Annotated in this window: 34 protein-coding genes and 2 pseudogenes (2 of these 36 cut by a window edge); 5 read left to right on the top strand and 31 right to left on the bottom strand. The window is 45.2% G+C overall.

Annotated features, from left to right (window positions below):
* From ACYIA1_RS17010 to ACYIA1_RS16990, 5 genes are all read right to left on the bottom strand, one after another.
* Positions 1-606, bottom strand: the 5' portion of a protein-coding gene (locus ACYIA1_RS17010) for a response regulator transcription factor (protein WP_480336039.1). Its footprint begins 201 nt before the window's first position; only the first 606 of its 807 coding nucleotides appear in the window; it begins with the start codon at positions 604-606; its stop codon lies beyond the left edge, outside the window.
* Between the two features lie 144 nt (positions 607-750).
* Positions 751-1,113 (bottom strand): DUF3244 domain-containing protein, encoded by a 363-nt coding sequence (locus ACYIA1_RS17005; RefSeq protein WP_005863481.1) that lies wholly within the window; start codon positions 1,111-1,113, stop codon positions 751-753.
* 170 nt (positions 1,114-1,283) lie between these two features.
* Positions 1,284-3,095, bottom strand: coding sequence for a tetratricopeptide repeat protein (locus ACYIA1_RS17000; protein WP_480336036.1), 1,812 nt, complete (start codon positions 3,093-3,095; stop codon positions 1,284-1,286).
* 359 nt (positions 3,096-3,454) lie between these two features.
* Positions 3,455-5,023 (bottom strand): ATP-binding protein, encoded by a 1,569-nt coding sequence (locus ACYIA1_RS16995; protein ID WP_347173315.1) that lies wholly within the window; start codon positions 5,021-5,023, stop codon positions 3,455-3,457.
* Between the two features lie 133 nt (positions 5,024-5,156).
* The gene (locus tag ACYIA1_RS16990) at positions 5,157-6,824 is read right to left on the bottom strand and encodes a nucleoside kinase (RefSeq protein ID WP_122382714.1); all 1,668 of its coding nucleotides are present in this window, start codon (positions 6,822-6,824) and stop codon (positions 5,157-5,159) included.
* Positions 6,825-6,907: 83 nt separating this feature from the next.
* On the opposite strand from ACYIA1_RS16990, the gene ACYIA1_RS16985 reads away from it, so the two are divergent.
* The 4 genes from ACYIA1_RS16985 to ACYIA1_RS16970 all read left to right on the top strand — a co-directional run bounded on the left by ACYIA1_RS16985 (position 6,908) and on the right by ACYIA1_RS16970 (position 12,309).
* Entirely contained in the window at positions 6,908-8,593 is a 1,686-nt protein-coding gene (locus ACYIA1_RS16985; protein ID WP_005863486.1) for a Na/Pi cotransporter family protein, read from the top strand.
* 76 nt (positions 8,594-8,669) lie between these two features.
* Complete coding sequence (locus ACYIA1_RS16980; RefSeq protein ID WP_480336034.1) at positions 8,670-10,052, top strand: S41 family peptidase; 1,383 nt, start codon at positions 8,670-8,672, stop codon at positions 10,050-10,052.
* Between the two features lie 11 nt (positions 10,053-10,063).
* Positions 10,064-11,239 (top strand): N-acetylglucosamine-6-phosphate deacetylase, encoded by a 1,176-nt coding sequence (gene nagA, locus ACYIA1_RS16975; protein ID WP_009016701.1) that lies wholly within the window; start codon positions 10,064-10,066, stop codon positions 11,237-11,239.
* A 56-nt stretch (positions 11,240-11,295) separates the two neighbouring features.
* Complete coding sequence (locus ACYIA1_RS16970; protein WP_048927003.1) at positions 11,296-12,309, top strand: AI-2E family transporter; 1,014 nt, start codon at positions 11,296-11,298, stop codon at positions 12,307-12,309.
* 16 nt (positions 12,310-12,325) lie between these two features.
* On the opposite strand, the gene porW is transcribed toward ACYIA1_RS16970, so the two are convergent.
* The 23 genes and pseudogenes from porW to ACYIA1_RS16855 all read right to left on the bottom strand — a co-directional run bounded on the left by porW (position 12,326) and on the right by ACYIA1_RS16855 (position 52,191).
* Positions 12,326-15,886 carry a type IX secretion system periplasmic lipoprotein PorW/SprE gene (gene porW, locus ACYIA1_RS16965; protein ID WP_480336031.1) on the bottom strand — a complete coding sequence of 1,187 codons (3,561 nt, stop codon included), beginning with the start codon at positions 15,884-15,886 and terminating at the stop codon, positions 12,326-12,328.
* A 7-nt stretch (positions 15,887-15,893) separates the two neighbouring features.
* A complete protein-coding gene (locus ACYIA1_RS16960; protein WP_005863493.1) occupies positions 15,894-16,697 on the bottom strand; it encodes a metal ABC transporter permease in 804 nt (267 codons plus the stop codon).
* 17 nt (positions 16,698-16,714) lie between these two features.
* Positions 16,715-17,134, bottom strand: coding sequence for a hypothetical protein (locus ACYIA1_RS16955; RefSeq protein WP_005860099.1), 420 nt, complete (start codon positions 17,132-17,134; stop codon positions 16,715-16,717).
* Between the two features lie 35 nt (positions 17,135-17,169).
* The gene (locus ACYIA1_RS16950) at positions 17,170-18,405 is read right to left on the bottom strand and encodes a 3-phosphoshikimate 1-carboxyvinyltransferase (RefSeq protein ID WP_227713674.1); all 1,236 of its coding nucleotides are present in this window, start codon (positions 18,403-18,405) and stop codon (positions 17,170-17,172) included.
* Positions 18,406-18,952: 547 nt separating this feature from the next.
* Positions 18,953-19,774: an alpha/beta hydrolase gene (locus tag ACYIA1_RS16945; RefSeq protein ID WP_480336029.1), complete on the bottom strand. Its 822-nt coding sequence runs from the start codon at positions 19,772-19,774 to the stop codon at positions 18,953-18,955.
* A gap of 73 nt (positions 19,775-19,847) precedes the next feature.
* Positions 19,848-22,166 (bottom strand): GH92 family glycosyl hydrolase, encoded by a 2,319-nt coding sequence (locus ACYIA1_RS16940; protein WP_480336027.1) that lies wholly within the window; start codon positions 22,164-22,166, stop codon positions 19,848-19,850.
* A 57-nt stretch (positions 22,167-22,223) separates the two neighbouring features.
* The gene (locus ACYIA1_RS16935) at positions 22,224-24,908 is read right to left on the bottom strand and encodes an alpha-L-rhamnosidase (protein WP_122132285.1); all 2,685 of its coding nucleotides are present in this window, start codon (positions 24,906-24,908) and stop codon (positions 22,224-22,226) included.
* Positions 24,909-25,025: 117 nt separating this feature from the next.
* The gene (locus ACYIA1_RS16930; protein ID WP_122132284.1) at positions 25,026-29,996 is read right to left on the bottom strand and encodes a C10 family peptidase; all 4,971 of its coding nucleotides are present in this window, start codon (positions 29,994-29,996) and stop codon (positions 25,026-25,028) included.
* 181 nt (positions 29,997-30,177) lie between these two features.
* Positions 30,178-30,942, bottom strand: coding sequence for a DNA-binding domain-containing protein (locus tag ACYIA1_RS16925; RefSeq protein ID WP_121960703.1), 765 nt, complete (start codon positions 30,940-30,942; stop codon positions 30,178-30,180).
* A 358-nt stretch (positions 30,943-31,300) separates the two neighbouring features.
* Entirely contained in the window at positions 31,301-32,248 is a 948-nt protein-coding gene (locus ACYIA1_RS16920) for a tyrosine-type recombinase/integrase (RefSeq protein ID WP_009275201.1), read from the bottom strand.
* A gap of 62 nt (positions 32,249-32,310) precedes the next feature.
* Positions 32,311-34,053, bottom strand: a complete 1,743-nt coding sequence (locus ACYIA1_RS16915; RefSeq protein ID WP_005863511.1) for an ATP-binding protein — start codon at positions 34,051-34,053, stop codon at positions 32,311-32,313.
* A 128-nt stretch (positions 34,054-34,181) separates the two neighbouring features.
* Positions 34,182-36,383 carry a GH92 family glycosyl hydrolase gene (locus ACYIA1_RS16910; RefSeq protein WP_259013200.1) on the bottom strand — a complete coding sequence of 734 codons (2,202 nt, stop codon included), beginning with the start codon at positions 36,381-36,383 and terminating at the stop codon, positions 34,182-34,184.
* Between the two features lie 200 nt (positions 36,384-36,583).
* Positions 36,584-36,883 (bottom strand): annotated as a pseudogene (locus ACYIA1_RS16905) (glycoside hydrolase family 97 C-terminal domain-containing protein); the annotation flags it as partial.
* Positions 36,884-37,313: 430 nt separating this feature from the next.
* The gene (locus tag ACYIA1_RS16900; protein WP_480336023.1) at positions 37,314-38,525 is read right to left on the bottom strand and encodes a DUF418 domain-containing protein; all 1,212 of its coding nucleotides are present in this window, start codon (positions 38,523-38,525) and stop codon (positions 37,314-37,316) included.
* 126 nt (positions 38,526-38,651) lie between these two features.
* A pseudogene (locus ACYIA1_RS16895) lies at positions 38,652-38,822 on the bottom strand (GntP family permease); the annotation flags it as partial.
* Positions 38,823-38,871: 49 nt separating this feature from the next.
* Positions 38,872-40,017 carry a glycerate kinase gene (locus tag ACYIA1_RS16890; RefSeq protein ID WP_480336021.1) on the bottom strand — a complete coding sequence of 382 codons (1,146 nt, stop codon included), beginning with the start codon at positions 40,015-40,017 and terminating at the stop codon, positions 38,872-38,874.
* Between the two features lie 99 nt (positions 40,018-40,116).
* Positions 40,117-41,949, bottom strand: a complete 1,833-nt coding sequence (locus ACYIA1_RS16885) for a glycoside hydrolase family 2 protein (RefSeq protein WP_480336019.1) — start codon at positions 41,947-41,949, stop codon at positions 40,117-40,119.
* 7 nt (positions 41,950-41,956) lie between these two features.
* Positions 41,957-43,390, bottom strand: coding sequence for a DUF3863 domain-containing protein (locus tag ACYIA1_RS16880; RefSeq protein WP_480336017.1), 1,434 nt, complete (start codon positions 43,388-43,390; stop codon positions 41,957-41,959).
* Complete coding sequence (locus ACYIA1_RS16875) at positions 43,377-45,059, bottom strand: hypothetical protein (protein WP_413639520.1); 1,683 nt, start codon at positions 45,057-45,059, stop codon at positions 43,377-43,379. The genes ACYIA1_RS16880 and ACYIA1_RS16875 overlap by 14 nt, the downstream gene beginning before the upstream one ends.
* 263 nt (positions 45,060-45,322) lie before the next feature.
* On the bottom strand, positions 45,323-46,987 hold the full coding sequence (locus tag ACYIA1_RS16870; protein ID WP_005863532.1) for a RagB/SusD family nutrient uptake outer membrane protein: 1,665 nt from the start codon (positions 46,985-46,987) through the stop codon (positions 45,323-45,325).
* A gap of 18 nt (positions 46,988-47,005) precedes the next feature.
* Entirely contained in the window at positions 47,006-50,446 is a 3,441-nt protein-coding gene (locus tag ACYIA1_RS16865; protein ID WP_333558125.1) for a TonB-dependent receptor, read from the bottom strand.
* Between the two features lie 143 nt (positions 50,447-50,589).
* The gene (locus tag ACYIA1_RS16860) at positions 50,590-51,573 is read right to left on the bottom strand and encodes a FecR family protein (RefSeq protein ID WP_196008581.1); all 984 of its coding nucleotides are present in this window, start codon (positions 51,571-51,573) and stop codon (positions 50,590-50,592) included.
* A gap of 75 nt (positions 51,574-51,648) precedes the next feature.
* On the bottom strand, positions 51,649-52,191 hold the full coding sequence (locus ACYIA1_RS16855; RefSeq protein WP_005863538.1) for an RNA polymerase sigma factor: 543 nt from the start codon (positions 52,189-52,191) through the stop codon (positions 51,649-51,651).
* Between the two features lie 438 nt (positions 52,192-52,629).
* Here ACYIA1_RS16855 and ACYIA1_RS16850 point away from each other — a divergent pair, with 438 nt between their 5' ends.
* Positions 52,630-54,012, top strand: a complete 1,383-nt coding sequence (locus ACYIA1_RS16850) for a restriction endonuclease (protein ID WP_480336014.1) — start codon at positions 52,630-52,632, stop codon at positions 54,010-54,012.
* 74 nt (positions 54,013-54,086) lie between these two features.
* Here ACYIA1_RS16850 and ACYIA1_RS16845 read toward each other — a convergent pair whose 3' ends face one another.
* The 3 genes in view from ACYIA1_RS16845 to ACYIA1_RS16835 are tightly spaced (at most 37 nt apart) and all read right to left on the bottom strand, a layout consistent with a single transcriptional unit that may run on beyond the window.
* Complete coding sequence (locus ACYIA1_RS16845; protein WP_005863542.1) at positions 54,087-55,004, bottom strand: endonuclease/exonuclease/phosphatase family protein; 918 nt, start codon at positions 55,002-55,004, stop codon at positions 54,087-54,089.
* A 37-nt stretch (positions 55,005-55,041) separates the two neighbouring features.
* On the bottom strand, positions 55,042-55,884 hold the full coding sequence (locus ACYIA1_RS16840) for an endonuclease/exonuclease/phosphatase family protein (protein ID WP_005863544.1): 843 nt from the start codon (positions 55,882-55,884) through the stop codon (positions 55,042-55,044).
* Between the two features lie 13 nt (positions 55,885-55,897).
* Positions 55,898-57,671: the 3' portion of a RagB/SusD family nutrient uptake outer membrane protein gene (locus ACYIA1_RS16835; protein WP_005863546.1), read on the bottom strand. It continues 56 nt past the right edge of the window; only the last 1,774 of its 1,830 coding nucleotides appear in the window; the start codon falls outside the window, past its right edge — the gene reads right to left on this strand; the stop codon is at positions 55,898-55,900.

The raw sequence follows: 57,671 nt of genomic DNA, 5'->3' as shown, positions 1-57,671 counted from the left end.
CAAGTCCTGCTCTCCTGTGGCGATCGCCAAGATCTCCAGCTCTCGTCTGCTGAGTAGAGGAATTTGTTGTATATGCCAACCTCGTTTCTTAGGGTTATAGGCTTGGTATATGAAACGACTCGCGCCATTCCGATAACATCCTATCTTTTTGCATTTCGAATCGGAGACGATCCCTATCAAATAATAATGTCCCGACTCTTTACGAACCGGAATCAGCCGATGGTAACTGTACCGCTCCAATGATTTTGTGATAAAGGGATATTTCGGCAGCAAACGGAATAGGCCGAAATAATCACTCCATTCGTCCGAGTTTTCTTGTAACGTCCGTGATAGATTCCCTAAAAAGCTTTTCCATAACGGCAAGTCTTCTGGATGAATGATCTTGGAAAAGAAATCATATCCTAACGTCATCGCCTCTTCCATGGAATGGCCGCACAGAAAAAGATTGTCCGGCTTGATATAGCAAAATCGCTTTTGAACCATATCCAATACAAATAAGCTGCTGGGAATCATAGCTGCAAGTACCTTACAATATTGAACAATAGCAGGTTCTTCTTCAATGCCGCTATCCGTTATTTTTTGAGTAAAATTTTCGAGGTAATTCATATTAGAATATTTTTAAGGTCAATTCTCCGGACTTGATCCTACATGAATAATCAATTTGCGGGATCAAGATACATTAAAATTCCATCGTGCCATCCCAATCCTAATCACGAAGACACGATGAGAATTTAAAGATTGTCATACGCTTTATCGGATCTCAAATTCACCAGTTAACCACCCTAACTTATGGCTTAAGATTACTTGATATGCTCCTGTCTGCATTCCGTCTATCGGAATGTCGATTATATCGCCCATCGCACCGGAAAGTATATTCTCATATATTATATTACCATTCTCATCCGTAATATGAATTGTCAGGTTGTCCAGAGCATCCTTGAACTCTATGCTCAGTACATTGTTATTTATGGACAATGTGGGTGGCAACGCCGTGATGGAACGATAATCCTCATCATCCCATCTTCCTTGTGTAGGAATATCATCCCCGTACGCCAATGAAATGGAGAAAAAAGAACCTAAAAAGATACAGAAGGTCAACAAATTTGTTTTCATGCTCTAATATTGTTTAATTACTGGTTGTGTTTTAATCGTTTGTGAATATCAGTAAAAAAACAATAAGCGAATGAACAAATATGAACAATGCGAAAAAATATTTTTTCGTCCTATTCTCGCTTTTGTTCATTTTTGTTCGTTTTTATTAATTTTAAATCCTGCATAAATTATTATATATCAGATATATATTTATCAAAATCCTTCGCTGTTCCTTCCTTCTTGGTGAGCTTCTCATACAATCTTTTTCGATAAACGGATACATTTCCCTTACTCAACAAGATTTCGATCGCCCCGGGTTTTACTCCTATTTTACTTAGATAACAGATTTTCCTCTCCGATTCGTTTAAGGAGGTGGATTTTTGCAAGGTGGTCACCATCTTTGGGTAAAGTTTGTCCACCGAGATGAAAAGTTTATGCCAATCCGTATCCGTGGGTTCCCAGCCAGCGGGGGAACGGAATTTATCATATAGGCGTTCGTTTTGCAGTCGCTCTGATTCCTCTATTTTTTTCCGCTCTTCTTCTCTTGCTTGTTCCCGTTTCTTTAAGTTTGAGTTCTCGCTCCGAAGGGTGAGCAAATTTTTCTCTAATTCATCTTTGGTATGAGACAATTTCTCTAATTGCATGATTTTTTGCCTGATCTCCTCGTTTGTCCGCTTTAGTTGCTCATCTTTTTCCTTGGAAAGTTGTCGCTCTTTCGTTTTGTAAATTTGGATTTCGTTCTGTAGGCTATCCTTTACGTCAGATATATTTTTCAGGGTCTGCTCATTTCTTTGAATTTGTTCTTCATTGGCTTTTAACCGTTGTAACAGGCTTTTTCGTTCTCGCCTGTAATGGATGAAACGCAGTAGGGCTACTGTTAATAAAAACAGGCAAGCCGTTATGAGTAAAGAATAAAAGGACTTCTGTTTAGAAGCGTAAAGCCGTGCCTCCCATAAATCCTGTTCGATTTCGTTATATGAATAGAACGCTTGTACGTTCCGGATGGATTCAGCATTCTTTCCTTGCTCTATAGAATCTTTTAATAATTCGTATTGCTTAGATAATAACGCCGCTTGTTCCCATTGCCCTTTCTCCAAGGCTATTTCTTTCAAATGGAAAAGTCCTCCGGCGCGTGTCTCGGGTAAAGGTGCAGAATTTATGCAGGCTTGTAAGTAAAAGCAAGCCGAGTCGATTTGACCGCTTTTCTTATAAAGTTCCCCAAGCACTAGATATACGGGATATTTGGCTTGTGGTTTTGCTACGTTTTGTAAAGATGTCCGCAATAATCCATGTGCTTCCTCCAGGCGTTGTCTGTCTATATAGAAACCTGCTAATTCCGTATAAACCGAAGGAATAATTCTCTTCCTCATTAAAGCGATCGCTTTTTGGTTGCAAATAATAGCGCTGTCTTGATGGCCCAGCATCAAGAAGGTACGCCCTAAATCCCGCAACACGAACACCTGTCCTGTACTATCACTTAATAAATGAAAATTTTCCACCGCTTTTTTCTGGAAAGGCAATGCCTTCTCATAAACCTTCTGGTAGGCATAGAGCATACCTATATGATTATGGATCCTACCAAGCAAGGCATGATCCTCTATCTTTTCCTCATCCCGAAGAGCCTTGAGGTAATATTCCTGCGCTTTTAGCGGGTGCCCCAAGTCTTGATTGATTCTTCCTTTATAATACCAAGCTTTCGCTTTTCTTCCCAAGTCGTCTGTTTTCTCGTAATAATCCGCAGCGATCGAGATCAGGGAGTCGGTGGTATGCGTAACGTACGTCTTGTCTTCCGCTTCCGTCAGCAGCAAATAATAATGTGCCTTATCTTTTCGGGATAGGTTTTCTTTGTTCTCTATTTGTTCAAGGAGCATTAAGGCGCTATCCGGATGTTGGGGCATAAGGTTCTCTATTTTTCGGAAGTCTATGGTTTGATGGCCCATTCCATCGCAAGAGATCCATATAATAGGTATTAGAATTAACAGGAAAACAATGTTTTTCTTCATTTGTGTGTTATTTGTTGAGGGTAAAAATAATACAAAAAGACGAGAATATCTTGGCTGGAAATCCCGACTTTTTGGATCTATTTTTATTTCCATTACAAATATCTTGAATAACAGATGGTTACGCTAGAAGCAAGTCATCCGCTTATGGCTTGACAAGTGAATAACTAACGGCTTGTCAAGTGAATAACTAACGAGTAGGGGTAGCCGTCAGTTAACGGCTTGGGAAGTGATCAGTTATTCACTTGAGAAGCCTTTTCCCAGAGAAGATATACTTACTTTGCCGATGAAGTATATCTTCTCCGGGCATAGGATATATACTTCATCCGCAAAGTAAGTATATATGGATAAAACAGGCTTTTTTATCCTACCAGCCATCGTTCTATATTCCGGGTCTCTGAGGAGAAGTTCGCGCCGATCTTGATCACTTGCCGTTTATCAGCGGCGAAGGGTAGGGCATAACCTTTCTCCTCGATCTGCCGCAGAGCCTCCTCTGCGGTTCCGTTCAGCTTGAACTCCATGATATAGACGTAGCGGTCGGTTTGTAGGACGAGGTCGATGCGTCCGTTCGAGGTGTGGTATTCCACTTGCGTGTACAGTCCGACCAGCTTGAAGACGATGAAGAGCACGTTGCGGTAATGCAGCTCCGTGTCCCGTTCCGGGTTCCGGCCAATAATCGCCTCGTAAGAGGTATCGGCGAAGAAGCTTTGTAGGCGGTGGAAGAAGGCGTCGTAGTCTCCTGCCCGTACCTCTCTCACAAAGCGGCCTATCTCGAAAGGAGACTTCGAGGCTTGAATGTTCGTATAGAACGGCAGTAAGTATTTCATGAAACCCTCCTCTACCTCTTGGTTCGGGAAACCTAAGCGATAGATCTTGAATTCCGGCTCGTAATCCTTGATCGTGAGGTATCCGCTTTGGTAGATGACGGGGATGGGATTGTTCGAAGCGGAGTCGATGCTGTTCAACACATCGGCGTCGGTCTCGGTGTTGGCCATGTCGTACAGGTCGTAGTTCGTTCGTTTCAGCAACTCCACCAAGTAAGTGGGCGTGCCCGTCTCGAACCAATAATCGCTGAGCCGCATATACTTGAAGGTATTCAGCAGGCTGAAAGGGTTATAAATGCCCGGTCCCCCGGCCACGAAATGATAGCCGTCGTACCGTTTCCGTAGCAAGGATCGGGCCTCCTCGTATGTCCGCTCAAGGGCAGAGGCCAACGTATGGATGCCCTCATCGAAATGCGTACGCAGCTCCGTTTCCGTGATGCCGCAAATGGCGGCGTAAGGCTCCCGCATGGATATATCGTCCAGATTGTTGAGGTCGCTGAAGACGCTTACCTTCCCGAACTTGGTCACGCCGGTCAGCAGGGCGAAGCGTATGGCCCTGTCCATGGTCTTCAACACACCGTAGAAGGGTTTGAGCATGTTCCGGAATCGGTTTTGCGTCTCCTCGTCGTGCAAGTTCTGTAGCAAGGGCTTGTCGTACTCGTCGATCAGGATCACGGCCCGCTGTCCGGTTTTGCGGTAGGCCCGGTCGATGATTCCGGCGAAGCGGAGGGGCAGGGTCTCCTCGGTAGGCCGTGTCCCATACTCCTCCTCATATCTGGACAAGGTATCATTTAATATCTTATACAAGCTGTCAGGGGCGTCGTAGTGGGAGATATTCAAGTCGAAATGCAAGATCGGATGCTTGGTCCACTCTTTCTCCAGCTTCTCCATGGCCAGTCCCTCGAACAGCTCCTTTTTCCCTTGGAAATAGGCCTCCAGCGTGGATAGCAGCAGACTCTTCCCGAATCGACGCGGGCGGCTGAGGAAATAGTAGCTTCCTGTTTTCACCAATTGATAGATCAAAGCGGTCTTATCAATGTAGAGATAGCCGTCCTTGCGGATTTTCTCGAAGTTCTGTATGCCGATGGGGTAAATAGTCTGGTTCATATCGTCTTGTGTTTAATGTGACTCATGGACAAAGATACAAAAAAAACACGTACGTGTTTTCAAAAAAAGACGTACATGTTTTCGGAAAAACACGTACGTCTTTTTTTAAAGGCTTTATAGAGTATGATTCTACCTAGTACTTGAAGCTTCCTCCCCCCAAGAATTCACGGAGCAAGGAAGTTCCGGGAAGTTCCTCCGTCGGGATGTAATTAAAGTAGCGGAGGAAACGGAGCAAACGATACGCCTCCGCATTCGCCTTACTACTCTCCGGCACTTGTGCGAGGATCGGTTCCGCGAATTTGCGCAAGGCGGCCAGCTCATACAACATGGCGCTGTTAAACATAGCGTCCGCATTCTCCTGATAGGGAAAGATCCATTTGTCCTCACCCCGGCGAACACTCGGCCAACGGTTGATCGTATCTTCCGCCGAATATCCCCTAAAGCGATAATCCCGGATGATACGGCGCAGCAGGCGATTGTCCGTCGTGGGTATCCAGTTGTGGTTATCCAAGGAGATAGAGGTCAAGACCGAGACATACACCCGATACTTATATTTATCGTCGATAAACTCCGTCAGCTCCGGATTCAAGGCATGGATACCTTCTATCACCAAAATAGAGTTCTCACGAAGTTTAAGCTTCTTCCCTTTGAAAACCCGTTGGCCGGTCTCGAAATTAAAAGTCGGCAGCTCGATCTCTTCCCCGGATAACAACTTCTTCAAATCCTTATTAAAATAAGGTAAATCCAGCGCATACAAAGATTCAAAATCATACTCGCCATGCTCATCTTTCGGTGTATCTTCCCGATTCAAGAAATAATCATCCAAGGAAATTCCTACCGGATGAAGCAGGTTAGTCGTCAATTGTACTTGCAAACGCTTGCAAAACGTAGTCTTTCCCGAAGAAGAAGGGCCGGAGATCAAGACGATACGGATGCCCTCTTTATATCCATCGGCGATCTTTTCGGCGATCTTGGCAACCTGTTTTTCCTGCATCGCCTCAGAGACAAGGATTATATCCTGAGAGCGGCCTTTCTCTATCGCTAAATTCAAATCCCCCACATTATCTAAGCCGACAGTCCGCTGCAATGTAAGGTGTTCCTTATAAGCCTCGAACATCTTATCCTGCTTGATGACAGGCTGCAATTCCATCGGATCGGTCTGCTTCGGGATACGGAGCAAAACGCCATCCATATACGGTTCCAAGTCAAACAATTGGATATAGCCGGTCGAAGGGGTTAAACAGCCATAAAAGAAGTTGATATAACCTTCCAACTCATAATAAGAGGTATAAGGCAATCCCGCCGTCTCTATTAAGCGAGCCTTATCATTCATACCCCGCTCCCTGAACAATACGGCGGCATCCACCGTACGGACACTCTTATGGAGGAAAGGAAGATCCGCGTCAATCAACTCCCACATACGTTTCTTGATCTTCTCGATCGTCTCCAGATCGATGTTCTTGCCGTTATGGATCACGCAATAGTAACCTTTCGACACCGGATGTTCCAGATTTAAGGTCGCCGTCGGCCAAATATCATACACCGCCTTGGAAAATATATGGCAAAGCGAGCGGACATAGGTTCTCAATCCGGATAATTGAGTATAGTCGATAAATTCGATATCCTTCGGTTGCCAGCAACGGAAGTTCAAGCTTTCCGTCTTATTATTCACTTGCGCGTTCATCGGCCTGTACCGAAGCGGAGCGCCAACCGCCGTATAAATGTCCAACAACGAAGAACCAATGGGTACATCCTTGTAGGTATTATTATTTTTGCAGTAAATTGTTATTGTCTCAGACATACTATCTCAGTTATTATTTGTAAATTCGCCCCCTAAAGTTAGGAATATTAATCGGATATACAATCCACTTAAACGTAATTTAAATGGACTATTCTTTTTTTGATTTTCTCCGGCTGATCGGCTCCTTGGCGCTGTTCTTGTACGGAATGAAGATCATGAGTGAAGGGTTACAAAAATTTGCGGGTGACAGTTTACGACGAATACTAACCGCGATGACCACGAACAGAGTAACCGGTATGCTCACCGGGGTGTTAATAACGGCTCTTATCCAATCATCATCGGCTACGACAGTTATGGTCGTGAGTTTCGTGAATGCCGGACTCTTGACATTGACCCAATCCATCGGAGTCATTATGGGTGCTAACATCGGAACCACGGTAACGGCATGGCTTATCTCCGCCCTCGGTTTCAAGGTCGATATCGCCGCATTCGCCCTTCCCCTTTTAGCTTTCGCTCTCCCACTCTTCTTCTCAGGAAAAAGTTCTCGTAAATCAATTGGTGAATTTGTTTTTGGTTTCGCATTCCTGTTCATGGGGCTTCAAAGTTTAAAGGCAAACGCCCCGGACCTCGGAGCGAATCCGGAAATGCTGGCTTTCGTGCAGAATTATACGGATATGGGATTTTTCTCCATCATCTTGTTCTTATTCATCGGAGCGATCTTAACCATGATCGTACAAGCCTCCGCCGCCACGATGGCTATTACATTGATTATGTGCGCCAACGGCTGGATCGATTACCATTTGGGAGTCGCTTTGGTATTAGGCGAGAATATCGGAACCACGATTACGGCCAACTTAGCCGCATTAACCGGAAACACACAAGCACGACGAGCCGCGTTAGCGCACCTTGTTTTCAACGTTTTCGGTGTCATGTGGGTTTTGGTGCTCTTCTACCCTTTCACGAATGCCGTCTCATGGTTTGTTACCCATGTAATGAAGGTCAGTGATCCGGCTGTGGCGGTATCCTTTAAACTGGCAGCGTTCCACACTGCATTCAATATCAGTAATACTTTCATTATGATCTGGTTCGTAAGCTTGATCGAAAAGACCGTATGTACGCTTATCAAGCCCAAGGTGGAAGACGAGGAATACCGCCTTCGCTATATCACGGGAGGTATGTTATCCACCGCCGAGCTTTCCATCCTACAAGCTCATAAAGAAATCTCATTATTCGCCGAGCGTACGGCTAGGATGTTTAATATGGTGAAAGAATTATTCTACGAGAAGAATGAGGAGACCTTCCTCAAGACTTATAGCCGCGTCGAGAAATACGAGAATATCAGCGACCGCATGGAGATCGAGATCGCGAATTACTTGACTGAAGTATCGGAAGGCCGTTTGAGTTCTGAAAGTAAGGAAGAAATCCGTATCATGCTACGTGCCGTCTCGGAAATCGAGAGTATAGCGGATTCTTGTAATAACCTTGCCCGAAGTATCAAACGCAGAAACGAGTTCAAATCCGAATTCACGGAGGAGCAAAACAAGCACTTGGATCATATGTTCGAGCTGGTATCCGGGGCGTTAAATCGCATGAACCTAATTTTGCATAAACCGGAACTCGTACATGATGATATCAATCCTTCTTATAATATAGAGAACGAGATCAACAACTATCGTAACCAGTTGAAGAGCCGGAATATCGAAGATATCAACAATAAGCTGTACCAATATCAAGATGGCGTTTATTACATGGACATGGTTAGTGAAAGTGAAAAGCTGGGCGATTATGTATTAAATGTTGTTCAAGCGGTTATCGAGAAGAAAATATAGCGTATATTTGTCCTTAACAATATCAACAGCCCTTTTCCGTTATTGAGAGAAGGGCTGTTTTTAATATATATCCACTATGAATTATAAATATTATACGATCGTTATCCTTGGCCTTTTAGCATTCTCCGCTTGCGAGAAAGATGATATTGACATTCCGGCAACCGACAATGAAGTGAATCAATGGATCAAGCAAACGATGCGAGAGAATTATCTTTGGTATTCCGAGTTACCGGATAAAAGTTCCTTGGACATTAGTCTTGATCCGGAGGCCTTCTTCAAGGGCCTGTTATCCGATAAAGACGGGAAAGATCTTCCTGAAGGTCATCATTACTTTTCCCAATTAGAGAAAGCGACCGTAACAAAGAGCATTTACGACGCGAACAACTCATATGGATTCGATTTCGCGACTTCCAACCTTAAAGACGGAGGCAGTACCTATAAAATAGCCATTGTCCTTTATGTATTAAAGGATTCACCCGCCGAAGAAGCCGGATTGAAACGGGGAGACTGGATACTTGGCGTAAACGGTTCTTGGGGTACTATCCAAGATTATGACATATTGAGGAACGGAGGCAGCGTATCCCTCCAACTAGGAGAAGTCCAAGGAAATGGCAAAGGAATAGTCCCGACACGGATAGTCACCCTAAACGCATCCCGAACGGTAGAAGACACCCCATTCCTAAAAGATTCCGTATACACATATGGCAATAAGCGAATCGGCTATTTGATGTACAACCATTTCGCCTCCGGACCGGATGAATACGATTATAGCGACACTAGTTATAATCTTTATTTGCAACAACTCTTCGAAAAATTCAAAAGCCGCAACGTCAATGAGTTCGTACTTGATTTACGCTATAATGGGGGTGGGCTTGTCAATTGCGCCCAATTACTGGCTTCGCTATTAGTCCGTGAAAACGTTTTAGGAGAACCTTTATGTATCATGGAGTATAACGATAAAAACTCCAATAAAAATGAGACCTTGCCTTTACTCAAAACGACCGAGGTCATGGCGGGAAACTTAAACCTACAACGGCTATTTGTTTTGACAGGTTCAACTACGGCTTCTGCCTCCGAACTTATCATTAACTCGCTACGATCCTATATAGACGTTCGGGTTATCGGTAAGCAGACTTTTGGCAAGACCGTCGGTATGACGATCTACAATGAATCTAAAAAATATGGCTGGATACTTTCTCCCGTCACTTTCCATATTTATAATAAGGATCGGGAAGCTGATTATGAAGACGGATTTCATCCCGATGTAGCTATTGATGAATTCAAGAGTGATCTAGCTGAATTCGGAGATTTGAAGGATCCTTTATTAGGACAAGCTATTTACGAGATAACCGGCCAGTCACCACTCTTACGATCCGCTACCCCGAGGGGCAACCGGGAAATCCAATATAATCCCCCGTTGTCCTATAAGGATAACTTATTACTGATTCCAAAAGACTAAAAACAAAATATATGGAAAGCGCATTTCTTAAAATCATAAACGCAAAAGTATTAACTCCTTCGGGCCTCCTACCAAACGGGCAAATCATCATCTCGGATGGGAAAATAGTGGAGATCACCGGGCAAAACCGGGAGATTCCTCATGCGGAGATCATCGACGCAAAAGGATATTATGTGGCTCCCGGCTGTATCGACACGCATGTACACGGCGGCAACGGACATGATTTCACGGAAGCTACCCCGAAAGCGTTCTATGCGATCACAAGAGCACATGCTTTACAGGGAACAACGGCTTTATATCCTACATTGGCAGCGGCCCCTATCGAGACCTTCCGGGAAGCGATCAAGACCTGCGAGCACATCATGAACCACCCGGAACAGGGGGCCCGTATCATGGGATTACATCTTGAAGGCAACTATTTGAATATGGCTATGAAAGGCGGACAAGACCCTAATTATATTTACCCGCCCGATCCCCAAGAATATAAGGAATTACTAAACAGTACCCAATGTATTAAACGCTGGAGCGCCGCCCCCGAGCTTGACGGAGCTTTGGAATTCGGTAAATATGCGTCAGCTCATGGTGTGTTGGTTTCACTAGCCCACACCACAGCCGATTATCTCCAAGTGAAAAAAGCATACGAAGCCGGATTCACCCATGCTACCCACTTCTACAATGCCATGACTTCCGTCCATAAAGACCGTGAGTATAAACATGAAGGAACGGTAGAAGGTATTTATCTCATGAAAGATATGACCGTTGAAGTTGTAGCCGATGGTATCCACGTACCGCCAGCAATCTTAAAGTTGGTATATCAAATCAAAGGGGTAGAACGTACCTCCTTAATCACGGACGCAATGGCCGCCGCCGCTTGCGATAACGGTACGGAACATTTTCCGGACTCCCGGGTAATTATTGAGGAAGGCGTATGTAAATTAGCCGATCGCTCAGCTATCGCGGGAAGTATAGCTACCGGAATCCGTTTGATCCGTACCCTAGTCGAGAAAGCGGAAATTCCATTGCACGACGCTGTTCGTATGGCTTCCGAAAGCCCGGCCCGCCTAATGGGTATTTTAGACCGTAAAGGAACATTGGAGAAAGGAAAGGATGCCGATATCATCATTTTCAACAACGATATAGAGATTCAAGAGACCTTCATCGAAGGTAAACGGCTCTCCAAAGAATAAGAAATCCAATAAACAATGACTTCTCCTATCTTGTTTTTAGATAAATAAGGGCATGAATGTATATGGAAAACGTAAAAGAACATTACTGGAGATACTCATTGATCACCATTATATTAGGACTAGGGGTAATTCTATTTTTTAAGATTACCCCGTTTCTTGGAGGTATACTTGGAGCATTCACCATCTATATATTGCTGCGTGGACAGATGTTCCATCTGACAGAAAAGCTAAATATGAGACCGGCTTTTGCAGCTTTACTGTTACTGGGGGAAACAATCTTATGTTTCTTAATCCCAATCACATTGGCGATCTGGTTGGTAATCAACAAAACTCAAAATATTAATTTAGACCCGACTGTACTGCTAAATACAGGCCAACATATAGCGGATCTAGTTCAGGAAAAGACCGGGTTTGATGTACTGGATAGAGGAAACTTATTAAAAGCGGCCTCTATACTCCCACAAATCGGACAGTTTTTAGTGGGTAGCATAAGCAGTTTCGCCGTAAATGTCGTCGTCTTGATTTTCATTCTGTACTTCATGCTGATAGGCGGAAGAAAAATGGAAAACTATCTATACACCTTATTCCCCTTCAGTGATCAAAACAAGGATGAGGTACTCAACGAGATCAATATGATCGTAAAATCAAACGCCATAGGTATCCCTCTTTTGGCGGTTATACAAGGTATCGTAGCGGTGATCGGTTACTTTATCTTTCAGACTCCCGATCCGCTGTTATTTGGGTTTCTCACTTGTATCGCTACGATCATTCCCATTGTAGGGACCGCATTGGTCTGGGTTCCGTTGGCGGCTTATATGGCTTTAAACGGAGATTGGGTACATGCCTTGGGATTGACTATTTATGCCTTGCTTGTCATTACGAACGTCGATAATCTGATTCGTTTTATCCTACAAAAGAAGTTGGCGGATATACATCCGTTAATCACCGTCTTCGGAGTCGTAATCGGGTTGTCCTTATTCGGATTTATGGGGATCATCTTCGGGCCGTTGTTATTATCCTTATTCCTTCTTTGTATAGATATCTTCAAGAAGAGCTATTTGGATAAATAAAGAGTATCTACAGCAATTAACGCTTCCGGGCCTTTTCCCGGGCGGCCTTTTCCTTTTCCCGCAAGGCTTCCTTGCGGGCTTTTTCTTTCTCTTTCAATTTTTGCTTGTATAAGCGTTCCTTCTCCTTACGTTCTTTTTCTTTCTCTTTCAAGCGTTGCTTATAAGCACGTTCCTTTTCCTTACGAAGGTCCTCACGAGCTTTCAGTTTCGCCTTACGGTCGGCTTCCGCTTGTTTCAGCTTGGCCTTGCGATCAGCTTCCAACTGTTTCTCTCGATCAGCCTTCGCTTTCAACAGGGCACGTTCTTCCTCCGCTTGCTTCTTGAGAAGTTCTTCCTGTTCTTTCGCTTTCTGCTCACGTAATTCCTTATCCGCCTTTTGCTGGGCCTCGAAAGCCTTACGAGCCTCTTCCTTGCGGGCTTCTTCTTCGGCAGCTTCCCGTTTACGGATCTCTTGGATTTCTTTCAAGGTCATGCCTTGATCCTCAACCGCCGGCTGAACAACAGGAACCGTATCCTTACGAAGGGTATCGACAGGCTGGATCTCCGGTTTGTCAAACGCAGGGACCTCAATCGTATCCGGGACGACTGGTATAGCGGGCTGTCGAACAGGTTCTTGAACAGGCCGTTGTTCCTCCTCCGGCTCTGTAACAGGTTGTTTTTCCGGTTCAACTTCTGGTTTCAATTCATCTGCCTCTTCCGGCACTTCGGCTTCTTCCTCCGTGATCATTTCATCTTCAGTCGCCTCCTCCTCCTTAGCGGCTTCCATACGGGCTTTCCAACGACCTGCCAGATCCGGTAATTCCTCACCGAAGCTCTCATCGAAGAAGGTGATATATTCATCCAAGGTCTTGCCGCGCATCAAGGTCTCATAATTATCATCAGAGATCGGTAACACGGCAACCGCTTTATTCAAGGCCGTAGCATAGCCATCCTTACCGTATATCATCTTATAATATTGGATAATCTCGTCAAAACTAATAAATCCTTTAATCGCCAGCATACTGATCGGGCCGGCCTGCTCCAAAGCCAAATCAAACTCTTTTACCATGAAGTTCGCGAAGTTATAAGCGGCGACAGCGAATAGCAACTGGTTCTGATCTACGCTACCCGTAGGATATACCAAAAGCATCTGATAAGGCGTGTTCCGTTCCGGATTAAATACACGGGCCGAATCCTCGGCAGATAACATACCATCCTCGCCCAAACCGAATCGTAAGTTCCAACTCAGACCTTTCACACCCCCCTGCACCAAGGCACGTCCCCGAAGAACACCTTTCAACATCTCCCCGGCCAGTTCCGTGACATCCGCGTTCGGATACTTCTCGACCAGCGCTTTCAAGGCATTCTTAAACCCTTCCGCATCCCCGGCCTGCACATATGATAACGCATCCAAGAACATGAATTTAGGCATCAACGTAGCCAATGGATATTTCTCGCTTACGTACCGGAAACTCTTACGTACATACGCTGTATCGCTCTCCAGATAGCGGTCGTAAGTAGCTTGATAGATCGAGTCTTGTACCACATCCATCATGCGGATATTATACTCGTAATTCGGATCAGCCACAGCTACCGCATAATCGCTTTCCGGGAAGGCATTCATTAGTTTATTCTTATACTCGGTAGCCAACGCTGTATTTCCGGTTTTCAAGGCCATCAAATATACTTGATAATAGCTCTCCAAACGGTGCTCATTATCCGGGAAACGGCGTTCCAAATTCTCGAACGCCTCGACAGATAAGGGGATATCCTCCAACTTATCCTTATAGATCATCGCCATATTGTAAAGACCGTCTATAATAATAATGTTAGAAGCGTCTATATCCTCTTGCGTGAAAGGTAGCTGCTGTAGATAATACTCACGGGTATGCGGATCATCGGCGGCAACAGCCGGCAGATCACCGCCTATCGAATCGGTCGGCAACGGCTCACCGTCCGGCCCTACCATTTGGGTGGAATCTCCCTCGGCCAGCATCTCCTCATCCAGATTCTCATTAAAGGTAGAGAGTTCCTTCTTACGGCGGCGCCAGTGATCTTCCAACGGACGACGTCCCCATTTACGCTGGAACTGTGTCTTTCCTTGCGCTACGGTCTGAGGGTTATAGAAATAGAAAGACGCTCCACCGGACGCGTTCGGCAAGACAACAACGTTGGTTTCCGTACCGGGACGGTCGATTCCGGTGCCTTTCGCTTCCTGCTCGGCCAGATAAGCCTCCTTCTCAGCCAAGGCTTTCGCCTCTTCCTCTTCTTTCTTTACCTCCTCAATCTTCTTATCGATAATCGCTAACCGCTCCGCTTCCGGTAATTTAGCCAAGGCTTGCAAACTGTCTTGAAGATGGACCGCTTCTACATGCACGACCAATTCATCCAGAATCGCCGACAATTTAGAAACCCGTTCATAATCCCTGTATTCCTTTTGAATTCCGGCTAAGGCTCCGCTAAAGCAAGGTTGCGCTTTCACGTAATCCCGCATCGTAAAATAGATATCTCCCAGCTTTATCTGGCAGATCGCCTTATCCATTCCATTCAATGTACTCTTATCGATACCGAGTTGATAGTTCTTTATGGCATTCACCGTATCTTCCCGGCTGAGGTATACATTTCCTAAAGCATAGTATACTTGATCCAGATAATCCTTATTCTTCTGGCTTTTCGCCATTTTCTCGAGCATCTTCACCACTTTCAAGTAATTCGTACCCGAGAATACTTCTGTCTGACGGATACGTGAGGCAAATTCCAACTCATACGGAGGATTCGAACGGGCTACCTCACCAAAGGTCTTATAAGCCAAGCCATCTAATTCTTGATCCGCATAGATTTGTCCCAAAAGATACTTCATCCGGGTACGTTGCTTCCGGTTTTTCTCCGCCTTGATAGCGGTCTTCAGATAAGGGATGGCATCCTCGAACTGCCCGTTCTTGATCAAATAATCGGCATACACCGCCGCATATTGCTTCAAAGCGGAAGCAGGAATACCGTTCTTGTTCATCTTATCCAAGATATCCTCGGATTCATAGAACCAACCCATCTCGGAATAACAACGGGCTTGCCACAAACGGGCCTCGGCCACGACCTCCTCGTCCTTCGCGTAATGACGGGCTATATAGGAGAAGGTAGCGGAGGCTTGCAGGAAATCGGCATTGTAGAATTGCGCCTGTCCCATGATCAGCCAACTATTCTTTAAGAAAGGGTTATATTCCTCTTGTTCTTGGATAGCACGTAGTTTGGGATTATTCCGCCAGCCCGGTTTCTTGGCCGGTTTCGCTTTTATGGAGTGTAGTTTAATAGCTTTATTACTTTTCTCGATCGTCCGGTCGAAAGGGCCGCCCGGCTCGGCTTTGTCTTTAGGCTGGGCGCTAATCGGATACATATAGATCCTGTCGGAATAGTTCTCTTTATATCCGTCCTGTTGGCTTTTCAGTGCCTCGTCAAACGCTTGTTTTCCATTGAAATAAATATTATAACGGGTCGTAAAGGCATGATAAAAACGGCTCGCTTTCGTGTTCTTCTTCGTGCTGCACGACCAAAGCAAGAGTACCGTTAATAACGCCACTATGTAGTAAAACCCTTTTTTCATTCTTTAATTAACGCCGTAACAACGGTTTTATTGCTTTCAAGGCCAAAAAGAGGACCACCAAAAACAAGATGATAAACGCACCGGAAGGCACGTTCAGGAAATAAGAAAGAACCAGTCCGGACACGCAACCCAGAAAGCCGATCGCGATACTTCCCCATATGATCTTCTTGAAGTCGGAAGTAAACAGGTTCACCGTTATTTGAGGCAGGGTCAGCAAACTCATCAATAGCATAATCCCTACCAACCGGATCGAAAGAACAATTGTCATGGCGATAAAGCACATCATCGTATACTCGATCCATTTTACCGGTAGGCCTTGCGTGACAGCGAAGTCACGATCGAACGCCACGTAAACAATCTCACGGAGGAAAAGGGAGAATATGAGTATCAACAATACCACCAACCCTAAAATCCATAAGATATCGGCCGTAGAGATCGTTAATATATTACCAAATAGATAGGCGGATAGATTCGGGGCGTACCCCGGGGTAAGGAAGATGAAGATCACTCCCAAAGCCATACCCAGCGACCATACGCCCGCTATAGCGGAATCCTCCCTTACGTTTTGCGTCTTGCTCGCCCACTCCACGCCAAAAGCGGAGAGGATGGAGAACAGCATCGCCATCAAGATCGGATTTGTTCCCAGATAAAAACCCAAGCCCAAACCACCGAACGAAGCATGCGTGATCCCTCCGCTGATAAATACCAACCGGCGGGATACGATGTAAGTCCCGACAATCCCACAAGCGATAGCGGTTAGCAAGCTCCCGATCAAGGCGTTCTGAAAAAAGGCATATTGCAATAAATCCATATGATTCGTTTCCTAAATTAATGAGTACGGCGTTCGCCAATGATCAAGAATGCCTCATCCTTCAAGGCATCTGGCAAATTGATCCCTCGCAATTGCAGGCTACGGAGCCAACCGGCCACCTCCACTTCCCGGAGGGTATAAAGCACTTCACTAAACTCCTCAACGGCTTCCTCATCGTAAGCGTCCGCTTCCACTCCTTGGAACCGATCCAGTTCCTCATCGTTATAATATTCGATTTTCTTGCTGACGGCAGCTAATAAACTATCCCGCTCGCAAGTCTCATGTTGTCCGCAGCAAACCTCCGGGATCTCCTGTGCCTCGGGGATCTCCGAGATCTCCCCCCGTTCCAGCATCTTCTGAAGTTTCTTATTCCGGAAATACCCGGCGATAGCGGCTACGACACCCAGGCCTATAAGACTTATGACAATGTACCACATAATTCAATTGAAAGTTGAGAATTGAAAACTGAAAATTAAAGGGCTGATTCCCTAATAGAGAAACCAGCGGCCTTAAGATCTTCCCAATAATGGGGATAACTCTTGCTGACCACTTGCGGGTGGGCGATCTCTATCCCCTCGGGACGTACCAAAGCGGCGGGAGCGAATGACAAAGCCATCCGATGATCCTCGTAAGTGGCGATTACCGGATACGACTCCGGTTCCCTGCGTTCACCGTTCCACTCCAAGATGCTATCATTGCGATCCGTCAACACATAACCTAATTTACGAAGCTCTGTCTTCAATGCCTCGATCCGATCCGTCTCCTTGATCTTCAAGGATTGAAGTCCCGTAAAGCGGAAAGGGATATTTAATAACACGCAAGTCACCACAAAGGTTTGAGCCAAATCCGGTTCATTCACGAAGTTATAAACCAACTTCTCACAGATATTTCCAGTATGCTTTAACACGACTCCACGTTTCGTATAAGTAGTGCCCACTCCCAATTGAGCGAACAACTTCGCTCCGGCGGCATCTCCCTGCAAGCTATTCTTGAATAAACCTAACAATTCGATCTCAGCATTTTTCGATAACGCCATGATCTCATACCAATAAGAAGCGGCACTCCAATCGGATTCCACCGTAAAACGAATCGGCTTATACTCTTGGGGAAGTACTTTGATCGTATTCTCCGTCCAAGAGGCTCTCACTCCATATTGCTCCATCAATTGCAAGGTGATATGGATATAGGGCCTAGAGATAATAGCGCCCTCCAAATGCAACGTAACCCCATTTTCTGTTAACGGGGCGATCATCAAGATAGCGGATATATATTGAGAGCTAACATTTCCCGGTAGCGAGATCTCTCCGCCTTGCAAGGCGCTTCCGAAAATACGCAAAGGGGGATAACCCTCCTTCTCCATGTACTCGATCCGGGCGCCTAAAGCGTTCAGCGCATCCACCAACACCTTGATCGGACGGTTCTTCATGCGTTCGGTTCCCGTAATCGTCCATTCGCCCACCACCTTCGAGAGGAAAGCAGTAAGGAAACGCATCGTCGTACCCGCCGCACCCACATTAAAATCCCGATCGTTCGAGTTCAATGCCTTTACCATCAAATTTGTATCATCGCAATCGGATAAGTTCTCCACATCGTATGCGCTATAACTTAGCGCATTCAAGATCAATGCCCTGTTACTGATACTTTTAGAAGCGGGAAGCTTTACGGTAGTCCGGATAGCGGAACCCGGAGCATCTATCTGATAATTCATCGCTTTCGTATATTCAAGATTCAAGAGGCAAAAGTACGAAAATTAGCGTACATATGGAGTATAACAGCGGGAAACTTTCTTTATGCTTCTTTTCGAATGCGAATCGTGACAAGGCATTCGTTTGAATCGCCCCAACCAGTAGACGTGAGGGGCTATAAAACGCCCTTTTAAGTGAGAGTATTCCCGTTTTTAAGCACGAAAGGCGACAAAAGCCTACACGTATAGTCGCGTTGGGCGACGCCAATACTGCCGTTAGGCATTATAAACAGTCACGAATAGGGTTGTCAATAGTCGTGAATAGGCATCGTAACCCGGTTAGAACCCAGTCGTAACCCTATCGGATAGCCCGAAGAAGTCAATGGATATGAATTAGGATGAATTCTTTTCGCTAGAATGAAAGGCGGTTTTTCGGTATTGTATTATCAATGAACGAATTATTGTTTTTTCTTGCGTATTTGGCAACGAGTCGTACATAGTCCCGGAAAAATCGGTTCTCCGGGACTTCAGTTTACAAAATGTCAGAATGTCAAATCGCCAAACGGTCTTATCACAAGGCCTTCATCTTCAAGAAATGCTTCCAGAAAAAGAGGATCTGGTAATCAATAGAATTATTCCAGTATTGTGAATCATGATTACCCGGGCGAGTGATAAAGTCGTGGTCGATGTCTTGTTTTAATAACGCTTCGTGGTAGTTTTTATTCACCTCCAAAAAGAAATCGCTGTCACCGCAATCGAAGATCAAAGCGATCTGGTCTTTCCTCAAGGTTGGAACCAAATTGATAACCGTGTACTTCTCCCAGTTTTCCGGATATTTCGCCTTCTCACCTATTTGCACGCTCATCTCCCAGTTTTTCGGGAAAGGGCGGATATCCACGCCACCGCTGGTACTTCCCGCAGCGGAGAAAACATCGCTATGATGAAGGCCATTCCACATAGCGCCATGTCCACCCATGCTCAAGCCGGTAATAGCACGTCCCTTACGATCGGCCACGGTCTTATAATGGGAATCCACGTATTTCACCAACTCATCCGAGATGAAAGTCTCATACCGTACATCAGCGTTCAAAGGGCTATCCCAATACCACGTATTCTTACCATCCGGGCATACGAAAAAGATACCCTTCTCATCAGCGATCTTAGGTAGATCCGGCTTGATACCGACCCATGTACGAGCGTTACCGCCATAGCCATGTAACAAATAGATCACCGGACACGCTTTCGTCACGGCCACATCCGGACTTACCACGACTACCTCTATACTTTTATTCATCGAAGGACTTTTCACTTGCAAAGTATCTACCTTCGCTGCCTGTAAACCGAGCGGAAGCAAACAAACCAACGCTACCGCTACCTTTTTCATCCAATTCATATCAGTGAACATTAATGATTAATTCCCCGTAGCCTTGTTTTCAAGGAACTACGGGGGACAAATATACAGATTTCTACTCGATGCCCCAAGTCTTGTCCGGTGTAGGCCCCATCTCCAATTCTAGTACGCCACCTTTCATAATATCCTTATAATCAAGATAGCATCTCGTATAATCCATCCCGTTTAATTTAGCGGATTGGATATAGGTGTTTTCCGGGGTATTTCGGTTGGCTCGTATGATAAATGTATTCCCTTCGCCAACCTGAATCTCGGTCTTCTCAAAAACCGGGCTGGATATCTCATAGCGAGTATCTCCCGGACAAACCGGATACAAACCACATGCCGCCAATACATACCAAGCGGACATCTGACCGACATCCTCGTTTCCAACCAAGCCTTCTACCTTATTCTTATACGCCTTATCGCAAATGAAACGAGACCATTTCTGGGTTTTCCACGGCTGTCCCAAATGATTGTACAAGAAAGGCACATGATGAACCGGCTCGTTCGCATGATTGTAATAAGCGTTCCACAGGAAATCCGTAGGCGTCTTGTCGAACATCGTATCCAGATCGGCGATCACCCGTTCCGTTCCTCCCATCAGTTCCACCATACCCGGAATATCATGAGGCACGAACCACCCCTGTTGCAACTCATTGCATTCCATACAGCCGTACCATTCCTTCAGCTTACCCTCTTCCGGCCAAGCCTCAAACCGGCCATTCGCTTCTCTCGGGCGGAAGCTATGTTTCTCCGCATCATATAAATTCCGGTAAGACTGAGCCAACTTCGCATAATAAGCCACATCCTCCTGTTTTCCTAATGATTTCGCCAACTGAGACATACACCATTCCGTATACGCATACTCCAAGGTTTTGGAGATACTCTGCGGATTCGGGGTATAGCCCAACTCCGCATTCCCGAACATTCTCGAGGTTTTATCCGCATACCGATAAGCCTTTTCCATATCCAAGCTACAAATACCTTTCGCATAGGCATCCGCCAAGACCGATATAGCCGGATTTCCTAACATACAACCGCTATAGGCGTTCAACAACTCCCAGCGCTCATAGTACTCACGGCCACTCTCCTCTGCCATCGTTGTCAATGACTTCAACAAATCATTCACCAATACCGGATTAATAATCGTTTGCAAAGGCATCTGACTACGGAACACGTCCCAACCGCTAAAGATCGTACGTTTCGTGAACGTATCCGACTTATGCGCTTTTCCGTCCGCGCCCATATACTGACCATCCACATCCGTGTAAATCCTCGGATCGATCATCGTATGATACAAGGAGGTATAGAAGATCACCTTTTGCTCATCCGTTCCACCGCTGACATCCATCTTAGCCAAAGCCGTATCCCACAACGAGCGGGCACGAGAACGTACCGCGTCAAAATCCCAATCCTTGATCTCCGCTTTCAAGTTCTTTTCCGCACCCTCCAAGCTTACAAAGGAAATACCGGCCTTGAAAAGAACCTCCTCATTCGCTTCGGTCTCAAACTCCGTAAAGAACCCGAGGTGCTCACCCTCATATGCCTTTGGTCTCTCCGAAATCTTTGCGTTCGCTGTCAATGTCTGGAAAGCCGAGCTCTCCACGAATTCCCGATGCCGATCCTGCCCAGCCGGGATATCCACGCTCCATACACCATAATCTTTCAACGGTTTGGAGAACTGCGCATAAAAATACACGGTATACCGGGAAGAACCCTCACCATTCCCCCAGCCTCCGCCTTCCGGCGTACATTCCATTCGTCCGGCGATCGTATGGTCATCTATCACTTGAACCGCCTGATACGTAGAAGTACCTCCTACACGACGGGCTAAGTCCAACTGGATGCGAGACTGCTTATTCTCGGGGAAAACGAATCTCAGCATACCGCTATGAGGAGCCGCTGTCGCTTCCGCTTGTATCTGGTAATCGCTAAGCAATACCTTATAATATCCAGCCTTGGCCTCCTCGGATGATTTATCATACCGGGAACGATACCCGGCTACGCCCCCCTCTTTTCCTGAGTTCGTACGCAGATCGCCCACGGTAGGCATTACCAATAAATTACCCAGATCACCGTACCAGCCGATACCACTCATCTGCGTAAAGGCGAATCCCTCGATTGTCTCATGCTCGTAGCTATATCCGGAACCATTGTCGCCCCCTGTAATCGTATTCGGACTTACCTGTACCATACCGAAAGGGGTGGTCGCACCGGGGAAGGTCTTCCCCAAGCCATGGTAAGCACCGGCCGCCTCCGTATTCGTACTCGCCCCGATAAAGGGATTTACATAATCTGTTCCCGCCATCAGATCTTTCTTTTGAGAGCCGCAAGCTACGGTAACCAATCCCAATAAGCCGAAAGCAGAGGCTAATAATGTTTCTTTAATCATGTTATATTCGTAGTATTAAGTTATATTTATTTCCAAAAGAAGGGAATCATATGATTCCTATTCCGCAGGCAGCGATAGCGTGTGTTTTCCACTTTCCAACAGAATCGAACCCGCCGATATTTCTACATTATTCCCATCTAACACACAATTCGATACGTTAAATGGAGCGATAAAGGTCGCCGTACTATTCGCTGGTATCTCCAGATCAAGGGAAAGCGATCGGTTCTCCATAGTCCAAGACACACGTGCCGTACCGTAAGGGGTCTCTCTCGCCACCCTCGCCCACGTCACGCCATCCGGCACTTGCGGTTTGATAAAGAAATGTTTATAGCCCGGCCTATCCTCATCCGGCAAGATCCCTCCGATCGCCTGACAGAACCAAGCGCCAATGCCATTGAAACAATTATGAACCTTACTACGTTCTCCCGACCAGTATTCCCAAGTCGTAGAAGCCCCTTGATCGATCATATATAGATATCCCGGTAGCTCTCTCTTTTTCAGCATGGAATAGAGAAAATCAGCCTCTCCGTTCTTTATCGCCCAATCGGTCAAGATCGTAACACCCACCAAACCGGAACCGATATGGCCCTTACAATTCTCCAAAGTCTCTCGATATAAACCTTCCTTTACCTCGGGCATATGCTGTTCATCTGTCACGCCGACCAACATCGGATAAATCCGATCGATCTGGGAGCCTGTAGCGTACTGTTTCTTCTCCGGATCATAGAAAGTCTTCTGGATAAGCTCGTTCAATCGTTGGCGACGCTCTTTATACTTAGCGGCATCCTCCGCTTTCCCCAATACCTTCGCGATCTTCTCCATCGTAGTGAGGCAATCGCTTATAAAGCAGTTGCTAACCAGATCTACCGATGACTGCGCCGTATAATCGACACCCGCCGGAGCCAACCAATCCCCTAAATACCATGCCCGATAATCCGTATCCGGCCAACGTTTCAGCAACCCATCGACCGTATACGCATCCACATAACGCAACCAATGTCGCATAACCGGATAATATCGCTCGATCAGACGGCTATCCCCATAATTCAAATAAGTCTGCCACGATCCCGTGATAATAAAGCCACACCAATACGGACCACCTCCCGCCGGGTATGGATTCGGTACGCAATGCGGCATACCCCCATCCTCACGGATGCAATCCTGCCACATCTGCATCCAGTTCATATACACGGAAGAGCCCTCATACAATGTCTGGAAACTCTTACAAGAGGCATTTCCATCCCCACCGTATCCCATACGCTCATAATGCGGGCAGTCTACGATATAACCACTGAAAGCTAGGTTCTTGAAAGTATATTTGATCATCGCATAGATAGCATTCAAGTCCGGATCCGAGCACTCGAAAGACGAGGCATCCTTATAATCCGTATGAATCAGATAGCCAGTTACCTCCTCGGGAGCTTTCGCCAAACCGGATATCCTTATATATTGAAACGCATGGTGGTTAAATTTATTTCGGAATACCTCTTTGCCTTGTCCGGAACCGATATACCAATCCTCATACTGTCCGTTCTCCTCTTGTGGCTTGAAATCTTCGTTTTCATTTAACCAATCCGTATATTCCATACGGACCCGGTGGCCTTCCGGCAATTTCGGGAAACTCAGCTCAACCCAACCATTCAACGCCTTTCCCATATCTACGAGCCAAATACTGTCCCCTATCTGCTTGATTTCCTTGGGACGGATAATCTCTTGTATTCGATTAGGCTCACACATTTGGGGACTTACCTCCATCCCGGGTACCTCCACCTCCAATACCGGCGTCCAATCCAGTTTGTCAAGCGTAGCGGTTGTCAAATCTGGCAACGCCTTTCGCCCATCCACACATTCACCCCCGAATTGATGGGGATACCAAGTACCGGTACCGGTCTCACCATACATACTTCCCCGGCCTTCCCAAGAGCTATCTGTAACGAGTAACGTACTTGTAGCGCCATTTCTTTGAATCTCGTCCAATTGCAGTTTAACCAACGGCCCATCATGAACGGCATTAAAAGTAGCTTTTCTGTACCAGCCACGGCCCAACCAGAGCAATAAGTCGTTTATTCCCTGCTTTGCGTACGGCGTAAGATCGTACGTCACCGATAATGATCTTTTGTTTAATTGAGATACCGCAGGCGAGAGAACATCTTCTGATACCTTCCTCCCATTTAAATAGATCTCATGATACCCTAAGGAGTTTACATGAAGGAGTAATGTGGCATCACGGTCTTGAAGCTCGAACTTCTTCCTTAACATCGGATTCTTCTCATCCGGCATCCCTATATATTTCCCTTGCCATTCCGCTTTATCCAAAAGCCCGATCCCAAAGCGATTGATTGGACTCCAATCCGAGGATTCCCCCTTATCGCCCCATACCCGAACTTTCCAATAGGCCAGCACACTAGATCGCAACTCTTTTCCTCGATAAGGGACCATCACGGAAGCGGACGATTCCACCTTACCTGAATTCCATAGATCGGCTTTGCCTTGAGCCAGCAAGGAACTATCCGTGGCTACTTGTATCTCAAAATACGCTTGCCGCATAGTTTGCCCGTCTGTCTCGATTTTCCAGCTAAAATGGGGATGGGTATTGTCGATTGCGACCGGATTCTCCAAGTTCTCACAACGAAGATCTTTTAAGATGATCCTCCGCCCGGATTCACAGCCCGACATCAGTAACAATAGGGTCACAAAGTAGATAGATATACATTTCATGATAAATAGATTGAGATTACGCATGAATATACTTTCTAATGGCTTACGATACTTATATCCCCGGTAAATATTAAGATTTATTAAACAAGAAAGGCGAGCCACTCGCAAATGACTCGCCTTCCTATGATTCCTCAAGAATGGCTAGAAGCGGATCTTGTAGGATTGGTTGCCAATATAAATTATATAAGACCCTTGTGGAATACTCGTGATAGTCTCGCCTACAGGCAAAGATAAGTTCCTATACAAACGCCCTTCGAATGTAACGATACAAGCTGTGTCCATAACAGGAGTCTGGATATGCAATCGTCCATTCTCTCCCCATACTCGCAAGCCATTGGGATCTACCTCTGCGTTATCAGTAGGATTATCTTTCACGATGCCTGTTACGGTAACAACGATATTACTCGTTACTTTCTCAATCACATAACGGCCGCTTGATACCGGACCAAGTACTGAGCCATTCGCTTTCACTGTCAGTTGAGGCGCACTGTAGCCGTCCTTCAAAGTCAGTGTGAACGCAAAACTCTTGCCGGATTCTACATTCGTGGAAGACTCCGCAATCAAGGTAGCGCCCTCTACAACCGGCAATGTCACCATGTAGGTGGTCGGGGTTGGCTCCGGTTCTGGTTCCGGATCCGGAATCCTATTACCTGCCGCCGTAATCACCAAGGTAGCCGTGATCTTCTCCAATGCGAAAGCACCCGTGCCAGAATTGTATGTATAATCCGTAGACGCTAGCGTATTCTCTCCCATCTTCACAGTAATGGATGTCGGAAGCGTATAGCCGGAGGCTGCTTTCAGCGTAAGTTCCACTTTGGAATCCTTAGCCAAAGGCTCGAAAGAAGCCGGATCGGAAGTGAGGTTAACAAGATTCGGGATTACCTCAAAGAAGCCCTCTTGTACACCTTTCGCCTCAATAACGATCTCGCCATCCACATTCTCAATCTCGATTATTCCCGTCGTATTGTCATACGTATAGTACTCAGAACCTGATGCCCTAAGCAAGTTCTTTTGCTTCAACAAACGACCATTCATCATCACCTTTATGACATAAGGGAATTTGTATCCCGTAGCTGGTGCTAATTCACATTTGAATGGCTCTCCTTCTTTCACAGTCTCTCCGGAAGTCTTAATCTCTATGTTCTCGGTCTGTTCTTTCACTTGGAAGATCTCCGCACCAGAAGCTTTAATGGAAACCTCAGCGGTTACGTTCTTTATTTCTATCTCCCCGGTCTTCGGATCATAGGAATAACCGGAACCAGCAGCCAGCACTTTACCACCCATCATCACCTCGATCGTGGAAGGAAGCCCGTACTGTGGGGTCACTACAGACAACTTACCGGTCAGGGTCTCACCATGTTTAATCTTCTTGCCTTGCGAGATATCAGAAGTCAAGTCTTTTAACGTAAGGGCTACCGCATAGCTCTTCTGTACGCCTTGCGCCGTGATCGCTAACTCACCGGTTACTTTCTTCAAAGAGATTTTTCCCGTAGCGGCATCATAGGTATAATCAGTTACGTCTACCAATGTTTTACCACCCATCGTTACCGTGATCTCAGTTGGAAGTGTATAACCCTCATTTGCGGAAAGTACACAAGCGAAGGCTTCACCAAATTGAACTTTAGTGTCCGACTTGATATCGGAAGTTATATTTGCCAATGTAGCGGTAACTGAATAGCTCTTTTTCACACCTTGTGCGGTAATGGAGAGCTTCCCTGTAATCTTCGCCAAAGAGAAAGCTCCTGTGGAAGTGTTATAGGTATAATCCGTACCGGCAACCAAGGTCTTATCACCCATCTTCACCGTGATCGTGGTTGGAAGTATATGACCTTCAGCCGCCTTCAAGGTCAATTCAACTTTGCCATTAACTAATACCGGATCAAAAGAAGCAGGTTCGGAAGTAACTCCAGCCAAATTGAGTATCACCTCATAATGGCGATCATCAATACCGGAAGCTTTCACGGTCAAGTCACCGGAAACTGCCTTGATCACGACTTTACCCGTTTTAGCGTCGTAGGTGAACTCTTCCGCTGTCAATGCGTCATTGCCCTTCAAGATACTGATCGCATCCGGAAGCTTGTAGTTCGTAGCGGCTTTCAAGGTGAAAGTGAACGATTCGCCTTCCTTCACGGTCGTAGCCGAGGTAATGGCCGGCGTGGAGGTTAGGTTCTTCAATTCTGCCGTTATCTTATAAACGGATGGTTCAGACACTCCTTCAGCGGTAATGGCTACCTCACCTCTCACATTCAATATCTCTACTTTGCCTGTCTTGGCATCGTAGGTATATCCCTTTCCTGCCTCTAAAGTGGAACCGGACATCTTTATCGTAATCGTTGACGGAAGCATGTAACCGCTATTCGCTGATAAGGTAAAAGAGAATGCCTCTCCTTCTTTCACGGTCGTAGCGTCTACGATGGCAGGGGAAGAAGACAGATTCGACAAATTAGCCTTAACGGGATATGTGGCGGCTTGGATCGGATCGGCTTTAGCAGTGATGACGATATCGCCGGTCACGCTATTGATATATACATATCCATTCGCTGGATTATAACTATAGATTTCCGGATCTAGGGTATTCCCGTCCATCGTAATCGTAACTGAAGATGGAAGTTGATATCCCATACTCGGAAGTAATACAAGCACCAAGGACTTCTGGTCTATGACAGTTGTCACCTCGTCTTGGACAGTCAAATCTTGCAAATTCACTTGGACCTTATGGGTTGTTATCGGAGTTTCCGATATGATAAGACTTGCGTTCTTATTATCGGTGGGAACACTCTTTCCTCCCACAGTCCCAACAGAAACAGACACATTTGCGTATTCATCTTCTGTAATTGGCCGCCCCGAACTTAGCAAGAACCGATAACTAGCCCCCTCCGCAAGATTACCGACAGCTAATGGCTCTTTTGTATAATGATAATTCTTATCAATCGTCTCTAGTTTAAGTTCTGTCTTCTGTTCGCCATCTACATAATATAACTTAATTTGGTCTATTGACTCTGCAACTAAAGATGTAGATAGTTTAACCTCTTTTCCCACAAGACAAGGATCTGCCTTATCAAAAGTATAAGTGAAAGGTATTTCCGTATTCACGGTTCCAATGACAGGGTCTGGAGTAATCTTTCCTTCGATGCGATTCAAAAATACCATCGATTTATCTTTTACCCCACCCTTAGAATTAACCATATCGGATTCGATATATATTTGAATATCGTAAACCAACTCGCCAGCCTTGGCAGACAGCACCTTGAGATAATTTATATATGACCCATTAGTGATTTGCTCCAGGCTCACCGGCACGTCGAAAGAGCCATCTGTACCGATCTCGGCCTTTGTCCCTTGATTTGCTTTATAAATATCGCGATCACCATAATAAACATTCAATTGTCCTTTCCATGCGGCATAATCTTTCAAGGTATAACGCAAAATGACATTTTCCGCCACATTGGCGAGACCGTAAGAAATCCTATCTGTATTGTAATCGTTATATTCAGAGTTATCCAAACCCGTTATTGCCAAATACTTGTCATCAAAACCATTCCAACGAATGCTCACATTTATAGGTCTTACATTCGGATCGTCCGGATCATCATTTGAATTTCGCACTCCATTCATATCAATATATAAAGGAGCCTCAGCCGTACCTGTCATGACTACCCAATTCTCTCCATCCCTTGAATAAACCGGAAGAATTTTCTCTCCCTCTGCTAGAGCCTCGGTCAGCTGGCATTTGAAATCCCAATATGTAGACTTTTGCATCCAAATTGAAACCTCTGGTGATGGCGTACTGATACGCTTCTTGATTTTTCCATCCGCTCCGATCACGGCCATATCCACTGAACCGTAGAACTCTGCATTCCCTATATTTTTCGCACCTACGTTAATCGTAAAATCTGTATTTACCGCTAGTTGACCTGAAAGCTCAAGAGACAAATACTTCAACATATATATTTTCGTATCACCAGCCTTTGGAGGACGTATACCTATTCCCATCCCATATAAAACGTAAGGATCATCCCCGCCGTCGGAATCCAATGCGGAAAGTAAAAAATATCCATTGCTGATACCTCCCCACCCCCAGTTAATATGAAAAGCCTCATCTTCCTTATAGCCATCACAAATGAAAGCATGGCCACCTTCGCTATTATTCCCACTGTAAATAACAGGTCGATTACTTTCCAATTCATCTCTTACCAACTTTTTCCATTCTGTCCAACGATAATCCGATTTATTAACGTATCGCAAGCCATCACTATAACCGTATACAGAGTTAAGCCTCTCTATCGCATTCTTTGTATTAGCTCCACTTACATCAACAGAATACCCCATATCAACATTGGCCCCAATCTGCCACATCAAGGACGCTACAGTATTTGCCTCTTCCTCCGTAAATTCTCCATCTTTATAAATAAGAGGCATCTTGTCCCACTCATACGGCCCGTAGGAAACAGGAAGTCCACTCCAATATTCATTTACTCTATTACTGCTAGTAACAGTCTCTACCGGATACTCATGATATCTCATGACAATGGCAAGTGCCGTAGCTACACATCCGGTTACAGCATGGTATCCATCAATGATGGGTGTCTGCCGATTGTACGGATCTCCTTGATCCCACCTTGCGGTCGTAAGCAGTACCTCGGTAGAAGCCGCCCTCAAATTACCAGCTAGGTATCGCCCCCACTCGGATTGGATATTCACCGAGGCTTCCAAGTCTTTACGTTCGGCATAAGTGATCTGGCTTTGATAGAAAGCTAACATCGCACGCAAGTTGTCCGGCAAATTATTCGGATCAAAATTACCCTCGTCCGATTGTCCCAGAACCGGATAAGCACGATCATCACCGGAGACGATCACGAATCCCTTGTTTCCCGGTACATTAAACACGAAATAGTCCACAGCACCATCAACCGTCCCGCTTCGTAACGCAGAACTTGATTTTCCCGGTGCCGCCGCATAAACCAACGATAAGTCTCCAGCCGAGCGCAAGCCCGAACCCGTATTAGCCACGTTCTCCGCCACCTTGCGGGCCGTGGACACATCTATCCTTTCCGCCCAGACCATCGTGGCCGACAGGCAAAGGATCAGCATTAGTAAAAGTTGTTTTCTCATGAATTATAAATTTATAATGAATAAATGATTTAACATTCGTTAGTAAGGGGGATGGGAACAACGGTGTTCCCATGGGTGGGAAAGCCCCGGTTGATAGGCATGGGAAAGCCTCGGTTCCCATGGCTGGGAGCAACAGTGTTCCCTACCCTAGGTATAGAGGCTCTCCCATCCCGCTATGCGCCTAGATCTCGTCCGGGCTTTCACTGTCGCCTCCTCCTCCTACGCCAACGGTCAGGAGTATGGGAAATTTGTAGGTGCGTGGGTCTTTTACGAGAGAATAGCCCGCACCTGCCTGCGTAGTGACACTCAGCCAGTACTGCCCCTCGGCGAGTGGAGGGATCTGGATGATGATCTCGCTCTTGGTGTTACGTACGATAAGGGAGACCTTCACGGGCGTGGCGCCCTCCTCGTCCTTGGTGAAGTAGACGCCTACAGATGGATCATCCCCCTTGATAAGCAGCGTGCTGCCGAAGATGATGGCCGGGGCGTTCGGAGTGATATGGAGGTTCTTCTCCTTCGTGGTAGAATCCGTGAGGCTCTCGATCATCGGGCCCACAGTGGCTACGTCGGCGTTCACGTAGATGTTTTCTAGCGCCTTCAGGAGGGTGGCGCTGGGGGTGAACATTACGGTGATCTTATTCTCCGTAGAGCGGAAGTCTGATTTCTTTCCGTCGAACGAGCCGTTGATAGTGAGCAGCCATTGCCCGAACTTGTTCACCACGCAACGGCCTTGGGCGAGGGCCTCGATCATCTCGTCGTAGGAGAGGTCGAGGATGTTGGTGATCGTCTCCGGACGATACTCGGTACGTTTCTTCACGATGCGGTTCGAGATGTCTGAGGTCCGCGTGGTTCCGGTGATGCGGATCTTTCCGGTGTAATCACCGGCTTTCTCGGTTAACACGTTGTCGTACAGATCTACGGTCAAGATGGTCTTTTCTTCTGCCATGATGTTTTTTGTCTTTAATGCCCCGTGGTAGTGAGGCGTTACCTTTTAATAATGTTTATCACCCTTATTCGCGAAATAAGGGGAGGAGATATCGCACGTCCAACATAAACTAAAAAAACACGCATAACCACTATTTTTAACCGCATATCCACGATATATGCGCAATAAGCATAAATTTGGATTAATTAGAGGATACGATATCTGTATCCCCTTCAATTCCTATTTCTTAATAAATAGATAAAAGTGATTGTTTATCAATAATATTTTTTACATTTGCCAAGCCTTCCGTTGAAAATAGCCTATTATAGGTAATTTTTATGCAGAATAGGCTCCTCCCCTTATTTCGCGAATAAGGGTATCATCCAGCCGCCAAAAGCAAATCCACCTCTTCCGTCACCCTAGCGTTCGCACGATTCAATTCTGACTGTTCCAAAGAGGCCAGATAAAAACGTGTTGTTTTTTCCGAGGTATGCCCCAACGCTTGGCTAATGATCGATAAAGGGACTTGTTTCCGCAAGGCGTTCGTTGCCCATGTATGGCGGAAAACATACGAGGTCAGATGAATGGGACGAGATAGCGCACGACCGATCTTCTTCAACGAGTTATTATACGAACGCAGTATCGCCTTGTATTCCTCATGCCCTACCTCTCTACCCGGAGATAAAATAGGGAAAAGGTACGGGGAAGAAGCGTCCGCATACTTATTAATCAACCGCCGCATCCCCGCTGTTATCCCGACACGGATTAAGGTCCCCGTCTTCTTACGCCGATATACGATCTCCTCGCCATACAGGTTCGCCGTAGTCAAGCGAGCCATATCCGCGAAAGGCATGCCGCAAGATAAATAGGCGAACGTACAATAGTCGATCACGCACGCCAAATCCGGCTCCTCAGACTTCAAGGTCACGATCTCCCGGAGCGACTCGTTTCCCAACGCCCTAGATCCGGCTCTTTCCCGCTTCAAGTTCAAGTATGCGAAAGGCGATACGACGCAAGCCGGCAACAGACCATCCCGGCAAGCTTGGTTATAAATCGAGCGAAAGTTGCTGAGGTATGTATTCACGGTATTCACTCGCAAACCGGCGGATTGCAGATAAGCGACAAAACGGCTTATTAAGCCCGGGGTTATCTCCGGGAAAAAAAGGTTTCTCCTACCCAGAAAGGCGCAGATCCAATTACGGGTCGTCCTATATAAATCGGCAGTGTTATGTTTCCCCGCTAAACGTTTCTCCCGGATGCGTTCGGTGGCATAGGTATAAAATGTGATGCCCGCCTTGCCCAAGCGGTTATTCTTTCTCTTGCTCATATCTCCTTTTTTGATGATTAAACGTATTATTATCTACCATCAAAAATAGCATAAAAACAAAATCAAGCCAAGTCCATCTCGCAAACAGCAAGCTTCCAACCCTTAAAGACCAAGGTGACAAGACGAAGCTCCGTATCCCCCTTAGTAGCGTGAACCTTCGGGTCTGCGGCGTAACGGCGTAACTGGATGGCGGCCTCGGCTCTCAACGCCTCGATTTCCGTTTCGGAAGCGTCCCGACGGGCGTATTTCACCTCCACGATATAGCTAAAGCCTATCTCGGGCTGGTGGATCAAGTCGGGCATCATGTAGAAATCGGCGTACCCCTTGTTGGCCTCATACTCCGGATAAATTATATAGGTACGGGTCAAGCCTAGATAAGCCAGTAGGAAACCTTTCACGTGCGCCTCCCCCTCTATGAACTCGCGGATAGCGCTCTGCCGCTCCAGCTCGGAGGAAAAATACTCGAACACAGGCTTCCAGTCTCCGTCGTAAGCCATGTCCTTTACCAGATCATGAAGCTTGTATAGCTCTATTGAGAAGACATCCGCTTCCCGGTAAGCCTCGATCAGATAGGTATATAATTGCTCACGTACCGTCAGGTTGGGAACGCCCAGAAGGGTATCTCCACGCTTGGTACCCTTGATGGAGAGCAACCCGAAATAGTAAAGCAGGCTCTTGAAGTTGTCCGGCTTGGCGATATCCTCGGCAGGAAAAGCATCCTTGATTACTGCGGTGGTCTCGCCGTTGTTCACGATCTCCTGGATGATCGAAGCGTTCGTGCCGAACCGCTTGTCGAGACGGATCAAATGGCGGAGCTTGTTGTAGTCTGTGCGGATGTTGTTGTCGATCATCTTATCCGGGGCCGATCTCAAGGGCAGGTAATTGCTGATGAAATACAGTACCATATCCGAGTTGTACATAGGCTCGTCCAGACTCTTCGTAGAGAAACGGTAGTTATCGTACCACGGCTTCATCAAGTTGATCAGATCGTCCACACTATCCTCAAAACCTGTCTCGCTCTTGTAATAGGCCAGCATCTCCCGTACCTCTCCCTCGCTAAAACCTATGATTCCATTAAAGCGGTAATCTGTCGTCATGTTGGCTCCGATATTGAAACCGCTGGTCACGTCGTCCATCGTCACTGGAGATACCCCAGTGATAAACATGCGCTTGATAGGGCCATCGCCCGTAGCCCCTTCTTTCAGTTTGTTGAAGAAATAACGGAAGAAGCCCGTACCGTGTGTCAATGCCTTGTAATGCTTCTCACCCATATTGGCGAGGATAGCGTTGGTGAAGTTATCATACTCGTCAATGAAGAGATAGATAGAGAGATTCAAGCGTTTAGCCTCACTGATCGTGTAGGTCAACTTCTCGTCAGCATTTGGCAGACTCTCCATTTTCTCCCGGAAGCCCGGATTGAAGAAACGTTCGTAGTAGTAGGCAAACTCCCGGAAACGAGCGGCACAGTGATCATTAAAAGAGCGGATCAACTCGTCAGGATCTGGGTTCACGCCTGCGAAATTGAAATCCAGTACAAGATATTGTCCCTGCTCCGGGGTCGGATGGGAGCCGATATATAAGTCGCCGAAGAGTTCCTCAAAAGAATCCTTACGGTTCACGTCATAATACCATCTGAGGACATTCAAGAATAGCGACTTCCCGAAACGGCGCGGGCGGATAAGGAAAAAGAAACTTGCGTTCCGCTCCACCTCCGCAATATAGCGAGTCTTATCAACATAATAATAATTGGCGGTACGGATTCGCTCGAAATCCGTCAGGCCATATGGAATTTGCTTCGTTGCCATAATATATCTCCTCCTGTTTATTTGTCACTTACGAATAAATCACTTGTTCGTAACTTACTTACGCAAAGATAACATCTACAAAATGATTTCACGAATCTTTGACCGTAGAATCATGCCGTCAAACCAAATCAATCGACAAACTCACCAGAAGGAGGATTCGCACCTTCTCCCACTCCCCACTTCTTATTAGGGCGGTCTCCCATAAACAATTCTAATGTTCCTCCCTTCATGACATCCTCATGAGTAAACCACGTCTTATTATACTCGGCGCCATTCAACTTAGCGGATTGAATGTATTTATTTTCCCACGAAACCCCATGAGCGATCATGGTAAACACTTTCCCGTTCGCCAACTGAATCTCCGATTTATCAAATAAAGGACTACCTATCGTATAAACAGGCACTCCCGGAGAAACCGGATAGAAACCTAAAGCGGAGAATACATAGAAAGCCGACATTCCACCACCATCCTCATCACCACAAACACCCATCAGATCATTCCTGAACCAACTTTCCATAAGCATACGAATCCGTTTTTGCGTCTTCCACGGTTGACCGGCGTAGTTATACAGATAAGGAATATGGAAACTAGGCTCATTTCCCATCACGAATTGCCCGACATTGCCCGTAGCGTCCGGATGAAGAGCGTAATATTGCCATTTTGACATTTTCATATCCTCAACAAATAACTGATCCAATCTCTCAATAAAAGGAGTGTTGCCTCCAAAAAGATCTATTAAATCCTGAATATGATGGCGTACATCCCAATTATAGGTCCAAGCATTATTCTCATCAAAATAAGCCCTAGCCCCGATACCTCCGGAAAAAATATAGTCGAACGGTTCTATAAACTTCCCATCTTTATCCTTCGGATGGAAGAAATGAGTCTCTTTGTTAAAGACATTCCGGTAATTATAAGAACGATCCTGAAAGAATCGATAATCCTCATCTTTTCCCAAATGTTTAGCTAATTGGGCGATACACCAATCGTCATAGGATGCGGCTGTAGTTACGGCTGCCGCTTGTCGCTGTTCAAATGGTCCTACCTCCGTAAACTCTTCTTTTTCTCCCGGATGCAAAGCGGGGAACCAGCCATTCTCATGATAAAAATCATCCAAGGCCGTTTTAGGTCCCCGGTACCAAGGGATCATGGACTCAGTCATCACCGTATGCTTCATACCCTCGAAAGCCTTTTCCACGTCAAACCGCAAGCCTTTATTCAAGGCATCCGCAAAGACACCTGCCGCATGGTTACCGTTCATGCAATGCGCATCCCCAAATACACAAGGGAAAGTAGGTATCCACCCGGATTGCTCATACATCCGGATATAAGACGCCAGTTTTTGTTCTTGAGCCTCCGGATTCAATAACACTTGCAACGGGTGAAGGGCCAGATAGGTATCCCATACCCAATCATCCACCCAAAAATCCACCCCATTATCTTCATGTACCTTTCCGTCATACGCACTAAAATATTTACCATCTTCAGAAATATTGATCATTCTTTCGTGCGCCCGATACAAGGCGGTATAAAATGTGGTCTTTTGATCCTCCGTGCCTCCTTCAATCTTTATTTTGCCTAACACGTCGTTCCATTTATCACGAGCTTGCGAGGCCAATTTCTCCAGATTGAAATCATTGATTTCATTATATAAATTCCGCTTGGCCTGCTCTACTCCAATATAAGAAATTCCATAACGAACATTTACCACATCCTTCGATTCCGGAAATTCAGCAAATACCAAAGAATGAGAGAGGCTATCAACTTGAATGGGCTGGGCATCAAACTCCAAATAAAAATAATGTTTTATCCCGGCGAAATTATCATATCCACACAAAGCTCCATCCTTTATATCGATCTCTCCTTTTCCATTGGCTTTCAACAAAATCAACCGTCGATCCGAATCCTCAAACCGAAAACGATAGATCGCCGATTTAGCAGCAGGCGCAAAATCCACCCCTACGGAGAAATCATCCAAATACACCGAATAATTATAAGGCGTAGATTTCTCATGATCATATCGATATTTTAAATTCCCACCGAACTCCTTAACGTCCCCCCTATAAGGCAACAGCAACAATGAATGGCCTTGCCTATGGGAAGGACTATTTAGGGCCAGTCCCTCCATACGATCCGTCGTAAACTCATTATGAGTCGGAATCATTCGCAACATGCTGTTAGGCAGGTGGGTAGTGGGATAGGTAGGCACAAGTAAATGACTGATATTCCCAATCCGGTTATTCACATAATCTACTGGTGTTTTTTCTATTTTACTTATGCAACTACATAATAATAGAAACAAGGTTGTCTGAAATAATAGTTTCTTCATGAGATTGTAATTAATAATAACGATTCTCTAGCATCTGTCTCCCTACAAAGATGAAAATTAAAATTGATGAAGCAAAACTATCGTAAACTATTCAAAGCAAAACTCTCTAGAGAATTACATGCCGTGTTCCCGTATTATAACTAGAAAAGAGGCTACCTTCCTTTTGAAGTGAACCTCTTTTCTATCTAGAATAAAGTTTATCAAAAGGATACGGGTTGAATATGCATAGCGGCACCACCATCTGAAGCGAGCGGTACTGTTATTTTATCCTTTGCGGTAACAGTTAAAGTATCTTTGATAAGATGATTAGGATTGGTATCTGTGTCTCTCACATCTTTATAAAGAGTTACTTTATAATCTCTTTTACCGAGGGCTAGCATATGGCAGCGAGTACTAGTGACATAAGGGTTACTTTGTTGTATCTTAAACTTGTCTTTCGGAAGAGCCCGAAACCCGCCTAAATGATAATCGGCAGCTCCAGCCAATAAACGGGTAAAAGGAAATGATGTTTAGCTGCCTTTGCCAAGAACTCTTCCTAAATACGTATCATATCTTGATCGCCATTACGTAATTTTTGCACTATTAAGCGCTCCCGAACATCCATCTCATCGCAAAGATTAGGTTTTAAAATGAAAATTAAAACTGTTATTTCTAATAATACAATCTTCCATCCACAGCTTTTTCATTTACCGCTCCGTTTAAATGAAGCTTCTTGTAAATTTTTATATGTGCTCTGGTTTTCTGTGGAAGGATTCGGGACAAACACGTACGACTTTCATCCAAAACACGTACATGTTTTTTCAAAAAGTCGTACGTGTTTTGGATGAAAGATCATCGTGCTTTTTTGACTCTGATTTTTAGCATTTTATACACTAGACTCATCAGTGGTCTTATTGTACGGAATTTGTATTGAGAACAAAGCTTTCCGGCTTAACCCAAACGGATGGGTTGCCATCTCATATACGTGCCTGTCCGCCATAACCACTCCATCGGGCCGTAGCGCAAGCCGGACAGCCAATATTGGCTAAAGGCAATCTGTATGGCCGTAAATCCAAGGCAGACCAATACACTCAAGAAAACACCCAAATGGCTCCAATCCAAGCCAAAACCGGAGAAGATAAAGACACCGGTCACGGACTGTACGATATAGTTTGTCAATCCCATACGCCCATAACTAACCAATGGCTTCATGGCATTTTGAACTTTTACCGAGCGGTAAGCCTCTAAGACCAACACCACCCACAGATAAGCCGTCATCAGATTAATCAAGTTAGTTGTCGTAGCACTCATCCACGCATTGATAGAGACCTCACGCCAAGATGCGGCAGGTATATAAGGTTTTAGCAGATACAACAAGCCGATTAAAACCAACGCGACCAACGCCCCGTAATTCAAACGGCTACGGAACTCATCCATGCGTTGGAACAAGCGGATTCGGCCTACGATAAATCCGAGGATAAACAATCCCAAGGTCAGATAGATACGACCGCTGGCAAACTGGAAATTCATTTTTCCTACCAATCCGTCCCAAGCGTTGTTCTCAATGGTCTCGGCTAATGTCGGGACTCGCCGGGGAGCCTCAGCACGAGCGATAGGTGCGGCAGCCGGTCTCTCCACCACTTGCTCGACGGCAGGAGCCGTTACAGCCTTATACGCTACGGGAATTAGCGAGGCACCGCCCAAGAAAAGGAAAAGGGTGATTCCCACCAATAATTTAGTAGGCCATTTATACATCAATACCAATACAAAACCAAGCAACGCATACACCAACAAAATATCTACACGGACCAATAAACCATGAACAAAACCAATCACAAGCAACAATACCAATCGCCATAAAAAACGAGGACGGAAATCAACACCTTTTTGAGCTGCCCGATCCATCTGGATAAAGAAGCTCAAACCAAACAGGCAAGAAAATATAATGAAGAACTTGCCGAACACCAAGTAATTAATAAACCACCGAAAAATCTCATCCAGCGTCCCTTCCCAAGGGAACATGGCTTGGGGAGCCATCGTCCCCATAGCGCCAAAATGCTGCATCGCATGAATCAAGCAAATACCAATCAAGGAGAAGCCGCGCAGAGCGTCGATTACCGTAATACGTCCACCGGACGAAGCAAGTGTCTTATTCATTTCCATATCCGTAATAATTTTTATTCTTATTCGTTTTTTCAAGTTTGATAACGCGAAAGTAAATGGTGGCACTAAACGCCGCAATACTTTCAAACTCCAAAACGAAAAGAATAAGCCTCATCACGAAAAGAACTAATTTACGGTAAGATAAGCTATTATAGTCCCAATGGCCAAAATAGCGCCGATTGCGGTCTCATAAGGAATCAGCCTCAACCGCTCACGAATGCTTATATCCGCTACCCCACCGGTAGCGTGGAAGAACGATCCATGCGGTAAATGATCAAGCACGGTAGCACCAGAATGACACTAATAATCCGATAAAAGCTCCCCATGCACTCATTATACCCATGTGTTAGTGATTCATATAGTATTGGATTACACGCAATTGTTGTTCCAAGGCACGCCCAATATTCCAGCAAGTGAAATCCTTATCCATCGCCTGCTCCAAGGAAACCGGATAAGGAAGAAGTGGCAAGACCGCCAGAAACCCGGATTTATTAAGCGCCTCTACCTCCTCTACGGAACCACCCATTACGATAACCGGGATACCCTGTCTCATGCCTGCCTGCAATACTCCGAATGGGGTCTTTCCCATGCAAGTCTGTTTATCCAGTTTACCTTCTCCCGTAATAATTAGATCCGCCCCCCGTATACATTCATCAAAACGCAAGGCATCCAGAACCATCTGGATACCGGGTTTAAGTTCAGCCTTTAGGAAAGCGACAAATCCTCCACCTAAACCACCTGCGGCTCCCGCACCCGGAATGTCGTCTATCTCTATTCGTCCCGTTCTTTTTATGACTTCCGCAAAATTTCGCAAGCCCTCATCCAGCAAACGGACCATAGCGTCGTCCGCTCCCTTTTGGCGGGCAAAGACATACGCCGCCCCTTTCTCACCATAAAAAGGGTTATTCACATCGCAGGCTATGGTAAATGAAGTTTCCCGCAATTGCGATAATGCCCTTGAGCAATCTATCTCATAAATCTGATTAAGGATCTGCCCACCCAATCCCAGCTCATTCCCTTTTCTATCAAGAAAACGAAAACCCAAGGCCTGCAACATACCGGTTCCTCCGTCATTCGTTGCGCTTCCCCCTATTCCTATCAAGAAATCCCGGCAACCACGATCCATAGCGTCTTTTATCAACTCACCGGTTCCATACGTCGTTGTTCTCAAGGGATTACGTTCCGACACAGGCACTAACGTAAGACCACTCGCCGTCGCCATCTCGATAACCGCCGTACGATTATCTCCCAGTATCCCATAAGTGGCCTCGACCGATCTCATCAACGGATCATGTACGACACAAGATACGGCTTCTCCACCCATCGCCGTAATCAAAGTCTCCACGGTACCTTCTCCCCCATCCCCAACCGGGATTTTCACGACCTCGCAATCCGGAAAAACCTTATGGATCGCCAACTCGGCACATTCAGCCACTTCAATCGAAGATACTGAGCCTTTAAATGAATCGGAAGCAACAACGATTTTTTTCATTTACCAACCTTTTTATAACATGAAAAATAAGATGCCCAAATATATAAAAAAGGAGTGTCCTTTTCCGAGGACACTCCCATAAACTTAACTAGGTATTCTTTATTTTGCCCGTGTACATTTGATTACCTCTTGATTGATGTATTTAACCTTCTCCAGATCCATCTTTTCCACCTTTCGGTCATAAGTGACCAAGCCGTTTATCTCATGTTCCACATCTGTAGTCTGCGTATAGATGGCCGTGCTTAGTCCGAAATAGTTTATCATCTGCTCTAGCTCGGTAAGCATTAATACATAGGTATCGGTCAAGATTTCTCTATTCAACATCATCTCATAAGCGTCATTGCGTACAGGCCACATATGCCCACGCACAAATAGACCTTTTCCTCCGAATTCGCCAAGGGACGCAGCACGTTTATCATCGGGACGGGGGATCGCCTTAGGCTCGATCTTGCCATAATGATGCATATCCACGAAATCTCCATTTCCGGGATCTCCATAAGCTTTCCGATAGCCCGGAGCGTAATTATATCCCGACATACCGTTTACCCAACGATTCGGATCGTACTTTTTCACCCAAGCTGTGATGTCTGTCGCTTCAAAGGCTCCCCAATTCTCATTAAACGGGACCCACATCACGATAGAAGGCGAGCTGACGTGTTGGTCGATCATCACTTTCAATTCGTCACGGAACTGTTTACGAACCGCCACGGAATCCTCACCATCCGGCTCCCAAAGATTCGGCATATCTTGCCAAACCATCAAGCCAAGCCTATCACAATGATAATACCAACGTTGAGGCTCTACTTTGATATGCTTGCGTATTACATTAAAACCCGCACGTTTCGCCAGTTCTATATCATATAACAAAGCCTTGTCGGTAGGGGCGGTAAACGCACCATCGGGCCAATAGCCTTGATCTAAAAGACCGATATGGAAAACAAACTCCCCGTTCAATAAAGGCCGAAGCACACCATCTACCTTTCCCATACTAACAGAACGCATACCAAAATAAGAAGATACCTCATCTATTATCTCACCCTTTCGATCTTTCAACTGTAATTTCAAACCATACAAGAAAGGATCATCCGGACTCCATAGACGGGGTTCCCGGATAGGCAAGTAAAAACTCATATTGGAATTTCCTTCGGTTCTTGCCACCTCTGAAGTACCATTATCCGCGATAGCCGTTACCTTTAACTCCTTATCCTCCGTATAAGCAATTACTTCCAACCGATTATTTTTTAAATCGGGAACAAGCTTAATCTGAGAAATATATTGTTTCTCTATCGGTTCAAGCCAAACGGTTTGCCAGATACCGGAGGTAAAAATATAATCTCCACGTGAGCCGTTCTTGCCCGAAGCGGCCCGGCCGTCGTTAGGATCATAAGCACCTACCACAAGGACATTTTCACCGGATTTCAAATAATCAGTAATATTTAAACTAAAAGCATCGTACCCTCCCGTATGGGTACCCACCTTCTTACCGTTGACAAACACAGACGAGATCCGATCTACAGCCCCAAAATTCAACAATACATGCCTGCCCTTCCATGCTTGAGGAACAGAGAAGCTACGCTTATACCACAGACAAGTATCACCCCCACGAGCTATACCGGATAATTCCGATTCCGGAGGATACGGCACACGTATCTTTTCTACTTTCGCGGGAAAGGCTGGAGGAGTGGTCGCCGTAACAGGATCGAGCAGGTCTTTTCCTCCCATATAATCCCATATACCATTCAGATTCAACCATTCCGAACGCACCATCTGTGGACGCGGATATTCCGGTAAAGGAATCTCAGCCTTCAATGCCTCCTCTGTCCATGGAGTAGGCAATGTGAACTTCTCTAGGATTTGCGCCTTTACGGAGAAGAGATCTCCCCCAAAAAGAAAGGAGCAAAGAGCTAAACAAACAACGGTAATCTTTTTCATAAACCAACTATTTAAATAATTCCGGATAATATTTCCGAATCAAATCTTGATCTTCTTTCTCCAACTTATCGATCAAGACCGGCTTATCTTGCGGGCGGAGACCTTTTTGGTTGATTTTGTTGATCAAGCTCCAATCCTTAGCCGGTTTTGTCGGGGTCGGATCGGCAGGTTCATGAGCCGGCAAATCATAGCGGGTAAAGTCGATGACGTAAGCCGGGGAATTTTTCGTATGCCAATCACGTAATAAGGCCAAGCGGAATTCCTTATTCATAAACCATTTTATCTCCAAATTATTATAAGAGTCTCCCAAACCAGAGCCACGTTCTACGAAGCGATAGTTCCAGTCGTCGTTCGATTTATATTGTTTTCTCCAAAGTTCGCCAAATTCTCCGAACGTAACGAAATGAGTATCCGGCCAGCGTTCCTTGGTACCCGTTACCCACATCTTCATGGCATCACAGATGAGATCCTTCCCGAACTCATGTACCATCTGCGCCTCCCAGATATTGGCGACCCAGCCAAAGCCATTCAACTCAAGACCTTTATCAAAGTGAATCGCTTCCGTGTGCATCACCTCACGATGCCCCAAGTCAAGCCCCCAACCTTTGTACGTCTCGATCGGGCCGACACCTCTACGGCTGTTGTATCCATCGATACCATGTCCGGTCTGTCCGCTACGGCGGGCACAGATAAAGTCCATCGTCCAGCCATCCAGATTCACGCAATCGATGAAATCGCTTTTTCCCTGCGCCGGCTTGCAGAAGTGTTCCGTCGAGGGATAGAAAGGATAAGAAGGAGAACCGTCAGCACCACCACCGTCTATATTATGCTGGCTCCAGATCACGGCGTGCGCCACATGGATATTCTCTTTCTCCGCCAAATATCTCAAATTATCGGCCGATAAGAAACCTCCCATAATTGACTGCGGACGATAACCATTTCCTACCATTTTAGAAATGATCTCTATCGCCTCCGACATCTCACGGTTTACCCGCTCACGGGGTAGATACATCGCAGGAAAATAACCGGGGAAATAAGTAACCTCATCCCCATATTTCTTTTGGCACTCCACTACATAATCACGGATCTCCCGGTAATTCTTCCGTCCGTCCTCCAAGGCATTCATCGTGAATCCCCATGTAAGACGACCGTTCGGGTTATTCGTGGCGAAAGCCTCCCGCAAGGCCCGCACTCCCGCAAGCGTATGCCAATCCACCTCATCGCGGGGATGTAACTTGACATCCCGGGAGACTTCCCAAGGCGTCGTACGTATCATGATACATAAGGTGACAAAACGATTTCCTTCTATCGTCAGCGGTTCCGTATTCGCCGGGACGACCACAGGATCCGCCGCCCTTAATTGAAAACCACTGAGCACAGAGACCATCCATACGATCGCCCATTTTCTCCCAACTGATATATTCATATTACTTTCTCGCATTTGTACAATCTATTACTATTTCCTGATCCGACGGAAACATCCTAAAGACATAATCCGAACCAGATTCAGGTTTCCTTATATGGCCTTTTTCGCAAGTGATCACGTAGTTAAAACCATCGAAGCTAGCGTTGACCGCCTTATCCTCTATAACGGTGAAAGGTAGCTCCTTCCCTGCTGCGGCCTTTAGCTCTAAAGCCCATGAGAAATCCGCCTCCTTTGACAGAGCGGCTACCTCGAAGCGGGTCTCATAGAAGGTGATCTTGAAAGCATGGCCTTTTGAGTCTTCGGCGGAAACTACCAAGGTATCCTTGCCTATCTCCGTCACTACCGGATGGTCCAAGGTAAGTTCCTCCTTATCTCCATCCTTGTCTAATCGGACGATCCGAAGCCCGGCACGATCGAGTCCCTCGCTCCACATGAATCCGTCCACGACGGGCAACGTATAGAATAGGAACTGGTTCCCGTCTCCGGGCTTTTCCAGATAAGCCGACTTATAGCTCTCGTCGAAAAGATGGATATCCCTAAAGCGGAACGTTCCCTTCTCCCACAATAAGTTCGCCCGATAATAACGGCTGTTAAACCAGACCGTCTTATTTCCTTCTCCACGGACATCCGTCAACGTGGTGACAGCCGTCGGCGGCGTAACCTTGAAGCATTCCTTGAACCACGCACCGGATTCGCCCAGCGTCTCCACCCGGATCTTATTTTCCTTCCTCAAGGAGTCCAAGATAGGGATCTGCATCTCCAGTCCCTTGCTCATATTACTCCACGTGAAAGAGTTCTCCTGTCCCGCTTGCGCGTAATTGAAGGCCAGACAAGGCTGATCCACGATCGATTCCAAGAAATAATCCACCCAGCGGCGATCCATGCCCGCCTTCTCATACACGGGTTCCAAGGAGATCACCCCTTGACGCTCTTGTCCCAGACCATCATCATACTGATAAATAGGATCACTGCCCAGCATACGGAAAATAGGAACGGGGATTTGCCCCTCCTCGGTCTGCGCCGGCATATAGGCGTTTACCCGGCTCGGGTAATAGGCTTGGTTCCAGTAACCACCCCATAGGGTATAACCATCCGTCCCCACTTGGTCCTTGCAGTTGCACGACGCCACGATCTTATATTTATCGTACATATACCCCAAGGTATGCGCGTCGATAAACCAAGAGCCGACCGATTTCGGGTACGTGCCGAATATCTCCTTGAACTTCGCCATATAGACATCCACCAGTCGCTCCCGTTCTTCTTTCGTATATCCGGTGCTGAAAGCGATATTCGCGTGCGAGACCCAAGAATGCTCGCCACGCCACTTGATCCCGGCGGCCTCGATCTGCGGTTGCGTAAGTTCCCACCAAGCGCCGATCTCGGAATGATCATTGAGTTTACTTTTCAACAGATCTTGGTACAATGGGTTGATCAACGCATCGTACTGCAATAAGAAGGTTGCCGGTAAATCATATTTATTCACCAATTTCACTTGCTCACAAACCGTCTCGTACAATAAACTATCAGCGTTCTCCACCCGGTAATCTGTCTGGCGGATGAAATTGATGATGTTGATAATACGGGGAGCAGCCGCACTCTCAACCGGTTTCTCTCCCGCGCTACGGCATCCCGCACAGCAGAAGACGATAAAGCATACAAGACCTATCTTCTTTATGAATGACATTCGATTCAATTTTAAATTCATTTACTCTCATAAAATATTCTAGAAATGGCATTTCACCGGTGTAAAATCATTTTTAGAGATCTAAAAAGCATTTCGCAAGGGTGCAAAGCCATTTCTTAAACCTAAAAATGGCATTTCACAAGCGCAAAGTCGTTTTTAGAAATCTAAAAGGTACTTCGCGAGGGTGAAAAGCCATTTCTTAGATCTAAAAAGGCATTTTACACCAGTGCAAGGCCATTTTTACCGGAATATAAGGCATTACCCTACCACCCCGGGTTGTTCGGAGCCAAGTTCGGGTTCAGATACAACTCATCCAACGGAAGGGAATAATAGTAATGCTTCGGGGTCACAAAGTTACGATTCTCCGCCGGTTCCACAATCAAGAATCCATTTTCGTCTGTCAAACCGGGATTTCCCTCGTTCAAGACATCCAAGTTCTCGTATTCCGAACCTTTCAGCTTAATGCCTTTTATGGCACCTATCAATTCCGTCTCAGCCGTCTTCCAACGTCTCAAATCATCCCTGCGGAAGCCTTCGAACGCTAACTCGATCGTACGTTCCCGACGGATCTCCGTCCGCATATCCAACCCATTGCTCTTCACGAAAGCGTTGGTCAGAGGAGGCATCTCCACGCCTTTCCGGGAACGGATCACATTGATCGTCTTGTTCAAGATGTCATCGCTGATCGCCCCGTCTTTCTCGTAAGTGGCCTCAGCCAATATCAGCAATACCTCCGGATAACGGATGATGTGATAATCATATACATCCTTGTCAGAAGGAACGGAAGTCTCCGCCATATATTTCCACAACTTATAACCCGTACGTGTCTCGGGACGTATGGTAAATTGCGGCGGGCAGGTCAAGGCGCCGTCTTGCGGACTGATATAGTCGGTTCCGGGCATCAAGAAGGTCTGTTTCATACGAGGGTCACGATTCTCATATTCGCTCTTGATCGTGGCATATCCCTCAAATCCGGAATTAGCGTTCTCAATCGGCAATCCCGTACTCTTACACAAATACATATCGGCCAGCTTACGGGTAGGCGTCCCTCGCCATCCCCAATATACAGGGCACGCGTCGCTATGGTGGCGGATATCCGTCTCGTACCGACTGTCGAAGATACCCTCTTTTGAATTATCGCCCGCATTGATAAACAAGTAGCGGTAGCTCTCCTCACCAGAGCCTTCATATAAAGCATACTCACCACTATCGATCACTTTTGCAGCGGCATCGATCGCTTGTTGCAACAACTGCTGATAGTCCGAACGGTGCTGGTGATACTTCGCCCAAGTCCCGGCAAACAAGGCAACCCTCGCTTTCAACGCCAAGGCAGCGCCTTGGGTTACACGTCCCGCCTCATCCGAGTTTAACTCACTCTGCAAGGGTAGTTTAGCATACACCTCGTTGAGTTCCGACAAGATGAAGTCTTCCACCTCCTGTTGCTTATTCCTAGAACCATACAACTCCGGGGAATCTACGGTAAGCACCTTCGTCAAGATAGGGATATCGTTGTATTTCGCCATCAACCGAAAATGCGAGTAAGCACGGAAGAAACGGGCCTCAGCCACATACCGCTCGATCTCCGAGGGATCGCCCTCGTACGTCTGGCTCTTCTCGATAATCATATTGCTCTGACGCAGGTCTATGAAAGTAGAGTCCCATAGGGCATCCGTATTCGGTGCGATCAACGTACCGTTGCTCGTCGTATTCTCGTTCAACTCATAGGCGATATCGCTATCCGTATCCTTCGTGCCGAACGTCTCGGTACGTGTGTAGAGCCAATTGACCTCTTTCTCGAAATCATCCGGGGTTTTCCAGAATAGCTCGTCCGGCATATTATCTTTTGGCAACAGGTCTATATCTTGGCAACTTGACAAGAACAAAGCGGAAACAATAAAGCTTCCCAATATTATCCGATAGTTTTTCATGACTTTTCGCTTTAATTTTTAAAATACGACATTTATACCAAATGAATAATTACGGGTAAACGGATAGGAAGTAATGCTACCGCTGTTCTCCTCCGGGTCCCAACCATTTGGCGTGTTATGTACCTCGAATAAATCCTCGCCGGAAAAATACACCCGCACCTTCTGCAAACCGGCCTTCGAGGTCAAAGTCTGCGGGATCGTATAACCGAACTGCAAGTTTTTCAAACGAGCATACGCAACGTTAAACTTCGTGTTCGTAGATACATAATAATTGTAGTTTCGTTTATCCTTCAACGTGATCGCCGGATACTGGGCGTCCGTTCTTTCCGGGGTCCAAGTCTTTCCATACCAATACTCGGCGGATTGATACCATGCCTCTGGCATCGGGCACCGGCTCTCCCCTTCCAAGAACATCGTCCTACGGCCGACTCCTTGTATGAAAGCGCTCAAATCGAATCCCTTCCAAGCCATACTCAGGTTAAAGCCGAAATTATAACGCGGGTTCTTGTCGCCCAAGTATTTCACGTCACCGGAGCCTTCTTTACCATCACCTAATACGGATAGCTTCCCGTCTCCATCCAAGTCTTTGTACATAGCGTCACCTACGCTCAAGTCACCCGGGATACCCCCTTCCGAGAAACGAGATTTATACGCCTCCAATTCTTGCTCATTCTGGATGATTCCATCAAATTCATATCCGAAATAGGAATTCAACGGATATCCGGTCGGAGTCTCGTTATTACCTAATTTGATCAGGTTACTTCCAACCCGATCCACGACTTTGTTTTTCGCGTCACTGATATTAAAGCGAACCGAGTAGCTGAAATCCTTGATCTGATCCCTCCAGCCTAGAGAGATTTCCCATCCATGAATACTTAAATGGCCGCTGTTCGTGCTCGGAGCGTCCGCACCTAACATAGAAGGATATGTCTTCGGGATAAGCATGTTTTTATTCTCTTTCCAGAAGTAGTCGAACGATCCATATAAACGGTTATTGAGCGTCGAGAAATCAAATCCCACATTGGTTGTCTGGATCGTCTCCCATGTACGAGAGGTAGAAATAATATTTCCAGACGTAGCCATTTGTCCTTTTACGCCAGCCCCGAAAGGATAATAATCGTTCGATAAAGAGATCAATTGAATATAATCATACAATCCGATACCAGACTGATTACCCATCTCTCCATAAGAAGCCCTTACCTTCAAGTCCTCGAACCAACCCAATCTTTTCATGAAGCCTTCTTCCCCGACACGCCAAGCCGCGTTTACACCCGGGAACCATCCCCAACGGTGATCCGGATCAAAACGGGAACTACCATCCGCACGGATCGTTCCTTCGATGACATATTTATTGGCAAACGTATAATTCACTCTGGAGAAGAAAGAATTAATCGTCCACTGATTTCCCTCGCTCCAAGCGTTTTGATCTTGGGCGCTACCCAATTGCAAAGACATATTTTCTTGTTGGTCGAAGTTAATACGCTTCGCCGTGAACCTATCATAGTTCTCAGACTCATGGGAAGTACCGACCATCACGCTTAAATCATGCCGGTCATTGAAGTTCTTTTTATAATCAGCATAGAGCGTGAAGTTCTTGGATAAAGTTTTCTGGTAACGACGCTCCGCGCTATTCGGCGTACGTTTCTCCCGGACCTCGTTATTATCCCAATCGTAATTGGTGATTTTCTTGTTCGTCACGTTCTCATCCTGATCATACTTACGGATCACGGCTTGCCCCACCAATTGTAATCCGTCGATCACTTTCCAGCGTAATTGGTTGTTGACCGTTATATTACCTGTAGTCTTATTCACCATACCCCCGTCTTCCAATACTTGAGCCGGATTATCGAAACCCTCGAATGTATAGAAAGTTCCCGACGGATTGTACATCGGAGTCCAAGAGCGAGTCTTATAAATCAGTTCCCATATATTCTGTCCTTCCGTCAAACCCGAGGAATAGTCCCTGTTGCTTGCCTCATAAGCTAAATTAAGATCGTAAGTCAAGTTCTTGAAGATCTCGACGCTCGATTTAGCACGTACGAAGTAACGCTTGTTCACATCCTCACCAAATTTAGGGATACCTTCCTCCCGCTGATGGCCTAAAGACAACATATACGAGTATCTCTCTCCACCGCCGGAGATATTGACATTGTAATTCTGCATATTACCATTGCCAATAAGCATATCATTCCAGTCTTGATCCTTGAAGAATTGCGGATAACCGGTCCAACGCCCCCATTCCGCATCAGTCAACACCAGATCACTATTCTGCCGGATCAGGTCCAATTGATCTCTCGTGTATTCTGGAGTGAATGATCCATCGGTGATCTCCAAGGCCATCTCCGCATGTTGTAATAGATTCGCCGGTTTCCTTAACAACGCAGGAGTCTTAATAGAGTAATATGCATCAAAAGCAACAGATGTCTTCTGATTGCGCTTACCACTTTTCGTTGTCACCAGAATAACACCATCCGAGGCACGAGCACCGTAAATAGCGGCCGTACCATCTTTCAATACGGAAATATTCTCGATATCGGAAGGATTGATCATATTAATGTTTCCCTCCGCTCCATCAATCAAAACAAGGGGAGTACCACCGTTGATAGAAGAGACATCACGAACCTTCATGGTCATGTCCGAACCCGGAGCGCCTCCGGCACGTGTAATCGTCAAACCGGGTACCTCTCCCTGCAAAGCCTGAGCCGCATTCTGAATCGGACGAGATTCAAACGCTTTCGCGTCGGCCGTAGATACGGCACCACCCAAGTTCGCTCTTTTTACCGTACCATAACCGACAACTACAACCTCATCCATTTGCAAAGCATCTTCCCGTAACTTCACGTTCAAATTCGCTTCCTTGCCGGGACGCAATTCCGTCATGGCATATCCGATGTAAGAGATTTGAAGGACACCGTTTTCCGATACCTCCATCGTAAATTTTCCATCAAGGTCCGTAACCGTTCCGTTGGTAGTACCTTTCTCAACTACGTTCGCACCGATAATAGGTTCTCCATTCTCGTCGGTCACTACACCTTGCACTAAATTCTTCTTTTGCAAAACGGCTTGTGAGGAAGGGGCGGCTTTCTCGTTTTTTGTAGAGGGATTAATCAAGATGAAATTATTCTCCGTAATCTCATACTTTACGCCTTCCCCTGCGAAAAGACGCTTTAAAATGGTTTCCACCGTCTGCTCTTTCACATGTACAGATACTTTCTTATTCAGGTTAACCTTCTCGCTCTCGTAGATAAAACGGAAGCCAGACTGTTTCTCTATCTTGAAAAGAACCTCCTTTATTGTCTGGTTATTAACGTCCAAAGACAACTTTGTCTCTTGCGAATAGACAGAGGCCGAGATCTGAAGTGAACATGCGATAGAGAATAATGTCGTCAATCTCATAATAGACAAAGTTTTTTTAAGGACCGGAGACTCTTCCGGCCTTGCTATATTCCAAAAATTCATATATTTGTAATTCGATTGTTTGTTAACACTAGTGTTACGAGCACTAATTTTAATGATCAAAAAGATGACGGGGAATGTTCCAGCATTTCCCGTTTTTTCATGTGTATTCATGCGATTCCTGTTCTTTACTTCATAGGCAGACTTTATTTAGAGGTTATACTTATATTTTTTCCTTTCACGTTATAACTTATATCACTCAATCGGGATAGTACGCCCAATATATCCGTTATGGTTTCCTCCTGTATGACTCCATCGTAATGTATACTATTCCCCAAATCCTTTTGAAGATGGATAGTCACATCGTACCTCCTCTCCAAATATTTACAGACGGAAGCTAGCGGCATATGATCCATATAGAGTTTATCTTCCAGCCAACTGTACGAATGAGATAACACGCCCGATGTCGGTCTCATCTTGTTGGTTTGCTTATCGAAAATCGCCATGTCACCGGCGTTCATTAGCAACTTATCATTCCCATGATCCAACTCGATACAGCCTTCCACCAACGAGGCTTCAACTGTTTTTTCATCCGTATACGCTTGCAAATTAAAAGAAGTACCATGTACCTTTAAGCGTAATCCATTGCTCATCTTGATCACGAACGGTATCTTGTTCTTCGAGACATCGAAGAAGCCCTCTCCTTGGAAATTCACTTCCCTGATATTCTCCTTCGCGTTATAAGAATACGTAATATCAGATCCAGAATTCAGCTTAACAACGGAACCATCCGGCAAGACCACCTCCGATCGGCTTCCGTAATCAGCGGTCATTCGAACCAGCATTTCCGGCTGTTTATCAAATACTCCCATTTTCGAAAACCCGAGGACAAGCAATAAAGTAGCCGCCACTCCTGAAATGATATATCCGATATTCACCAAGCGTTTCCGCTTATTATCTCTCTCCTTATTGATACGATAGATCTTATCCCATGCGTATTGAGCATTAAAAGTTTCTTGCTCCAGATAAGAGCCTGTTTCTTTCCAGATCTCTTTATACCGTTTAAAATCTTCTTGATTAGACTCATCCTCAGCCAACCATTCATCCAGAACCGGATCCACGATCTCTTCATTCATCCTCTCCGATAAATGGTCAACGATGTGTTCTCCTATTTGCTTTTTCTTCTCCATGAGTCTAGTCTTTATTTAAATGACACCACAAATAAAAAAAGGTCCTATACGAACCTTGAAAATTTTCTCATTATTTTATACCTCCTTCATCTCCAGACATTCCTTCAACTTCTGTAAAGACATCCATATTAGATTTTTAATTGTTTTCACGGATATAGATAGTTTCTCCGATATTTCTTTCTGCTTCAATCCTTTTACCCTGTGAAGAAGTAACACTTCTCTGCTCCGATCCGGCAAATGGTCTATACAATCATAAAGAGCGATCCTAAACTCTTCTGTTTCCAGTTGATTATCTTCATAGGATAGAAGTAATAAGTCTTGATTCTCTGATAAACTTCCCGTCTGCACCTTTGATCGGATAAAGTTCAAGGCCAGATGTTTAGCCATCCGATATAAATATCCTGATACATTTTCCTTTATCTCTATTCTCCCCCTATTTTTCCATAAATTCAAGAAAAGCTCTTGAACAACATCCTCCGCATCATTTCTATCCATCAATAGACTATACACATACTGACAAAGACGCCCGTAATAACGATCAAACAGTTTATTATAACTGATATAATCATTATTTCCGATCGCTATCATTAAAACCTTATCGGCATGAATTTCCTGCATACAATCTTTATTATCATGAATATTCGCAATCGTCTTTACAGGTAAATGAGTTTCGGCAAGACTATGGCTAACAAAAAGAAGAACGAAGATATAAAGCGAACAGAATCAGTTTGTAATCGAGGTTTAAAAAGATGCTTAGTTGATAGATCTGAGATTTCATAAAAAGGAGGAATAGATTATAAATATATATGGTTGAGTGATTTACGGTTTATCAACAAAACCATAGTCTTGCCGAGACTCAGTTGTAATAGATCTCAGAAATATATTTTACAAGGGATCAATCGTGTCTTTCCTCAAATCTCCTGTAACGCAAATGTAGAAAAATTATTATTCGATTGGTTATTTTAATATTTATTTTCCTGCAAAATTATTATTTTTGGAAAAAAACAGAACGCAATCTCCGATTTTATCTACGAATAGTTTAAAATCTAAGTTGTCATGAAAACATATTCTGAAAGAAAACAGAGAACACCGCATACCCTTGTTGGTCATGTTGGTAATTCCAAGCAAGCATCTTTGTGTGAAATATTACAGTCTTCTCATGATAAGTTGCTTGAGAGGAAGGCTATTCAATGTCAAATAAATAATAACAGTCCAGGAACTAAAATAAAAGACGAGCTAAAAATACCATCAGTCAATAATTTTGTACCCATTCAACGATATGCTACCTTCACGGAAGGTGGGAAAATTTATAATATTTCCAATTCCGGCCAAGCTATTTGCGGCTTGGAATATCCAAATCACGAATTGTATGTATTAGATTTTAATACTATTATGCAAAAGGAAGGTGCTATGATTGAGTTTGTGCCAAAGGAAAAAAGACAATTTACAAGACTCAATTCAACATACCGTACAAAAGAGTATATCCGGGTAGAACCGAAATGGAAAAAGGAACATGATTTTTCGAGTAAAAAGTTAATTTCAAGTTTTTCAAATCTTAATGATGTTACAGGTGGATATAATGAAGAATTTAATTCGCTCTATCAAGAGGTGAACGAGATAAGAAAAAGCAGTGAGAATTTAAGGAAGTTCTTTGTTCAGTTGCAATTTAAATGGCCGGCCGAACAGAGTCAATTTACTTCTGTCTATGAAATGTATAAAGAAATTCACATTAAACTTTCCTCTTGGCTCTACCCAGAAAGAGGTAAAAAGCCTGTAACTGGAAGTTATGATACCTTGATCGAAAATTTAACCACATTGAAGTCTGATCTGGAAGTAGCCTTGTCGCCCTCTTCCTATATACCTACCGTCTTTGATAATAATAGTGAAAGGGATGATGTCCACGAGATGTATGGTCCGATTGTAAATAATATAGATTCCCTTATATCGAAATTACGACAAATAAAGAGTCGTATCTCAATTGATACCTTAGGTCTATGTACCAGAGAGGCATTTCTTTACGAACAAACCCACTCTGAAGAGGTTAAAATGCCCAGAGGGTGCGATATGGTTGCCTCTCTGTTTGGCCGATACGAAAGTCAAAGTAAATCTAGCATGTTGAATTTTACAGTGAAAGATAGTACCGCTCATCATTACGCTACCATTATCTCCCAAGACAATTCGGATTATATAACGATAGAAGGGTTTGCCAAAAAGAATTATGCGGGTGTAGACGATACTTGGGAATTTTTTATGCATGGACATTTTAATACCTCTCCCGAACAAGCATTTACGGATTATACGAAAATAAGATATACTTATTTCGATCAGTTTAAGGGAGGAATCGATCCAACAAGACCCCATACATCCAAAGAAACAGGTAATTGTTATTCTGATACAATTAATTCTTTTATGGGTAATTATTATAAAAAGAATGAGTAAATAGAACCTCTATAATATTTCTACAGAATAGGAGGCGACCTCTAGCGATCGCCTCTATTTTTCTTAAAGTTTTTCTATTCTACTTCTACCACAACCATTACAGGAAAATGATCAGATGGCGTACGAGCGACATACTTCTGCATGGAAACTTCTTTAGGGAAGTTCGCATCCTGTTCCTTTTGAGCGCTTTCTTTTGCTTCCGAACGATACGTATCCGTCAAGACTCCGTACTTTTTCACATCAAACTCTTTCGTAAGGAATAAATGATCGATACGACTGTCTGTTTTGCGATCCGCATGGAAGGCATTAAACGTGCCGTTGGGTACATACCGGAAATCCGCTATCTGATAAGAATCCCGCATAATACCGGAATTGTCCAGTAATAAGTAGGATTCATTATGTTGATCCACATTAAAATCACCTGTCAGAATCGCCGGTAGCTTCTCCGGAAATTCTTTCAACTTCTTAAGGATAAGTTTCGCGCTTTCCGCACGGGCCTGTACGCCAATATGATCCATATGTAAGTTAAAGAACAAGAAAGTAAAGCCGGTTTGTTTATCCCGAAATTTACCCCATGTGCAAATACGGGGAAGAACGGCATCCCATCCCTTATTGGGGCGATCGGTTATCGTAGACAACCAAAAGTCCCCATGATCCAGTACCTCAAACTTCTCCTTACGATAAAATATGGCAGAGTGTTCCCCGGCTTGTTTACCATCATCACGCCCTACCCCGATATAATCATAACCGGGCATCGCATTTTTAAGGTCTTGCAATTGCTGGTACTTGCCTTCTTGAGTTCCGAAAATATCAAAACCGTGAAACTGAATCAACTGGGCGATATACGGATACCGTTGCCCCCAGCCATTACCATTCGTCGAGTCACCCGCATTCGCGTTACGCAAATTATAAGTGGCAACTACCATAGACTCCGCCTGCAACGCAAACACGGAGCAAAGGAGAAATAAGAAAGAATAAATTAGCTTCTTCATACCTTTATAATTATTTTTAACATCCTAATCCTTAAACTCAAAATTCAGCCTCAATCATAATCGGGAAATGGTCTGAAGGGTAATGACCGTATTGGAACTCATTCAACGTACCATATTTATTCACGTGAATATTCTTGGTAACGAAAATGTAGTCAATTCGATTCTTCATCGGAGCATTCAAATTAAATTGATTTGTCGTTCCTACCGTTCCATAGGGTGGTGTTTTTGAGATTTCCCGTGAATCCAACAGTAAACCATCGGATTTCAATATTTGTATAGGCTCAGAATCCGGCGTACCATTGAAATCACCTACACAGATAGCAGGGGAATCCCCCGCTATCTTTTTAATATTAGCCAACATAATCAAAGCAGACTCATGACGGGCCACTTTACCGATATGATCGAAATGCACACTAAAGAAATAAAATTCCTTTCCCGAAACCTTATCCTTCAACTTCGCCCAAGAACAAACCCTCCGGCATTGCGCATCCCAGCCAAAAGAAGGCTTATCCTGTGTCTCCGACAACCAGTAATTTCCCGAGTCCAATAATTTAAACCGATCTTTCTTAAATAAGACCGCGGCATGTTCCCCTGCCTCTTTTCCGTCATCCCGACCTACACCAACAAACGTATACGTACCATCTTTCACCAAATCCTTCACTTGGTGAATCAGTCCTTCCTGGATTCCAAAGACATCAAAGTCATGGAAATGAACCAAAGATACCGCCATGTCTTTGCGGTGTGCCCATGAATCATCCTTATCCCCCTCATTATCATACCGCAGATTAAAACTACCCACGTTCAGTTTACACTTCTGTTGTCCGGATATCCCTATGCAGAAAGTAAATAAAGAGATAAACACTATAATTAAGTTTCTCATGATACCCCCTTGATTACCAACCCGGATTCTGGCTTAGATTCGTATTGAACTGGATTACAACCTCCGGTATCGGATACAAGTACTGACGAGTCGGCCAGCTCCGTCCAGCATAATTATACTCCATCAAATAACCACCTTGAACCGGCTTCACGTTTAGCACATTACTCTTATTTGTACCTACATAGACACCAATCGCAGCATATTTCTCATCAGCGATTTTGTCCGTATCATAGAAATAGGCGTCATAATTACCATCGCCATTCACATCCAGCGGTTGGTTAAGTGACGGGATAAAGATACCTTCCCAAGGATCGTTCACCCAAAGATCGCAACAATTCCAACGTTTCAAATCATTTAGGCGCAAGCCTTCCAGACAAAGTTCAATACCACGTTCGCGACGGATCTCCAACAAGGAAGGATCAGAGATCGTCGGGTAATAAGAAGCGATATAAGGTTCCGCAGATGACGGACGGGTTGTCAATGTACCTGTCTGTGGTGTGCCTCCCGTAATTCCCGCACGAGAACGAAGCGCACCTATCGTAGCCGCCCAATCCGCATCAGTCAGTTCGCCTAATTCAGCCTTAGCCTCAGCATAGTTCAACAAAACCTCAGCATAGCGCATGATAGGAATGTCATTATCATTCGTAGCCGCATCATCGTAAGCCACGTCATCCATGGCAAACTTCGTAAACTGATATCCCGTCAATGTATGTCCCGTGAAATTAGCTGCCGTCGGCTCATAAACACCAGAAGCATTCTTACGGGTATAATCCGCTCCCCGGATCGTCTGGTTCAAGCGGGTATCACGTCCTGTTGTCTCCTCCACGAAATTCTTATAGCTTCCATCCGCTTTTTTCTCGACATAAGGCGTACCATCCGCATTCAAGTATGACAGCATAAATTTACGGCTCATGCATAAGTGTGGTCCGTAAGTAGAGGAATTATACCACCAATTCTGCTCACCCAGTCCTAACACCTTGTCAGTCTCGATAGCCATCATTACCTCCGTGGTAACGGCCTTATCGGCAATGAAAAGTTCGCGATACGCTCCACGGCCATCGCTATAAGCACCTGAAGTATAAAGTTTGTACGGTCCGTTATCCATAACTTCCTTAGCCGCCTCAGCCGCTAGTTTATATAAATCTTTGGCCGAATATTCCGTACATCCCGTACGAGCGATATCCAATTGGTCAGCGGCATGGTATTTACGCCAAGCAGCCTCAAACAAGCAAACACGAGATTTGAAAGCGGCAGCTGTCCATTTATTTACGATCGTTGAATTATGCGTGACATCCTCTTCCAATATATTCGTATACGCATAATCCAAATCCTCCAAGATATGCCCGATAATCACATCACGTGTATCACGCGGGTTATAAAGATCCGGGTCTTCAGCCTCGTTAAATACCTTATCAATCCAAGGTACCTCGCCATATTGTACCAATTTATCAAAATAGAAGCGAGCACGGAACAAGCGTGCGATACCATTATAATTGTCACGGATAGTCGTGCTTAGTGACTCATTCACGTTATTCTCCAAAAAGAAATTTATATTACGAAGAGCGGACCATGACCAACTCGTCGCGCTATTCGTAGTATAAGCGCCAACCTCCATACCACCCAAGGAATTTTTCACCCCATAATCTGCCGTAGCATCACGCCGGAAAGCGCTTCCTCGGGAAGGCAAGACATTGTAAAATGAGTACGTATACGTCTTCAAACCATTCTCGGAGCTAAACACCATATCCACAGAAGCCTCCGACTTTGGTTCCTCATTCATCTCGCAC

This window comes from Parabacteroides sp. KHUB-02 (genome assembly GCF_056640955.1).
The sequence above is the reverse complement of the archived record's forward strand: the minus strand, read 5'-3'. Positions and strand labels throughout refer to the sequence as shown.

Coding starts and splice junctions, on each gene's coding strand:
- ACYIA1_RS17005 (WP_005863481.1), bottom strand. CDS start 1,113: ATGAAAACAAATTTGTTGACCTTCTGTATCTTTTTAGGTTCTTTTTTC.
- ACYIA1_RS17000 (WP_480336036.1), bottom strand. CDS start 3,095: ATGAAGAAAAACATTGTTTTCCTGTTAATTCTAATACCTATTATATGG.
- ACYIA1_RS16995 (WP_347173315.1), bottom strand. CDS start 5,023: ATGAACCAGACTATTTACCCCATCGGCATACAGAACTTCGAGAAAATC.
- ACYIA1_RS16990 (WP_122382714.1), bottom strand. CDS start 6,824: ATGTCTGAGACAATAACAATTTACTGCAAAAATAATAATACCTACAAG.
- ACYIA1_RS16985 (WP_005863486.1), top strand. CDS start 6,908: ATGGACTATTCTTTTTTTGATTTTCTCCGGCTGATCGGCTCCTTGGCG.
- ACYIA1_RS16980 (WP_480336034.1), top strand. CDS start 8,670: ATGAATTATAAATATTATACGATCGTTATCCTTGGCCTTTTAGCATTC.
- nagA (WP_009016701.1), top strand. CDS start 10,064: ATGGAAAGCGCATTTCTTAAAATCATAAACGCAAAAGTATTAACTCCT.
- ACYIA1_RS16970 (WP_048927003.1), top strand. CDS start 11,296: ATGTATATGGAAAACGTAAAAGAACATTACTGGAGATACTCATTGATC.
- porW (WP_480336031.1), bottom strand. CDS start 15,886: ATGAAAAAAGGGTTTTACTACATAGTGGCGTTATTAACGGTACTCTTG.
- ACYIA1_RS16960 (WP_005863493.1), bottom strand. CDS start 16,697: ATGGATTTATTGCAATATGCCTTTTTTCAGAACGCCTTGATCGGGAGC.
- ACYIA1_RS16955 (WP_005860099.1), bottom strand. CDS start 17,134: ATGTGGTACATTGTCATAAGTCTTATAGGCCTGGGTGTCGTAGCCGCT.
- ACYIA1_RS16950 (WP_227713674.1), bottom strand. CDS start 18,405: ATGAATTATCAGATAGATGCTCCGGGTTCCGCTATCCGGACTACCGTA.
- ACYIA1_RS16945 (WP_480336029.1), bottom strand. CDS start 19,774: ATGAATTGGATGAAAAAGGTAGCGGTAGCGTTGGTTTGTTTGCTTCCG.
- ACYIA1_RS16940 (WP_480336027.1), bottom strand. CDS start 22,166: ATGATTAAAGAAACATTATTAGCCTCTGCTTTCGGCTTATTGGGATTG.
- ACYIA1_RS16935 (WP_122132285.1), bottom strand. CDS start 24,908: ATGCGTAATCTCAATCTATTTATCATGAAATGTATATCTATCTACTTT.
- ACYIA1_RS16930 (WP_122132284.1), bottom strand. CDS start 29,996: ATGAGAAAACAACTTTTACTAATGCTGATCCTTTGCCTGTCGGCCACG.
- ACYIA1_RS16925 (WP_121960703.1), bottom strand. CDS start 30,942: ATGGCAGAAGAAAAGACCATCTTGACCGTAGATCTGTACGACAACGTG.
- ACYIA1_RS16920 (WP_009275201.1), bottom strand. CDS start 32,248: ATGAGCAAGAGAAAGAATAACCGCTTGGGCAAGGCGGGCATCACATTT.
- ACYIA1_RS16915 (WP_005863511.1), bottom strand. CDS start 34,053: ATGGCAACGAAGCAAATTCCATATGGCCTGACGGATTTCGAGCGAATC.
- ACYIA1_RS16910 (WP_259013200.1), bottom strand. CDS start 36,383: ATGAAGAAACTATTATTTCAGACAACCTTGTTTCTATTATTATGTAGT.
- ACYIA1_RS16900 (WP_480336023.1), bottom strand. CDS start 38,525: ATGGAAATGAATAAGACACTTGCTTCGTCCGGTGGACGTATTACGGTA.
- ACYIA1_RS16890 (WP_480336021.1), bottom strand. CDS start 40,017: ATGAAAAAAATCGTTGTTGCTTCCGATTCATTTAAAGGCTCAGTATCT.
- ACYIA1_RS16885 (WP_480336019.1), bottom strand. CDS start 41,949: ATGAAAAAGATTACCGTTGTTTGTTTAGCTCTTTGCTCCTTTCTTTTT.
- ACYIA1_RS16880 (WP_480336017.1), bottom strand. CDS start 43,390: ATGCGAGAAAGTAATATGAATATATCAGTTGGGAGAAAATGGGCGATC.
- ACYIA1_RS16875 (WP_413639520.1), bottom strand. CDS start 45,059: ATGTCATTCATAAAGAAGATAGGTCTTGTATGCTTTATCGTCTTCTGC.
- ACYIA1_RS16870 (WP_005863532.1), bottom strand. CDS start 46,987: ATGAAAAACTATCGGATAATATTGGGAAGCTTTATTGTTTCCGCTTTG.
- ACYIA1_RS16865 (WP_333558125.1), bottom strand. CDS start 50,446: ATGAATTTTTGGAATATAGCAAGGCCGGAAGAGTCTCCGGTCCTTAAA.
- ACYIA1_RS16860 (WP_196008581.1), bottom strand. CDS start 51,573: ATGGAGAAGAAAAAGCAAATAGGAGAACACATCGTTGACCATTTATCG.
- ACYIA1_RS16855 (WP_005863538.1), bottom strand. CDS start 52,191: ATGCAGGAAATTCATGCCGATAAGGTTTTAATGATAGCGATCGGAAAT.
- ACYIA1_RS16850 (WP_480336014.1), top strand. CDS start 52,630: ATGAAAACATATTCTGAAAGAAAACAGAGAACACCGCATACCCTTGTT.
- ACYIA1_RS16845 (WP_005863542.1), bottom strand. CDS start 55,004: ATGAAGAAGCTAATTTATTCTTTCTTATTTCTCCTTTGCTCCGTGTTT.
- ACYIA1_RS16840 (WP_005863544.1), bottom strand. CDS start 55,884: ATGAGAAACTTAATTATAGTGTTTATCTCTTTATTTACTTTCTGCATA.